Below are 57,671 nucleotides of genomic sequence, written 5' to 3' on the forward strand. Positions count from 1 at the left end.
CCAGGGCCCAGCCGCCCGGCACCGGCGAATCCCCAAACCAATGATCCGAACCTGGAACAGGCCCTAGTACGACAGGCCGTGCCCGATCGGGTACAGCGCCTGAGCCGGGTCGTCCGCCCGCTGCACCGGTACCGGCAGCCGTCCGCTCGGGTTCACCCGGCCGGCGACGACCCGTGCGGCGGCCCGCAGTTCGACGTCCGTCCACGTGTAGGTGGCCAGGCAGGCGGTGACACCGGGCAGTTGCGCCACGTCGTAGGGGTTGCGCACGGCGACCACGACGACCGGCCGCCCGGTGGCCAGCAGCCGCTGCACCAGCGTCCGCTGGCTGCCGGTCGCCGACACGTCGTACGTGGTGACCACCACCGCGTCCGCGTCGCCGGCCGCCGCGACCGCGCCGTCGACGTCCGCCGCCGAGGGGGCGGTGCCGGTGGGCCGCGCGGTCGCCGCGAACCCCAGCCCGGTCAGCGCGGCGGCGAGGACGGCGGTGGGCGGGCCGGTGGTGCCCGAGGGGGAGGCGGGGTCGGCCCCGACGACCAGGATCCGGTGGTGCTCGCGCGGCGAGAGCGGCAGCAGCGGGCCCTCGTTGACCAGCAGGGTCGTCGTCCGTTCGGCGATCCTGTCGGCGGTGTCCAGGTGCACCGGCGTGCCGACGGTGCGCGCGACGCCGGGCCGGGTGACGTACGGCCGCTCGAAGAGCCCGAGTTTCGCCTTCAGCCGCAGGATGCGCAGGACCGACGTGCCGATCCGCTCCTCGGTGAGCTCCCCGGACCGCACGGCGTTCAGTACGGCGTGCCAGGCGACTTCCAGCGACGGCGGGTTGAGGAGCTGGTCGGCGCCGGCCCTCAGGGCGAGCACGGGCACCCGGTCGTCGCCGTACCTGCCGCGCACCCCCTCCATGCCGAGGGAGTCGGTGACGACGACGCCGTCGTAGCCGAGTTCCCCGCGCAGGATGCCGGTGAGGACGGGGTGGGAGAGCGTGGCGGGGTCGCCGGAGTCGTCCAGCGCCGGGAACCGGATGTGCGCGGTCATGATCGAGTCGATGCCGGCGGCGATGGCCGCCCGGAAGGGCGGCGCGTCCAGGCTCTCCCACTGCTGCCGGGTGTGGGTGATGACCGGGAACCCGGAGTGGCTGTCCACGGCGGTGTCGCCGTGCCCGGGGAAGTGCTTGACCGTCGCGGCGACCCGGCTGCCCTGGTAACCCCGCACCTCCGCGGCCACCAGGTCGGCCACGGCCTCGGGGTCCGCGCCGAAGGACCGCACGCCGATGACCGGGTTGGCCGGGTCGACGTTCACGTCGGCGACGGGGGAGTAGTCCTGGCGGACGCCCATGGCGCGCAGCTCGGCACCGGAGATCCGGCCGAGGGCGTGCGCGTCGGCCGGCGACCCCCCGGCGCCCATCGCCATCGCGCCGGGGAAGAGGGTGGCGGGCCTGCCGACCCGGCAGACGACCCCGTGCTCCTGGTCGGTGGAGATGAGCACCGGCAGTCCGCCGGGCCGGTCGAGGGAGGCCCGCTGGATGCCGTTGGACAGGTCGGCGATCTGCAACGGTTCGCGGGTGTTGTGTGCCCACGCGAAATAGACGATGCCGCCGACCCGGTAGCGGGCGATCAGCTCGGCTGCGGTGCGCACGCCGAACTCCCGGAGGTTGGCGTCGGCGTCGGCCCGGTCGGGCGCGGTGGCCGAGTGGCCGTGGACCCGCGTCACGAACAGCTGGCCGACCTTCTCCTCCAGCGTCATGCGGGAGAGCAGCGAGCGGAGCCGGTGCTCGTCGAGGCCGGCGGCCCGTGCGGTGCCGCCGGCCGCCAGGGCCGTGGCGAGACCCGCCGTCGCCGCGAGGACCCTGCGCCTGGAGGGGGGTTCGGTGTTTCCGTTACGTCCCGAGCCGTCGTCGTGCACGTGCGCTCCTTCCGGAGAGGACCCCGCGTTGATGAAGGAAACTTCCAGGAGGTCACCAATATCGGGGAAGTTTCTGCCGATCGGGGGACGGCGCGGACGTCAGGCGTGGCGTGATGCGCCGGGCGGGCCCCGGCGCTCCGGGACGGGCGCGGAGCCGTCATCGGCGCTTGGGAGGGGCGCGCCGATGACGGCGTACTGCCGGCCCCGGCACGGCCGAGGGCCGTCCGGCGGTCGCAGCCGGCGGCGAGGGCGACACCGTGCCGCGGTGATGCTCCGGTGGTTCGCGGGCCGGACGGGTGGGGCGGCGCCGGGGTTCCCCGGAACGGACCCGATGGCGCGGGCCGGGGAGGCTGTGGTCAGCGGGGCGGGTGGGGGTCCGTTCCGGCCCCGTGCGCCTGGAGCGCGTGAACGGTCTCCGTGATCGACGGCCGCCCCGTCGCGTCGGCCCGCCACAGTGCGTACAGCCGCCGCATCGGCGCCGGTTCGAGCGCCACCTCGGCGACCCCCGCGGGCAGCGGCCCGCGCCCGAGCCGTGGGACGAGGCAGATGCCGAGCCCCGCGGCGGTCAGGGCGACGAGGGTGGGGTTCTCGTCGGCGTGGTGGACGATGTGGGGCTCGTGCCCGGCGGCGCGCAGGGTGCGCGTCAGCCACTCGTGGCACACCCGTCCCGGTGGCTGGCACACCCACCGCTGCCCGCCGAGCTCCTCCCGCCGCACGGTCCCGCGTCCCGCGAAGGGGTGTCCTTCCGGTACGAGCAGCGTGCACCGGTCGTCGCCCAGGACGGCCTGCTCGACACCGGCCGGCACCGGCAGCGGCGAGATGTCCCAGTCGTGGACGACCGCCAGGTCCACCGCGCCCTTGGTGACCAGGCCGACGGACAGATGGGGATCGACCTCGGTGAGGCGGGCGTCCAGGGCCGGGTGCCGGGCCGCGAGGTCGGCCAGCACGCGCGGCATCAGCCCGCGCGCCGCCGACGCGAACGCCGCGATCGTCAGCCGCCCGGACGGCACCCCGCGCCGCTGCTCCAGCGCCGTCTCCGCCCGCTCGACGATGGCCAGCAACTCCTCGGTCGTGTCGACCAGTTGCAGTGCCTCGGCGGTGAGCCGCACACCACGTCCCTCTCGTTGCAGCAGCACGGTCCTGGTCTCCCGCTCCAGCTTGGCGATCTGCTGCGAGACCGCCGAGGGGGTGTAGCCGAGTGCGGAGGCGGCGGCACCGACACTGCCGTGGACGGACACGGCGTGCAGGGCGCGCAGGCGTTGCAGGTCGAGCACGGGGACTCCCTGGATGAAGCGATGCTTCATCCCACCATGCAGGAATCATCGCTGGTGCTGCACGGTCCGGGGCGGTGATGCTCGACGCATGCGACCCGCACACGCCTTCCTCGCCGTCCTCGTCGCCGCCGTCTGGGGCGTCAACTTCACCGTCATCGAGATCGGCCTGGGCCACTTCCCGCCCCTGCTCTTCTCGGCGCTGCGCTTCCTGCTGGCGGCGGTTCCGGCCGTCTTCCTCGTGGGGCGCCCGAAGACCGCCCGGAGGTGGATCGTGGCGGTGGGCCTGGTGCTCGGCGTGGCGAAGTTCGGGCTGCTCTTCGTGGGCATGGACGCGGGCATGCCGGCGGGACTGTCCTCCCTGGTGCTCCAGGTCCAGGCGGTGTTCACGGCCCTGGTGGCGGGTCTCGTCCTCGGCGAACGACCCTCCCCGGTGCGGGTGCTGGGCATGGCGGTGGCGCTGGCGGGCATCGTCGTGGCGGCACTGGACGAGGGGACGTCCGGGCCCCTGGGCGCCTTCGTGCTCGTGCTGGGGGCGGCGGCCTGTTGGGGCGTCTCCAACGTCCTGACCCGCAAGGCCGCCCCGCCCGACGCGCTGAACTTCATGGTGTGGGTGAGCACGGTCCCCGTCCTCCCGCTGCTCGGTCTGTCACTGCTGCTGGAGGGCCCCCGGCGGGACGTGGACGCCCTGCGCGGCCTGGACTGGCAGGGTGCCGGGACGGTCGCCTACGTCGCCTGGGTCACCACTGTCCTCGGCTTCGGCGCCTGGGGATGGCTGCTGCGCCGCCACCCGGCGTCCACGGTGGCGCCGTTCTCCCTGCTGGTCCCGGTGTTCGGCATGTCGTCGGCGGCGCTGTTCCTGGGCGAGGGCATCGGCCCGCTGCGGTGGTGCGCGGCGGCGCTGCTGGTGGGCGGGGTGGCGGTGATGTCGTCGGCGCCGGTGCGCCGGACGGCCGCCCCCTGCGCACAGGAGGGGCCGGCCGACGGCCGCGCGGTCCCCGGGGAGCCACCGCCCGGCTCGTCCGGGGAGGCCGGGATGCCGAAGGCGGTGTCGGCAGAGGGGGGCCGCCGATGACGACCGGCCGCGCCGGGGGTGTGCGCCGGAGCCCGGGGCTCAGGCGGAGTCGTTGAGCAGGCGCCCCAGGTGCTCGCGGCCGGCCCGGAGCAGCCCGGCCAGCGGGGCGGCGGCCTCGTACCAGCGCTTCTCGTACTCCCAGCACAGCCAGCCGTCCCACCGTCCCGCTCGGGAGAGCACCTCCACGCACTCCGCCAGCGGCAGCACTCCGGCGCCCAGCGGCAGGGGGGCGGTGTCGTCGGCCGAGGCGATGTCCTTGACCTGCACATAGCCGAGGTGGGGGGAGAGGGCCGCGTAGGTCTCGGAGGGCTGCTCGCCGCCGAGCCAGGTGTGCATCACGTCCCAGAGGGCGCCGACCTGCCGGTGCCCGACCGGGCCGAGCACGCGGATCACGTCCGCGCCGGTGCGGTGCGAGTCGTGGGTCTCCAGCAGGATCCGCACGTCCAGGTCGGCGGCGTGCTCGGCGGCCGTACCCAGGCGGCGGGCGGCGACGGCGTCCGCCTCCTCGGTCCGCTGGTCGGGGGAGGCGCCGGGGAACACCCGCACGAACGGGGCGCCCAGGTCCCGGGCCAGCTCCAGCAGGCCCCGGATCTCGGCGACGACGGGTTCGTCGTGGCCCGGAGCGGCCACGCGCGCATACCCGGCCACGGCCAGTGGCTCGACGCCGGCCGCCCGGAACCGCGCCGCCACGTCCGCCCGGTCGCCGGGCGCCAGCCCGGGGTGGACCGGTTCCTCGGGATGGGCGCGCAGTTCCACGCCGTGGTAGCCGTGCCCGGTCGCGAGCCGCAGCACGTCGGGGATCGGGAGACCGGGCACACCGAGCGTGGAGAACGCGAGTTTCATGCTCCCGGACTCTAACGGCTCGGCAGCCGGAGCGGCGGTCGTGAACCGGGGTGGCGGGGCCGACCGGGGACGGACACCGCGGCACCCCGCACGGCCGCCGGGAGTCGTCCGCGTACGCCCGGTACGAGAACGCGTCCTCCGCCTTGCGCTGCACGGCACCGGACGCCGCGGCCCGTACCGGCGCGCCCTGCGGGACCCGCCCTGGCGCGGTGTGCGTTCAGCCGCGCGGGACCCCGGAGGACCCACGCACCATCAGCTCGCCGCGCACCGTGGCGATTCCCCCGGGCGGCGGCTCCTCCCGGCCCGCCGCGATGCGCCCGGCCCGCGCCCCCGCCTCGGCCAGCGGCAGCCTCACCGTCGTCAGCGGGGGCGCGGCGTCGATGCTGAAGGGGAGGTCGTCGAAACCGGCGACGGACACGTCCTCGGGGATCCGCAGGCCCGACTCCCTGAGCGCCGCGCAGGAGCCGAGGGCGACGGAGTCGTTCGCCGCGACCACCGCCGTCAGGGACGGGTCGCGGCGCAGCAGTTCGAGGGTTGCCTCGTGGCCCGACCGGCGGTCGTAGCGGGCGTGCACGATCCGGCGGGGTTCCTCCTCGATGCCGGCGGCGGCGAGCGCGGCGCGGTGGCCCTCCAGGCGGTCGCGGGTCGTCGTGCGCTCCTCGGGGCCCGCGATGCAGCCCAGACGCCGGTGGCCGAGGCCGATGAGGTGCTCGGTCAGTTCACGGGCGCCGCCGCGGTTGTCGAAGGTGAGGGCGACGGAGGGGGTGTCCTCCACCGGTGGCCTGCCGCACAGCACCACCCGGGTTCCGGCCTCCGCGAGCCTGCGCAGCTTCTGCGCCACGGCCGCCCGGCGTGCAGCGTCCTCCACCGCACCGCCGGTGAGCACCACCGCCGCCGCACGCTGCCGCTGGAGCAGGGTGAGGTAGGTGAGTTCCCGCTCGGGGGAACCGCCGGTGTTGCAGACGACGGCGAGTCGCTCGCCGCCGGCCCGGCCGCCGGGGCCGCCGATCTCGGACTGGATCGCGCCGGCCATGATGCCGAAGAAGGGGTCCGCGATGTCGTTGACGAGGATGCCCACGAGGTCGGAGGTGGCGGCGGCCAGGGCGCTGGCCGGGCCGTTCAGCACGTAGTCCAGCTCGTCCACCGCGCGCAGGACGCGCTCGCGGGTGGATGCGGCCACGGGGTAGTTGCCGTTCAGCACGCGCGACACCGTTGCGGGGGAGACCTGGGCGCGGGCCGCCACGTCCGCCAGGGTCACCGTCATGTCCACGTCCTCCGGTCGCGCAACTCGTCGTACGCCCGGTACACACCCGGGCCCACACCTTCGGTTCCGAGCCGACCATACGGCCACAGGGCGCAGTTGTTCGCCACCTCGAACAACACCGGCCTTGGCGCGCCCTGTTGCCGGTCCCGCTCGGAGGCCGGCCGCCTGCCGCAGGGCGTACGCCGCGTGCAGGCGCGGCCTGCGGTGATCACGGGGTGCCGAGTTCACCGATCACCGCAACGGAAGACCGCGCCTGCCGCGTCAGCATGGCCTGCGCCGTCCGGGGAACCCGATCGAACGACTCGTCGTCGGCTCCTTGATCTCCGGCCCTTCGTCGTTCGTCATGCAGGTTGCCGGGACGGGTGCTGTGGCGTCATCCGCTCCGATCCGCACGGTCGGTTCTGATGCCCGGGTGCCGGGTGCCGGGTGCCGGGTGCCGGGTGGCGGCGGAGGTGAACCGGGCGGCGTTCGCGGTGCACGTGTTCGGCCCGGGCAGGACGAACGGACGTCTCGTGCGGGTGCCGTGCCGCCGCGGACACGAGTGCCGGGGGTGACGACCGGGATGTCGACCTGTGGCGCGGGCGAGTCCGGCGTCGCGCGCCGGGCCGCATGCGCTCACCGGCACAACGCGGCGTTGCCCACGTGCTCCTCGGGCTCGTCGGGATCGCGACGGTCCTGGATGCCGGTCGGGTTCATGGGGCTCTCCTCACTGTGTGAGTCCGCTGCCTACGGTTGTCGGAAAGCCCTGCGCAGGTTCCGGTCCCCGTTGTAGGACCCGGTGCGCACCGTCGGCAACGCCCTTCCCCGCAGGTCGGAGGAACCCCGGAAAACCGGAAAACGCCCGCCCGCGTCCACAACCGGTCAGCCGGCCCGCTTCCCGGCGCTGCGACGGCGGTTGGCCAGCCCCAGTACCAACGCTCCGGCCAGCAGCGCCGTGGAGCTGTAGCAGATCAGGCCGGGCCGGACCGCGCCCTGACCGGTGATCACGTACGGTGCGCACACCAGCCACGACGTGGCCGGCACGAGGACGGCGGTCCATATCGCGACGTGCTGGCCGCTGCGCGACGCCGAGTCCAGGCACCGGCGGAGGCGCTCGCCGCACCACAGCGACCAGGTCGTCACGGTCGCCGTGTATCCGAGCAACGGCGCGCCCAGCGCGGCGGTCAGCCCGTCGAGAGCGCCGGTCTCCTGATAGGCGCTGCCCGAGACCGCGAAGGACCAGGCGCACACCAACTGGACACCGAGCAGCGCGAGCGGGGCCACGGCGACCCGGACCGATCGCAGCAGGGCACCGCCGCCCAGCACCGCTGCCATGGCCAGCACCCCCAGTGCCCGGACCAGGACGGAGACCAGCAGGCGTGTCGTGGAGACGAGGCAACGCCAGAGCAGGTTGCCGAGCACCACCAGAGCACGGAGCAGCAACTCCGCGGAGACGACGAGGATGTTGAGGACGATGAGGCCCAGCGCCGCCGCAGCCGTGACCAGGAGCTGGGTCAACGCGTCCACGATCAGGACGAGCCGGTCGAGAGCCCCTGATCCGGCAACCGGGCGCAACCGCCAGCGGGGCCGGGGTACCTCGAACAGGGGAAGTGGACGGAGGCGCGGGAACAGCGGCGTCACCGCCGGATCGAAGGTCCTGACGCCGTGGAGGCAACCGGCCAGGACGGCGGTGAGCAGAGCACCGAGGACGGAGAGCCACGGAGTTCGGGCCAGCCAGAGGCGCACCGCCTGCGGCGGGTCCCACAGCCAGCCGTCCGGGGCGTGTCGCAGCGCCGCCTCGACCATCAGAGCCGGAAGCGCACCGGTCGCCGCACCGAAGGCCAGCGCGCCCGGCAGCATCCACGCCTCGTGCCGGTCGTACGGACCTGGAGCGCGCGGGGCCGGCGACCTGGGCCCACGGACCGTGGTCCGCGGCGCGATCCCGCTCCGGCCGCCGTGCCAGGCGATCCGGCCCGCGCACCAGGCCCACAGAAGGGCCGACACCCCCAGCGCCGACGTCAACGCGATCATCCGCGCCGTGTCACCGCCCCAACGGGCCACCGCGCCGACCACCCCGGCGAGCAGCAGCAGAACCGCGGCGACGCGACGGGTCGTGGGGTAGAGCCGCAAGGGCGCCAGGGTGAACAGGGCCGCGCAGCCCAGCGCCAGAGCCAGCAACGGCAACGAGCTGTGCCAGCGCGCGCTCAGGTTGACGGACGTCGGCAGCAGCAGAGCCGACACGGTCAGGACGACGCGCCGCATGCCGGACGAGGCGCTGCTCAGGGGCAGGAAGCTGTTCTCGGGGCAGAACAGGTCCGTCGACGCGAAGTCGCCGGGGTGCCCCGTGCAGCTCGGGTGGCAGACGGAGGTGGGCGAACCAGCGGCTTCCGCACCCCAGCGCAGGTACCAGGGGCGGGTGTCCGGCGGCGCGGGGACCGTCCGGGTGCTCCGGGGCTGCGAGGGATCCCAGAAATCCCGTGGGTCCGTGCTCATTTCGGTTCCTCTCTCCGCCGGCATCGGCGGACACGACGAAGGACGGGACGTACACGGACGGATCGGCGCTCGGCCATGGACAGCGCATAGCGGGCGAGCAACCGGAAGCGGTGCCAGGGCGCGTACTGGACCGACCGGACGTGAGACCAGTACTCGCGCGGCCCGAACACCCGGCCCGCACCGGGCAGCAGCACGGTGCGGGCGGCGCCCGCCACCGAACCGAGCAGGGTGTAGAGGGCGGTCAGTTCGCGGTACCGCGTCGCCATCCGGTCGTCGTACGCGCGAAGGTCGGCGTCGGACGCGTCGGCGGACGGTGGCCGGTAGGTGTCACGCAGCCGTCGGTGCCGGTAGCTCACCCAGGCCAGCAGGTTCCCGGCCTGGAAGACGATGTCGGCCGGGCCCTGGGTGGCCTGCGGCCCGCGCGGTTCCCCGCTGTCGATCCGGGCGAGGCTGTCCCTGAGGTCGCTGCGCGTGGCGAACAGCGAGGCCCCGGCGGCCGGGGACAGCCGTTCCAGGTCGGCATGGTGCCGACGGGCCAGACGCTGGCCGAGCAGCCGCAGTTCCGGGGTGTAGGTCATGTGCTCGACCACCCGGCCCGCGGTCTCGCTCAGCATCAGGTATTCGGCGCTGCTCCGCGGGAAGCGCCGCCGACGCAGGAGGAGCCACAGGTAGGCGGGCAGCAGACGGCCCTGCACCCACAGGGAAGCCCCGATCCGCTCGGCGCGCGCGGCGGCCAGCGGACCTCGGGCGTCGCCCGGAGCCGTACGGCGCCACATGCGGCGCAGGTCGCGCCAGCGGCCCTGCTCCCACAGCCACTCGGAACGCGCCCAGAGGCGTTCGTCGTCGGACACGGCGGCCGGCTGGAGGCCGTCGGCGAGCATGGCACCCAGCCGCCGGTGCAGTCCCAGTTCACGGCAGAGCACGAACGTACACGCGCCGCGCAGCGGGTCGTCCGGGGCCAGCCGGCGGATCACGGACACCGGGTGCCGGACCGGGGCGGGCTCCGGGGGTTGCGGACCGAGGTCCCAGCGGTCTCGCAGCCCCGGATACAGTCGCGCGGTATGTCCGCACAGCACCGTGACGGTCGCACCGGCCACCGCCAGCAGCCTTACCAGCCGCGGCACCGAGGCGTCGTCATGGGGCACCTGGTGCCAGGGATGGGCGGGCTCGGTGTGGTGAGCGATCCACACCACGCGCAGACCGGACAGCGTTCCCGGCCGCCACGCAGCGACGGTGGCGTCGACGTCGAAGAAGTCGCTCCCCGAATAACCGAGGACGACCAGGAGACTCCGCTCGCGCAGCGTGCGCAGCAACTGGTCCGCGTGGGCCGGCTCCAGCCCGCCCTGGACGCGGGCGAGCGTCGCACCGAGCCCCTCGCCGTCCGGGTTGCCGGCGAAGGAGTGGTGGAAGTGCTGCACGATTCCGGTCGCCGGAGGGCCGCCCGTCAGCTCGCGGTACCGCTGCTCGATGCAGGTGTCGAAGTTGGCCGTGATGTGCCGTCCGTCGGCGACGAGATGCCGGGCGAAGAAGTCGTGCCCGGCGTTGGGCCGGGCGTCCCGTACGTCGGCCAGTACCTCAAGCGGCTCGACCGGGGTGCCGGCACATGCCCGCACCACGGCGCCCAGCACGGTCTCCAGCCGCGGATCGGCCGGCGCGGCCGTGGCCTGCCCGGGCCGGCCGAGCGGGCAGCCCGGTGGCCGCCACCAGCCGAACGCCGAGTGCAGTGCCTGGACGTCCGTCAGCAGGCCCGGCTCCAGGAAGGTGTCGAAGACCCGCCGGGTCAGGGCGGGACCGGACGGCAGGCACGACGGCGCGTCCATGGAGACTCCCGCACCGGTCAGGAAGACAGTGGCCCCCGGCCCGGAACGGCCGACGAGGTCCACGGCCGCCGTGAGCCCGTCGGCGACGGGGCCGGTCACGACTCCTCGTCCCGCAGTTCCGGGCGGGCGGCCTTCCACAGGGCGTCGTACCGCTCGATCCAGTAGTCGAGCCACCGTGGCGACTCGCGACGGGAGATGCGTAGGTGCATCCGGTCGGCGATGTTCTCGTCCTGGAAGCCGTGCAACTCGACGATCGCGTAGCCGTCCGAGCGGTGCGCATTGACGATCAGCAGGCTGAATCCCGGATTGACCGCCAGTCTGCGGAACTCGAAGTTCGGCTCCTCCCGGCCGAGTCGGCGCACGATCTCCGCCGAGTGTGCGAGCGTGGAGGCGAGGTCGACGCTGTCGTCGAGCTGCAGGGCCGCGCCGGCGACCGCCGCCGCGTCCTGCGCGAGGATCACGCAGCGCACCGAACCGCCCCTGGCCAGAACGAGCTTGCGGATGTCCGCGTTGTTCAGCAGGACGTGCGCGGCCGTGGGCCCGTAGATGCGCAGGTCCTCCACCCCGGGCAGCAGGGACCCGAACGGCTGGAACGCCTCCCGTCCGCGCAGCACCCGGTCCAGCGCCGGACCGTCACCCGTCCCGGCCCGCCGCGATGCGAAGATGAGGAAGTTCACGCCCAGCAGCAGTGCGGCCAGTTGGTAGTGGAGAGCGACGGCGTCGGCGAGGCTCAGGGCCGCGACCGCGAGCCCGACCAGGAAGGCCGTGTACGCCTCGATGTTGCGTTGTTGTCTCACGTCCGCGACGAGCGGCGCCACCGCGCGCCGCAGCCGCCGGGGTATCTCTGCCATGCCACCTTCCCTGTCCGGTGCGTGTACGCGTCCATCTGACGGGTCCGCGTTGGAGGTAGGAGAGCGCACGTATCGGCCACCGCGCGCGGTCGAGCGAGAACGCGTGCGATACCGGCGAGTTGCCGCGTGGGAGGCCGTACGGCGCACCGGCCGGGTCACCATGGGAAGTCCGGCCGCGTGGCACGCCGTACCGCACGAACGCGCGCGGCCGATCGCCGTACGCCACGGGGGCGTGCGGTCCTGCCCGCCGATGGAGGAACCGCGTGGCACAACGTCCTTTCGACGACCCCGAGGCTGCCCGGCAGTTCATCGCGCAGTGCCTGGCGGTCCTGCGCGGCCAGCGGCGTGAGGTCGGCGCGGCAGCCATCGGGCAGGCGCTGGGAGGGTCGGCGAGCACCGTGCGCGGATACCTGACGGGGAGCACCGACTCGGTTCCGGTCGGCTTCTGCGTGGAACTCGGCCGACTCGCGCAGATACCCGCCCATGATGTCCTGCGCGCGCTCGGGCTGCTGCCACCCGGCCTTCCCGAGACCCCGGCGAGTTCCGTCCCCGGTGCCCCGCTGCGTGCGGTGGAGGCGCTGCTCCACGATCCCGAGGGCGCGGAGCGTTTCGCCACCCGGGTCTTCCGGATCTCCTCCGGGTTGCGGTACCGCTGCCCGAGCCACGAGGTCGCCCACTTCACCCTGCGGTCCGGGCACACGCCCCTGCCGTACGACGAGGCCGAGCGACTGGCCCGGCTGGCCGCCGTGGAGGGGCGCCCCTTGGCGGAGGAACTGCACCGCGACCGGGAGTACTGGTCGCTGCGCCTGGAACTGAGGGCCCGCGTGGAGACGGCGCTGCGCTCCGCCGGCGAGCACAGCTGGCAGGGGGACCCCGGTACCGACCTCTGGGACCGGCTGCGCACGGAGGACGGCCGTGCGCCGCAGGTTCTCGTCCAGGATCCGGTGGCCGCCACGTCCACCGCTCCGGTCGCCGACCCGGACGGCAGCCTGCCGACCCTCCTCTTCGTGGGCGGGCGGCAACTGATCGGCACCGCCGCCGCGCTCCTCGCCCAGGCGCTCGGCCGCCAGTACGTGCTGGTGCGGTCGCTGACCGAGGTGGCGCAGGGCGGGTCGCTCGTTCCGGTACGGCGCGACCTCGTCGGAGGGCGTACCACCGCCTGGACATCGGCGGCGGCCCATATCCGGGAACAGGCCCTGGCCGGAACGCCGTGGGCGGCCGTGGTCCTGGTCAGGCCCTACGTCTTCTCCGCCGAGGACGGCCTCGACGACGCGGCTCTGGACCACTTGCGGCACACGCCGGCCCGGATCGTCTTCTGCCGTCCATCGGCTGCGATGCTCGCCTGGTGGGCGAAGCGACAGGAGAGGACCGCAGGACGCTTCCGGTACCACCGCCCGGCCCGTCGCGCCGAGACCGCACGGGTGCTGGACGCGGTGGCCGCGGTGCTCGGGGAGCGCGCGCGGGACGACGACCTGACGGTGCGCCTTCCCGAGCCGCACAAGGAACGCGACGAAGGGACAGAGCAGGAGTTCGGAGCCGAGTTCCCGGCCGCCGTGGCCGACCTCCAGCCCAGAATCGCGTGGTGGGTGCTGCGCCGGCTCAGCGAGACGGATCCAGGTCGGCTGCCCCGGCAACTCGTGCCCACCAGCCGGCTGGCCCAGTGGTCCGAACTGCTCGCCGCCGATCCGCGCGCCCTGCGCCCGGCGCCCCTGTGACCGGGGCGCGGCAACCGGTGGACACCGTCCACCGCCACCCGGACAATAACGGGCATGCCGCCTCGTTCCGGGGGGAAAACATGGCGCGGCCCGAACAACGACTCGTCCGTGACGGCACTCCGCTGCGCGAACTGGCCTTCTGGCTGCGCGACCTGCGGACCGGCACGGGCCTGACCTACGCCCAGCTGGCGGTCCGTTCCGGATACTCCGTCAGCACGCTTCAGGAGGCCGCCGCGGGTCGCAGACTGCCGACCCTGGCGGTGACCCTTGCCTTCGCACGCGCCTGCGGCGCGGATCAGGGCGCGTGGCAGTGCTTCTGGACGGAGGTGCGCAGGGCCGTGGACACCGGCGCCTCGGTGGCCCCGGTCCCGCCCTGGAGCGCCGGGACGGTGGGCCGTCCCGAACAGGGGCGGACGGGTGAGCCGGACCGGCCGGAGGGGCAGGGCCGCCCGGACGAGTCGGGGGCGCTGCGGCCGGCGGGCAAGCGCCGCCCCAAGGTCACCCGCACCGCCCGTATCGCCGCCGCTTCGGGACTGCTCCTGTTGGTGGCGGTCGGCGTTCCCGGCGGGCTCTGGCTCGCCTCGACCCCGGACCGACCGCACCACCGGGACTTCGCCTCCGTCGTCGTCCAGAACAAGGTGGCCATCGGCCCCACCGCTCTTTTGGAGGACAAGACTCCGGCCTACCTGTCCAGCGAGACCATCTCCCACTGTGCCGCACGCGACTGCAAGCTCACGGGCACCGAGATGTGGAGCGGTGCCAAGCTGGTCGTCTTCTGCTGGACCCGTGGCGAGAAGCTCACCAACGAGGACATCACTTCCACCGGCATCACGAGGAACGAGGGCGGCGTCAGTTCCGACCTCTGGTACGGCGCCAAGTGGAAGGACGGCCGGACCGGCTACTTTCCCGAGGTCTACCTGACCCCCGCCGGCAGGGGCGGGTCGGGCCTCGCACGCTGTTCCGGCTGAGTCTGGAGATCAACTACCCGTCCGCTCGCGCGCTGCTCACGCAACCCAGGTGGAGCAGCGACGGGCTGTGGGCCCGGGACGGGCGGGAGGTACCGGCGGTGGCGGCGGACCGCTGTCCGCGGCCTTTGAAGTCCCGAGCGTTGCCGGGGGACGCCGCACGGCCGCCGTCCCGCCCGAGCGCGGAAAAAATCTCGGGCGTCGGCTGCAACCCTTTCCGCCGACCGTGTGTCGTAGAAGGCATCAGAACCTCTGGAGGGGGGATCCGGGGGGATCTGCGGGGGTTCTGCGCTGGAGGGGGGCGAGCCGAGGGGGCTCCGGTCGACGGACCGGGGTCCCCTCGCGTCAGGACGGGCGCCACCGGCCCTCCGCCCTCGTCATCGGGGCGTTCCTTCGTGGTCCGGCAGGCGGGCCGCCGCGAGCCACCCGGCGGAGCCGGCCGATCACACCACCCGGGCGCCGTCGGGGGCCCGGACGATACCCCACGCCGACGGCCCCGGATCGGCCGCGGAGCGCCCCGGCCGGACGGCGGCCCGCCCACCTCAGAGCGCGTCCACCTCGCCCGCCGTCGGATACGACTCCTGCGCGCCGCGCTTCGTCACCGCCGCCGCCCCGACCCGGGCCGCGTACGCCGCCGCCTCCGGCAGGTCCGCCCCCGTCGCGAGCCTGAACGCCAGCGCCGCGGTGAACGCGTCCCCCGCGCCCGTCGTGTCCACCGCCTCGACCTTGACGGACGCCACCCTGAAGACGCCCGACGCCGACGCCACCAGCGCACCCCGCGCACCCAGCGTGACCACCACCGACCGCGGGCCCTTCGCCAGCAGCAGCCGCGCCCAGTCCTCGGGCAGCTCGCTGACGCAGGCGTCACCGAGGACGACCCTCGCCTCGTGCTCGTTGACGATCAGCGGGTCGCAGGCGTCCAGCACCTCCCGCGGCAGCGGGCGCGGCGGGGACGGGTTCAGGACGAGACGGCTGCCCGGCGCCAGGCTGCGCACCACCTCCACGACCGTCTCCAGCGGGATCTCCAACTGCGCCGACACCACGCGCGAGGCGTGGAAGAGGCTGCCCGCCGCCCGGATGTCCTCCGGGGCGAGACGGGCGTTCGCGCCCGGCGACACCACGATGCTGTTGTCGCCCGACGGGTCCACGGTGATCAGCGCCACCCCCGTCGGCGCGCCGCCGACCAGCACCCCGACGGTGTCGACACCGGCCGCCCGCAGTGAACTCAGCAGCAACCGGCCGTGGGCGTCGTCGCCGACCCGGGCCAGCAGCGCCGTGTCCGCACCGAGCCGGGCCGCCGCCACGGCCTGGTTGGCGCCCTTGCCGCCGGGGTGGACGGCCAGTTCGGAGCCGAGGACGGTCTCCCCGGCACCCGGGCGCCGCTCGACACCGATCACCAGGTCGGCGTTGGCCGACCCCACGACCAGCAGGTCGTAGTCGTACATGACGTGACTCCCACTCCACTCGCACGGGCCGCGGCGCCCGGACCACCTGCCCGCGCCGCCCGGCCGCTCTCCGTGAGACCTCGGCCGCCGGAACCGGCCGCGCCCCGCCGCGCGGCCACCTCCACCGGCACCCTGACCAACCGCTGGACCTGCTCGACCTGCCATCTGCTCGACTTGTCCGACCTGCTCGACCTGCTCGACCGCCCGATCCGTCCGTCGTGCCCGTCCGTCCGGCCTTCCCCGGTGGAGCGGCACGGGCGTGTCGTCCACCGCCATCCTGCCGAGCCGGCACGACCGATGCGCCACCGACGCGTTCGGCGTGCCCGCATCGACGGTGCTCGGCCGCGTGCGACCCCACGCCGGCGGCCTCGGCCCGGGCGTACGCCCGGGCGGTTGGTGGGGGAAGGGGACCAGTATCCCGGTGCGCGGGGGTTCCCGTGCCCCTTCTCCGGAACGACCCGCCCCCGTCCGGTTCGCGTCGGTCCGCGTCCGCCGGGCGGCGCGGCGCGCGCCGGGGTCGGCGTGGCGCGCGGTGGGGTGGCGTGGCGCGCGGTGGCCGCACCGCCGGACACCGCGGGAGGGCGCCGGTGCGACCGGTGTTCCGTCAGCGCGGGCCCGGCGCTCCCGTCCCGGGCCCGCCCCCGGCTGTCGGCGGCCACCGGTACCGTCGGATCATGGGTCAGCAGGAGGGGACGTCCACCGGTGAACGGCGGACGGCGGTGCTCGAAGGCGTACTGGAGCGGATCACGTACGCCAACGAGGAGAACGGTTACACGGTCGCGCGGGTCGACACGGGCAGAGGCGGCGGCGACCTCCTCACGGTCGTCGGCGCGCTGCTGGGCGCCCAGGTCGGCGAGTCCCTCCGGATGGAGGGGCGGTGGGGCTCCCACCCTCAGTACGGCAAGCAGTTCCACGTCGAGAACTACACCACCGTCCTGCCCGCCACCGTCCAGGGCATCCGCCGCTATCTGGGCTCCGGGCTGGTCAAGGGGATCGGCCCGGTCTTCGCCGACCGGATCACACAGCACTTCGGGCTGGACACCCTCAGGATCATCGAGGAGGAGCCGAAGCGGCTCATCGAGGTCCCCGGCCTCGGCCCCAAGCGCACCCGGAGGATCGCCGACGCCTGGGAGGAGCAGAAGGCGATCAAGGAGGTGATGCTCTTCCTCCAGACGGTGGAGGTGTCGACCTCCATCGCCGTGCGGATCTACAAGAAGTACGGGGACGCCTCCATCTCGGTGGTGAAGAACCAGCCGTACCGGCTCGCCGCGGACGTCTGGGGCATCGGGTTCCTCACCGCCGACAAGATCGCCCAGTCCGTCGGCATCCCGCACGACAGCCCCGAGCGGGTGAAGGCCGGCCTGCAGTACGCGCTGTCGCAGTCGGCCGACCAGGGACACTGCTTCCTTCCCGAGGAACGGCTGATCGCGGACGCGGTCAAGCTGCTCGGGGTGGACACCGGGCTGGTCATCGACTGCCTGGCGGAGCTGTCCTCGCCGCCGGAGGAGGGCGAGGACCCCGGTGTCGTGCGGGAGAAGGTGCCCGGTCCGGACGGCGGTGCCGAGCCCGTCACGGCCGTCTACCTCGTCCCCTTCCACCGCGCCGAACTCTCCCTCTCCGCGCAGCTGCTGCGCCTGCTGCGGACCGGCGAGGACCGGATGCCGTCCTTCCGGGACGTCGACTGGGGCAGGGCGCTCGGCTGGCTGAAGCAGCGCACCGGGGCCGAGCTGGCGCCCGAGCAGGAGGCCGCCGTGAGGCTCGCGCTGACCGAGAAGGTCGCCGTTCTCACCGGCGGTCCCGGCTGCGGCAAGTCGTTCACGGTCCGCTCGGTCGTGGAGCTGGCCCGCGCCAAGCAGGCCAAGGTGCTGCTCGCGGCGCCGACCGGCCGCGCCGCCAAGCGCCTGGCCGAACTCACCGGAGCGGAGGCCTCCACCGTCCACCGGCTGCTCGAACTCAGGCCCGGCGGCGACGCCGCCTACGACCGGGACCGGCCGCTGGACGCCGACCTGGTGGTGGTCGACGAGGCGTCCATGCTGGACCTTCTGCTGGCGAACAAGCTGGTGAAGGCCGTCCCACCGGGTGCCCATCTGCTCTTCGTCGGGGACGTGGACCAGTTGCCCAGCGTCGGCGCGGGGGAGGTGCTGCGGGACCTGCTGGCCGACGGGAGCCCCGTCCCCGCCGTCCGGCTGACCCGGGTCTTCCGGCAGGCGCAGCAGTCGGGCGTCGTCACCAACGCGCACCGCATCAACGACGGGCGGCATCCCCTCACCGACGGGATGAAGGACTTCTTCCTCTTCGTCGAGGACGACACCGAGGAGGCGGGGCGGCTCACCGTGGACGTGGCGGCACGGCGCGTTCCGGCCAGGTTCGGGCTGGATCCGCGCCGCGACGTCCAGGTGCTCGCGCCCATGCACCGGGGTCCGGCGGGGGCGGGCGCGCTCAACGGCCTGCTGCAGCAGGCCATCACGCCGGGTCGCCCCGACCTGCCCGAGAAGCGGGTCGGTGGCCGGGTCTTCCGAGTCGGCGACAAGGTCACCCAGATCCGCAACAATTACGAGAAGGGGGAGAACGGTGTCTTCAACGGCACCGTGGGCGTGGTCACCTCGCTCGACCCGGTCGACCAGCGTCTGACGGTGCTGACCGACGAGGACGAGGAGGTGCCCTACGAGTTCGATGAACTGGACGAGCTGGCACACGCCTACGCGGTGACCATCCACCGGTCACAGGGGAGTGAATATCCCGCGGTGGTGATCCCCGTCACCACGGGGGCATGGATGATGCTGCAGCGCAACCTGTTGTACACGGCCGTGACCCGCGCCAAACAGCTGGTCGTCCTGGTCGGTTCCCGCAGGGCGATCGGCCAGGCGGTGCGTACGGTTTCGGCCGGGCGGCGCTGCACGGCTCTCGACTTCCGGTTGGCCGGGCTGTGACCTCGCGGTTCCTGGCACGCGGTGCCTCGATCGGCGGTGGATGCGCGGCAAGCGTTCACATGCGGATCGTGAGGCATCGCAAAAAATGATCGATCAAATGAGTCGTGAAGGTCACAGAGGTCTTCCGGATGGCGAACACAGGGGGCAGGATGAGAAAGTTGACGGCACTCAGTGCCGTTGATAGGCCCGATGGTCGACCCCGGGTGCACTCTCCTGAGCCGAGTGGGGGAAGGTAGAGACAGTCAGGGCACCTCGAAGATGAGGCACAACGTCGGTGAGGGAAGACGTGAGCGACAACTCTGTAGTACTGCGGTACGACGGCAACGAGTACACCTACCCGGTGGTCGACAGTACCGTCGGCGACAAGGGCTTCGACATCGGGAAGCTGCGCGCCCAGACCGGTCTGGTGACCCTGGACAGCGGGTACGGCAACACCGCCGCCTACAAATCCGCCGTGACGTATCTCGACGGCGAGGCGGGCATCCTCCGGTACCGCGGCTACCCGATCGAGCAGCTGGCCGAGCGCTCCACCTTCCTGGAGGTCGCCTACCTGCTGATCAACGGCGAGCTGCCGACCGTTGACGAGCTCACCTCGTTCAAGGACGACATCACCCGGCACACCCTGCTGCACGAGGACGTCAAGAACTTCTACCGCGGCTTCCCGCGGGACGCCCACCCGATGGCGATGCTGTCGTCGGTCGTCTCGGCGCTGTCCACCTTCTACCAGGACAGCCACAACCCGTTCGACGAGCAGCAGCGCAACCTCTCCACGATCCGCCTGCTCGCCAAGCTCCCGACGATCGCGGCCTACGCCTACAAGAAGTCGGTCGGCCACCCGTTCGTCTACCCGCGCAACGACCTGGGCTACGTCGAGAACTTCCTCCGCATGACCTTCTCGGTCCCGGCGCAGGAGTACGAGCTCGACCCGATCGTCGTCTCGGCCCTGGACAAGCTGCTCATCCTGCACGCGGACCACGAGCAGAACTGCTCGACCTCCACCGTGCGCCTGGTCGGCTCCTCGCAGGCGAACATGTTCGCCTCGATCTCCGCCGGCATCAACGCGCTCTGGGGCCCGCTGCACGGCGGCGCCAACCAGTCGGTGCTGGAGATGCTGGAGGGCATCCGCGACGCGGGCGGCGACGTCGACTCCTTCATCCGCAAGGTGAAGAACAAGGAGGACGGCGTCCGCCTGATGGGCTTCGGCCACCGGGTCTACAAGAACTTCGACCCGCGCGCCAAGATCATCAAGGCCGCCGCGCACGACGTGCTGTCCGCCCTCGGCAAGTCCGACGAGCTGCTGGACATCGCGCTGAAGCTGGAGGAGCACGCGCTCTCCGACGACTACTTCGTCTCGCGCAGCCTCTACCCGAACGTGGACTTCTACACCGGCCTGATCTACCGGGCCATGGGCTTCCCGACCGAGATGTTCACCGTCCTGTTCGCCCTCGGCCGGCTGCCGGGCTGGATCGCCCAGTGGCACGAGATGATCAAGGAGCCGGGTTCCCGCATCGGCCGCCCGCGCCAGATCTACACGGGCGTCGTCCAGCGCGACTTCGTCCCGGTCGAGGAGCGCTGACCGCCGCCTGAGGGGTGCCGGTGTACGGTGCCCCGTCACCGGCCGGGCCCGTGCCCGCCAGGGGCCGTCCGCAAGGGCGGCCCTTTCGCGTGCCGCACACCCCGGCGGCGGGGCGGCGGTCCCGGCCCTTCGCCCGGCCCCGCCGCCGGGGTGTGCGGCCGGGCAAGGCGAAAGGCGCCCCGGTGCGCCGGTCCCCCCACGGGCCGACGACCAGGGCGCCTTCCCATGTCCCGGTGCGGATTCCCCCCACGGGATCCGGCCGGGCGCCTGTGAGGACACAGCGCCTGAATCGCTGTTGAGCAGAATGAGCAGAACCGCTCGTACTACTCCTCGCACGGTTCGTACCGTTCGTGCCGCGCGGACTGCTCGCTACTCGGTTGCGGTCTGCCGGGACAGCGCACGCTGGGAGGGCCGCTCAAAGCTCCCCGGTGTACGTGCCCCGGCAACGCATCTCTGGAGAAGTCCCCCAAGACATCCCCAGATGCCAGTCGGCGCCCCCCAAGACGCCTTCCTGACATCGCCAACTTAGACCGTCGAACCCCTTCGATGGTTACGTTCACATCACTGTGATCTGTGTCTCTTGCATATGTCCGTTAGATGCGCAAGAGCCCCGATATGGCGATCGGAGCCCGAGCGCGAGGACGATGCGCAAGACTTGTGAAGAGCTTATGTGAGTTGCGTGCCTCAGCGAAAGGCCCGCAGCCGCAGGCTGTTGGTGACCACGAACACGGAGGAGAAGGCCATCGCCGCCCCCGCGATCATGGGGTTGAGCAGCCCGGCGGCGGCCAGGGGAAGCGCGGCCACGTTGTAGCCGAAGGCCCAGACGAGGTTGCCCTTGATGGTGGCCAGCGTCCGGCGGGAGAGCCGGATCGCGTCCGCCGCGACCCGCAGGTCCCCGCGCACCAGTGTCAGGTCGCTCGCCTCGATCGCCGCGTCCGTGCCGGTGCCCATGGCCAGGCCCAGGTCGGCGCCAGCCAGCGCGGCGGCGTCGTTGACACCGTCGCCGACCATGGCGACCACGCGGCCCTCGCCCTGGAGCCGCCGTATGACGTCGACCTTGTCCTCGGGCAGCACCTCGGCGATCACCTCGTCGATGCCGACCTGCGCGCCGACCGCCTCCGCCACCGTGTGGTTGTCACCGGTCAGCAGTACCGGCGTGAGCCCCAGCGCGCGCAACCGCCGCACAGCCTCCTCGCTGGTCCCCTTCACCGCGTCGGCGACGGCGAGGACGCCGCGGGCCGCGCCGTCCCAGCCGACCACGACCGCCGTGCGGCCCTCCCGCTCCGCCTCCTTCCGCGCCTGCGCCAGCTCCCCGGGGAGGCTCTCGCCGTTCTCCGCGAGCCGCCCCACGGCCACCTCGTGGCCGTTCACGCGCCCGCGCACGCCCCGCCCGGGGACGTTCTCGAAGCGCTCGACCCCTGGGAGCGTGCCCACGCGCTCCTCGGCGCCGGCGGCGATCGCGCGGGCGACGGGGTGCTCGGAGGCGTGCTCCAGGGCGCCCGCGAGCAGCAGCACGTCCTGCTCGTCGGTGCCGTCGGCGACGTACACGTCCTGGAGGGTCATGCGGCCGGTGGTGACCGTGCCGGTCTTGTCGAGGACGACGGTGTCGACGCGCCGGGTGGACTCCAGCACCTCCGGTCCCCTGATGAGGATCCCGAGCTGTGCGCCGCGGCCGGTGCCGACCATGAGCGCGGTCGGGGTGGCCAGGCCCAGGGCGCACGGGCAGGCGATGATCAGAACCGCGACGGCCGCGGTGAAGGCGGCGACGGTGTCACCGGTGACACCCAGCCACACGCCGAACGTGCCCGCGGCCACGAGCAGGACGACCGGGACGAAGACGGCGGAGACCCGGTCGGCGAGCCGCTGCACCTGGGCCTTGCCGTTCTGCGCGTCCTCCACCAGCTGGGCCATGCGGGCCAGCTGGGTGTCCGCGCCGACCCGGGTGGCCTCGACGACGAGCCGGCCGCCGGCGTTGACCGTGGCGCCGGTGACCGTGTCGCCGGCCGTCACGTCCACCGGCACGGACTCGCCGGTGAGCATGGAGGCGTCGATCGCCGAGGATCCCTCGACGACGGTGCCGTCGGTGGCGATCTTCTCGCCGGGCCGGACGACGAAGCGGTCGCCCACGGCCAGCTGAGCCACCGGCACGCGCACCTCCCTGCCGCCCCGGAGCACGGCCACGTCCTTGGCGCCCAGCTCCATCAGGGCCCGCAGGGCGGCGCCCGCGCGCCGCTTGGAGCGGGCCTCCAGGTAGCGCCCGAGGAGCAGGAAGGCGGTGACGCCGGCGGCGACCTCCAGGTAGAGCGTGGAGGAGGCGTCGGCGCGGGAGAGGGTGAGGTCGAAGCCGTGCCGCAGGCCGGGCCTGCCCGCGTCCCCGAGGAAGAGCGCCCACAGCGACCAGCCGAACGCGGCCGTCGTGCCCAGCGAGACGAGGGTGTCCATGGTGGACGCACCGTGCCGGAGGTTGGTCCAGGCGGCCCGGTGGAAGGGCAGACCGCCCCAGACGACGACCGGTGCGGCGAGCGTCAGGGAGAGCCACTGCCAGTTGTCGAACTGCAGGCTCGGTACCATCGCGAGCAGCACGACGGGCGCGGCGAGCACGGCGGAGACCAGCAGGCGGGTGCGCAGGGCGGTGAGCTCGGGGTCCGCGTCGGCTGCCGCCGGTTCCGCCTCCTCGGGCTGCGGCGGGGCGGGTACCTCGGCCGTGTAGCCGGTCCGGACGACGGTGTCGACGAGATCGGCCACCTCGATGCCGGCCGGGTAGGAGATCCTCGCCTTCTCGGTGGCGTAGTTGACGGTGGCCGAGACACCGTCCATGCGGTTGAGCTTCTTCTCGACGCGGGCCGCGCAGGAGGCGCAGGTCATCCCGCCGATGAGCAGCTCGACCTCGGCTGTGCCGGCGGGCTCCTCGGTGCGTTCCGCTATCCCGCTGTGCGGGGTGGTGCTGGTCATGTCCGGACTCCAGACGACGGACCGGGCCGTGCGGAACCGGTATCAGCCGGTCGGCGGGCCCGGTCGGGAAACCGAAGGGGTGCGCGTCTCCGGAAGCGGGCACCGGCGGGAGCCGTTCCGGTGATGCGTGCCGCGGATCCGTACGGCCGGGATCCGCCTGCGGGGGGTGTGCGCTCAGACCTGGCCGACGAGCTCGAAACCGGCCTCGTCGACGGCGGCGCGGACGGCCTCCTCGGCCAGCGGGGCGGCGGAGACGACGGTGACCTCACCCGTGGCGGCCACGGCCTTCACCGAGGTGACACCGGCGATCTCGGAGATCTCGCCGCTGACGGAACCCTCGCAGTGCCCGCAGCTCATGCCGCTCACCTTGTAGACGGCGGTGACGGAAGCCTGGGTGTCGGTCTGGGTGGTCATGTCGTTACTCCTCGTCGAGGCGTGTGGGGCTGACGGGTCCCGTGGGGGCCCCTCCAGAATCCAGACTATACCCCTAGGGGGTATTTCTCCAAGAGGGTGCCCGGGGCCGGCGCCCGAACGGCGCCGGGATGTCGTTCCCGGGGTGAGGGCGAGGGGTGTGGGGTGCGGCGGGTTTCCGCGGGGTGTCCGCGCGCGGGGCGGGTGCGCCCCGGGTGGTTGTCCGTGCTGGTGTGGTTCGGGAACTCAGGGCCCCCGGCGGGGGCCTTCGCGGGAGGCGGTCGGCGGGTCCGCCGCGCGGTGCTGCGGGCGCGCCCCCGGGGTCAGTCGCGCGCGCCGGGTTCGGGTGGGTCGCCGGCCAGGGGGGCCAGGTAGCGGATGAGGGCGTTCTTCAGCTCCCGGACGTACGCCTCGCGCTCGGCGCCCTCGTGGGCCAGGACCAGTTCCAGGCCCGCCTTGTACAGACCGAGGCACATGTGGGCGGTGCGGGTGAGCTCCGCGGGGGGTGCCGACGGCAGGAACGATGACAGCAGGGCCTCGATGCGGGTGAGCAGGGTGGCGTGCAGGGCGTCGTGCTCCTCGCCGATCCGGCCGGGGATGTCGGGACCGTGCATGAGGGCGAAGAAGACGGGGTTGGCGCAGTTGAAGTCGATGAACCGGTCGACGGCGGCGCCCACCGCCTCCTCCAGCGGGGTCGCCGGGTCGACCGGGGCGAGCGCTTCGCCGTAGGCGGCGCGCATCGTCCGCATGAGCCGGTCGCCCAGCTCGATCGCGATGGCCTCCTTGTTCGGGAAGAACTGGTACAGCGTGCCGGGGGAGACCCCGGCCTCGCGGGCGATGGCGTTGGTGGAGGCGGCCGTGTAACCGGTGGTGCAGAAGACCTGGGCCGCCGCTTCCAGCAACTGGGCGATGCGGCGCTCGCCGCGGGCCTGGCGGCGGCGCGGCTGTTCGGTGGTCTGGTGTTCGGGCACGCGTTATCCCCAGCTCTCCGCATGAGATTGACAAACACGAGCGGCCGCTCGCATTCTGGGGGAACGCGAGCGATCTCTCGTGTTTTGAGCCTACGGCAATGACATACCCATGCTGCCTGCCCGTGCAGCCCGTGCAGCCCGTGTGCACGGCGGCAGGCTGGGGCCGAGTGAGGGTGAAGGGGACACCGCACGATGACCGACGCCACGAGGGACACCACATCCGACGACGGGCCGGCCGGCCCCGGGGACGTGTCGGTGGGCCGCTGGACCGCCCTCGTCACCGCACGCCCCCGGCTGTCCCTCCTGGCGGCCCTGGTGCTCACCCTGCTCGCCGTGCTCGCCGGCGGTGGGGTCGCCGACAAGCTGGGCAGCGGCGGCTGGCAGGACCCGGCCGCGGAGTCGACGTACGCGACGCGGGCGCTGGAGCGGGAGTTCCCCGGCTCGCAGCCCAACCTGCTGCTCCTGGTGGACGCGGGCGGCGCCTCGGTGGACGACCCCGCGGTCGCCGCCGAGGCCGACCGGCTGACCCGGCGGCTGGCCACCGAACGCGGGGTGACCGGCATCGGCTCCTACTGGCGGGCCGCCCCCTCGGCGGCTGCCGCCCTGCGGGCGGAGGACGGCCGCGAGGCGCTGATCGCCGCCCGCATCACGGGCGACGAGAGCGAGGCCGCCGACACCCTCGACCGCATCGCCCCGCACTACCGGGGTGCGCACGGACCGGTCCAGGTGAGGATCGGCGGCATCGTCGCCGTACGGCACGAGATGCAGGCGACCATCCAGGAGGACCTCACCCGGGCGGAGATGATCGCTCTGCCGATCACTCTGGTCCTGCTGGTGACGGTCTTCGGCAGCGCGGTCGCCGCCCTGCTGCCGCTCGGCATCGGCATCGTGGCCATCCTGGGCACCAACGCGGTGCTGTCCGGGCTGGCGGAGCTGACCGACGTCTCCGTCTTCGCGATGAACCTCACCACCGCCCTCGGTCTCGGCCTCGCCATCGACTACGCCCTGTTCATCGTCCGCCGCCACCGCGAGGAGCTGTCCGCCGGAGCCGACCCGCTGCACGCCGTCGGCCGCACCCTGCGCACCGCCGGCCGCACCGTGCTCTTCTCCGCGCTCACCGTCGCGGTGTCCCTGGCGGCGATGCTCGTCTTCCCCCAGTACTTCCTGCGGTCCTTCGCCTATGCCGGCATCGCGGTGGTGCTGCTCGCCGCGGCCGCCGCCCTGATCCTCCTGCCGGCAGCGCTCGTCCTGCTCGGCCGCCGGGTCGACTCCCTCGATCTCGGGCGGCTGCTGCGACGCGGCCGGCGGCCCGCCCGCGCCGGTGCGGAGCCCGGCACAGCCTGGGCGCGCCTGGCGACCCTGGTGATGCGGCGCGCCCCCTTCTTCGCCGTCGCCACGACCGCCGTCCTCATCGTCCTCGGCCTGCCCTTCCTGGGCGTGACGTTCGGTACCGCCGACGACCGCCAGCTGCCAGCCGGAGCCGAGTCCCACGTCGTCCAGCAGCATCTGCGGGACGGCTTCCCGGGCAGCCCCGGCGGCGGTCTGGAGGTGCTCGCGGAGGGCCGCGCCACCCCGGAGGGGTACGCCGCCTACAAGGAACGCGTCGCCGCCCTCCCGAACGTGCTCCGGGTCGACGGCCCGCTGGTCGAGGGCGACCTGGCGTACTTCACGGTGCAGCCGAAGGGCGAGTCCGTCGACGGCGCGGCGCAGCGCCTGGTCGGTGAACTGCGCGCCACCGAGGCTCCGTTCGACACGAAGGTGACCGGCACCGCCGCCGTCCTGGTCGACTCCAAGGACGCCATCGCCGAACGTCTGCCGTGGGCCGCCGTGTTCATCGCCGTGGTCACGCTGCTGCTGGTCTTCCTGCTCACCGGCAGTGTGCTGATACCCCTCCAGGCCGTGCTGCTCAACGCGCTGAGCCTGACCGCGATGTTCGGAGCCGTTGTCTGGGTCTTCCAGGACGGCCACCTGTCCGGACTGCTCGGCTTCACCAGCCCCGGCTCGATCGAGACGACCCTGCCCGTCCTGATGTTCTGCGTGGCGTTCGGCCTGTCGATGGACTACGGCGTGTTCCTGCTCTCCCGCATCAAGGAGGAGTACGACGCGACCGGTGACCACCGCGCCGCGGTGCGGCACGGGTTGCAGCGCACCGGCGGTCTGATCACCGCGGCGGCGGTGATCCTGGCGGTCGTGATGGTGGCGATCGGCACCTCACGCGTCACCAACACGAAGATGCTCGGCCTGGGCATCGCCCTCGCGGTGCTCATGGACGCGATGGTCGTGCGCAGTCTGCTCGTCCCGGCCGTCATGCGCCTCACCGGACACGCCACTTGGTGGGCCCCGGCCCCGCTGCGCCGCTTCCACCGGCGGTTCGGACTCAGCGAGGGCGGGCCCGCGGCGCCGGCCTCCGGCGAACGCGACCGGGACGCGGTGGGGGTGCCCGGCTGAGCGGGCCGGATCGGGCGCGCGGGGCTGCGGCGGCCGGAGACCGGGTGGGGCGCAGGTCCCGCTGAACGGGCCCCGGCACGGTCCTCCCGCCGGTCAGGACGGGTGTCACGGAGAAGGCCGTGCATCGCGCTGTGCCCCACGCGGCCGTGGGGCACACAGCGGTTCTCGCGACGGTCGGGGCTCGGGCGGCGGGAGCCGCCTCAGTCCTGCCTGCGGCCCCGGTTGCCGGGCCGTGCGGCCACCCACGCCCGGACGGTGTCGGCGTACCAGTACGGTTTGCCGCCCTCCACGTGGTCGGGAGCGGGAAGCAGTCCGTGCTTGCGATAGGACCGTACGGTGTCCGGCTGCACGCGGATGTGCGCCGCGATCTCCTTGTACGACCAGAGCCTGCGGTCGGTCATGAGGTGCACCTCCCCGCGCACGCCGCGGCGGCGGCCGGGGGGCGGCCTTCGGGGGAGCCGGGCGCTGCGCTGGCGATCATCAAGCCTGTGCCCGGTGAACGACACGGAGTCGGCGCGGGGCAGCAGTTGTCGACCGGGTGTGACGCAAGACCCGCGTACACGCGACATGTGTGACAGAGGCGTGGTCTTTGTGACAGGGGTGACGCAATGGCATATGCCGGTGCAGATGGTTCCGCTCCGCCGGCCGCGGCCGCCCCGCGGTCCACCCGGGTCGCGCACGCCTTCCGGCTCGGGGGTCTGGCATGGTGCCCGCGCCCGGACGGTGGCGACGACGGCCGACCCGGACGTTCTGGTCCGAATGTCCGGACAAAACATTGACAGCGCGTCATGCCGGGGACTAGAAAGCCGGGGAGGGCCGATGCGCGGGAAGACGACCGAAGACGACGGGAAGACGAGACGAGGGAAGCCGATGGGGTACGACCTGATCACCATGGGCCGGATCGGCGTGGACCTGTACCCGCTCCAGACCGGCGTCCCGCTGCCCGAGGTCACATCGTTCGGCAAGTTCCTCGGCGGTTCGGCCGCCAACGTGGCCGTCGCCGCGGCCCGCCTCGGCCGCCGCACGGCGGTGATCACCCGCACCGGCGACGACCCCTTCGGCACCTACCTCCACCAGGCGCTGCGCGGGTTCGGCGTGGACGACCGCTGGGTCGTCCCGGTCCCCGGTCTGCCCACACCGGTCACCTTCTGCGAGGTCTTCCCGCCGGACGACTTCCCGCTCTACTTCTACCGGCAGCCCAAGGCCCCCGACCTGGAGATCGAGGCCCGCGACCTCGACCTCGACGCGATCCGCGCCGCCCGTGTCTTCTGGGTCACCGGAACGGGCCTGTGCGAGGAGCCCAGCCGCGCGGCGACGCTGGCGGCCCTCGCCCACCGCGCCAAGGCCGGCCCGACCGTCCTCGACCTGGACTGGCGCCCCATGTTCTGGCGCGATCCCCGGTCCGCGCGCCCCTTCTACGCCGAGGCCCTGCGGCACGCCACCGTCGCGGTGGGCAACCTCGACGAGGTCGAGGTCGCGACCGGCCTCCGCGAGCCGCACGCCGCCGCCCGCGCCCTGCTGGACACGGGCGTGGACCTGGCCGTGGTGAAACAGGGCCCCGAGGGCGTCCTCGCCGTCGGCCGCGACGGCGAGCAGGCCGAGGTGGCGCCGCTGCCGGTCGAGGTCCTCAACGGCCTCGGTGCCGGCGACGCCTTCGGGGGGTCGCTGTGCCACGGGCTGCTCGCCGGCTGGGACCTGGTGCGGACCGTGCGCCACGCGAACGCCGCGGGCGCCCTCGTCGCCTCCCGGTTGGAGTGCTCCTCGGCGATGCCGACACCGCGCGAGGTGCAGGCCGCCGTCGACGCGGGAGCGGTCCGGTGAAGGGTCGCCGGGCGCCGCGGGACGGCAGGGGCGATGCGCACCGTCCGCCCGTCGCGGGCGTGGAGGCAGGCGGGCCGCCGCGCCCATCGGGGGCATCGGCCCGGGGACGCGGCGCCCGTTGTGACGGCCCGCAACTACCTCGCTGCCCACGGTGCTTGTACCGTGCGGGGAGAGCGCGGCACCACGGGAACACCCACCACCCTGATCGCCTCCGGCGCGGGAGACCGCTTCGCCCTGGCAGGAGCGAAGTGCGAGCGACGACTCCCCGCCCGCTACGGCCCCGCGCCGGAGGTCCCGAACGGCTGCGGCCACCCGTGCGTATTCCCCTGGCGTGAGAGCGGATCCGGGGCCCGGCGGGTCATCGTGGAATCCACGGCTCTCACCGGGGCCGCCCGGGGGCCGCCCGGACGGCCCGTCTCCCGAACCACCGGACCACCCGGATCACCCGGACCACACGGAGGGTTGCCGATGACCTCAACGACGAGGCTCACGGTCGCACAGGCGCTCGTCCGCTTCCTCACCGCCCAGTACGCGGAGCGGGACGGCGTACGCCACCGGCTGATCGGCGCGACCTGGGGCATCTTCGGCCACGGGAACGTCGCCGGGATCGGCCAGGCGCTCGTCGAGTACGCCCGCGACATGCCCTACCACCAGGGCCGCAACGAGCAGGCGATGGTGCACGCGGCCGTCGGCTACGCGCGCCAGTCGGGCCGCCTGTCCACCCACGCGGTGACCACCTCGATCGGCCCCGGTGCGACCAACCTGGTCACCGGCGCCGCCCTGGCCACCGTCAACCACCTGCCCGTGCTGCTCCTGCCCGGCGACGTCTTCGCCACGCGCCCCGCCGACCCGGTGCTCCAGCAGCTTCGGGTGCCGTACGCGGGTGACGCGTCGGTCAACGACTGCCTGCGGCCGGTGTCGAAGTACTTCGACCGCATCACCCGCCCCGAGGCCCTGATCCCCGCCGCCCTGGAGGCCGTGCGCGTGCTCACCGATCCGGTGGAGACCGGCGCGGTCACCCTCGCCCTGCCCCAGGACGTGCAGGCCGAGGCGTACGACTGGCCGGACCGCTTCTTCGCCGAACGTGTGTGGGTCGTGCGGCGTCCCGGCGCCGACCCGACCGAGCTGGCCGAGGCCGTGACCGCGATCCGGACGGCCCGCAGGCCACTGGTGATCGCGGGCGGCGGCGTCCACCACAGCCGCGCCGAGCAGGCCCTCGCCGAGTTCGCCGGGAGCACCGGCATTCCCGTCGCCTCCACCCAGGCGGGCAAGGGATCCCTGCCCCACGACCACCGCCAGGACGTCGGCGGCATCGGCCACACCGGCACCGCCACCGCCGACGAGCTGGCCCGCACCGCCGACCTGGTGATCGGGATCGGAACCAGGTACACCGACTTCACGACCGCGTCCGGCACCCTGTTCGAGCGGCCGGACGTCCGGTTCCTCAACCTCAACATCGCGCCCCACGACGGACACAAGCTCGCCGGGATGCCGCTGATCGCGGACGCCCGCAGCGGACTGGAGGAGCTGACCGAGGCGCTGCTGATGCACGCCCATCGCGTCGCCGACTCCTACGTCGCCGAGTACACCGAGGACAAGGAGCGCTGGGAGCAGCGCGTCGAGGCCTGTTTCGAGGCCGACGAACCCGACGTGCGGCCGACGCAGCCGCAGGTCCTGGGCGCCCTGGACGCGGTGGTCGACGAGTCGGACATCGTCGTCAACGCGGCCGGGTCCCTCCCCGGCGACCTGCACAAGCTGTGGCGGGCCCGGTCGGTGGACCAGTACCACCTGGAGTACGGCTACTCCTGCATGGGCTACGAGATCCCCGCCGCGATCGGCGTGCAGCTCGCCGCCCCTCACCGGCCGGTGTGGGCGCTGGTCGGCGACGGCACCTACCTGATGAATCCGACGGAGCTCGTCACCGCCGTGCAGGAGGGGATCGCCATCAAGGTGGTGATCGTGCAGAACCACGGGTACGCGTCCATCGGCGGGTTGTCGGAGGCGGTGGGCGGCGAGCGGTTCGGCACCGCGTACCGGTTCCGGGCGGACGACGGCACCTTCACGGGGGCGCCGCTGCCCGTCGATCTCGCCGCCAACGCCGCCAGCCTGGGCATGCGGGTCCTGCGCGCGAAGACCGTGCGGGATCTGCGCGCTGCCCTGACGGAGGCCCGGGCCGCCGACACTCCCACATGTGTCTACGTCGAGACCGAAACGGCAGACACAGTGTCGGGCGCGCCGCCCGCGCAGGCCTGGTGGGATGTACCCGTGGCCGAGACCGCGGCCCGACCGTCGGCGGTCAAGGCACGTGAGCTGTACGAACGGCACGTCTCGACCCGACGCCGCCATCTGTGAAGGAGTAACCGGGCATGACGAAGATCGTCAACCACTGGATCGGCGGCAAGGCCGTCGAGGGCACGTCGGGCAGCTTCGGGCCGGTCACCGACCCGGCGACCGGCGAGGTCACCACGCAGGTCGCCTTCGCCTCGGTGGAGGAGGTGGACGCGGCGGTCGCGGCGGCCCGGGACGCCTTCGCCGCCTGGGGGCAGTCCTCGCTGGCCCAGCGCACGTCCATCCTCTTCCGCTTCCGGGCGCTGCTGGACGCGCACCGCGACGAGATCGCCGAGCTGATCACCGCCGAACACGGCAAGGTGCACTCCGACGCGCTCGGCGAGGTGGCCCGCGGCCTGGAGATCGTCGACCTGGCGTGCGGCATCAACGTGCAGCTGAAGGGCGAGCTGTCGACGCAGGTCGCCAGCCGGGTGGACGTGGCCGCGATCCGGCAGCCCCTGGGTGTCGTCGCGGGCATCACGCCGTTCAACTTCCCGGCGATGGTCCCGATGTGGATGTTCCCCATCGCCATCGCCTGCGGCAACACGTTCGTGCTGAAGCCGAGCGAGAAGGACCCCTCGGCGGCCGTCCGGCTCGCCGAACTGCTCGCCGAGGCCGGGCTGCCGGACGGCGTCTTCAACGTGGTGCACGGCGACAGGGTGGCTGTGGACCGGCTCCTGGAGCACCCGGACGTCAAGGCGGTGTCCTTCGTCGGCTCGACCCCGATCGCCCGCCACATCCACACCACCGCCTCCGCGAACGGCAAGCGTGTGCAGGCCCTGGGCGGAGCGAAGAACCACATGCTGGTCCTCCCGGACGCCGACCTGGACGCCGCCGCGGACGCCGCCGTGTCCGCCGCCTACGGCTCGGCGGGCGAGCGCTGCATGGCCATCTCGGCGGTCGTGGCCGTGGGCGCGATCGGCGACACGCTGGTGGAGAAGATCCGCGAGCGGGCCGAGAAGATCAAGATCGGTCCCGGCAACGACCCGGCGTCCGAGATGGGCCCGCTGATCACCGCCGCCCACCGCGACAAGGTCGCCTCCTACGTCGCGGGTGCGGCCGCCGAGGGCGCCGAAGTGGTCCTGGACGGCACCGGCCACACCGTCGAGGGCTTCGAGGGCGGCCACTGGATCGGCATCTCACTGCTCGACAGGGTGCCGACCGGCGCGAAGGCCTACCGGGACGAGATCTTCGGTCCGGTGCTGTGCGTGCTGCGCGTCGACACCTACGAGGACGGCGTGGCGCTGATCAACGCCTCCCCCTTCGGCAACGGCACCGCGATCTTCACCCGGGACGGCGGCGCCGCCCGCCGCTTCCAGCTGGAGATCGAGGCCGGCATGGTCGGCGTCAACGTCCCGATCCCGGTGCCCGTCGGCTACCACTCCTTCGGCGGCTGGAAGGACTCGCTCTTCGGCGACCACCACATCTACGGCAACGACGGCACGCACTTCTACACCCGCGGCAAGGTCGTCACGACCCGCTGGCCCGACCCGGCCGACGCCCCGATGGGCGTGGACCTGGGCTTCCCGCGCAACCACTGAGGCTCGAGACGAACGGTGCCCCGTCTCCCTGGGGACGGGGCACCGTCGTGATCACTGGCCGAGCGCGGCGTCCCGCCGGCTCCTGACCTGCTCGGTGAGATCACCGGTGTCGGAGGCGGGCGGCGCCGTGATCGCCTTGGTGGCACCGAACTTCAGGAAGTCCATGGTGACGGACAAGCCGGCGCCATGCTGCTCCATGCGTACGGGCAGGTCTGAGTGGTCGACCCAGATGTCGTAGGTGATCTGCCCGCCGCTCGCGTTCAGCGAGTCGATGGCGGCCTTCTTCTCCGCGGCGGTGAACTTGGAGTCCTTGATCTGTTCCGCACCGACGGTCCCCCGGTAGTGGGTGGCCGACTTGCCGAGGACCGTCTCCTCGCCGAGGTCCTTCACCTTCTTCGAGGCGCCGACGTAGCGCAGGCCGGCCGTGGGGTCGGCGTTGTTCGCGATGTTGTTGGCGCCCGCCTCGCCCGCCACCGCGGAGACGTCGATGCGCATCCAGTGCTTGCCCTTCAGCACGCCGCTCGGCTGCGGGTCGATGCCGTAGTAGTAGGCGCCGTCGACCATCTTGAGCTGCGTGGTCGGGTCGTCCTGCAGGGCGCTCATCTGCGCCGCGGCGGTGTCCATCCGGACGTCCATGGCGGCACCGTCGCCCCACGAGTAGGTGCCCTCCATGGAGATCGGCTTGCCGCCGGTCGCCTCGATCACGGTCGTCGTCCGGATCTCGGCGGAGCCGAGTCCCTTCGTCTTGTCCGACGCGCGGGTGAGCGTCGCCATGATCTGGTCGGTGCTCTTGTCCGCAACCTCCGCGGCCTTCTTCGCGGTGTCCCTGGCGGTCTCGCCGCTGCACCCGGCGGTCGCGACCAGCGCCGCCGCCGTGATCCCCCACCAGGCAGCCCTGTGCTTGAGCTTCATGACTCTCCCCCGTCCTGATCCGCCCGAATCCGCAGGCGTTCTGTGTTCCGCACTCTACTGGGCCGCGGTCCCGCCGAGGCTTCCGCAGGACGATCGCCGCCTGGCGCTTGCCGTTGTGCCCCGCCGTGCCCGTGCCCGCTGATCGCCGTCCTCGCCCACGTCCTCACCCGTCAGGGGGCCGCCGCCTCGATCGCCAGGCGTCCGACCCGCCCACGTCCCAGGTCCTCGCCCGTCAGGGGCCGCCCGTCCGCCGGGAACCGGCGACATCACCGCCGCGGCACGGACGAGGTACCGGCCCGGTACCTCGTCCGTGCCGCGACACCCGCCGGCCGGCGTCGACCCCCGGGGGCGCCCGGGCCCGACCGCGTACGGCGAGCGCGGTACGCGCGTTCGCCCCCGTACGCCCACAGGAGGGGCGGCCGCTCCACCCCCGGGACCGCGCCGGCCGCCGGGGGCGGCCCGTACGGTTGGGGCATGGATCTTCGCCCGCCCCTGCGGCGGATACTGCGCGCGCCCCGGCGTCTCCTGGCCGCCGGGGCCGCCGTCGTGGTCCTCGCCGGGGCCGGCACCTGGACGGTGACCTCGGCCGCCGCCTCCGACGACCGCCCCGCGGTGCGCCGCACCGACCAGGTCATGGCCGTGGGCGACGGCGTGCGCCTGGACACCTCCTACTTCACCCCCGGGACCGCCGGCCGCCACCCGGCCGTCCTGCTGGGCCACGGTTTCGGCGGAAGCAAGGAGGACGTCCGCCGGCAGGCCGAGGACCTGGCCGGATCCGGATACGCCGTGCTGACCTGGTCGGCCCGCGGCTTCGGAGGGTCCACCGGCAAGATCGGGCTGAACGACCCCCGCGGCGAGGTCGCCGACGTCTCCCGGCTCATCGACTGGCTGGCCCGACGGCCCGAGGTCCGGCTCGACCGTGCCGGCGACCCCCGCGTCGGCATGGCCGGCGCCTCCTACGGTGGCGCGATCGCCCTGCTGACCGCCGGACACGACCCCCGCGTCGACGCCATCGCCCCGTCGCTCACCTACTGGAACCTGGCGGACGCCCTCCTGCCCAACGGCGTGTTCAAGAAGCTGTGGGCCGGACTCTTCGTCAGCAGCGGCGGCGGCTGCGCCCGCTTCGAGCCCGCGCTGTGCCGGATGTACGAGCGGATCGCCGAGTCGGGCACCCCCGACGCGCAGGCCCGCGCCCTCCTGGAGCAGCGCTCGCCGTCCGCGGTCGGCGACCGGATCAAGGTGCCCACCCTGCTGGTGCAGGGCCAGACCGACTCCCTGTTCCCCCTGGGTCAGGCCGACGCCGCGGCACGGCAGATCCGGTCGAACGGCGCCCCCGTGGACGTCGACTGGATCGCCGGCGGCCACGACGGCGGCGACCTGGAACGCGCCCGTGCCCAGGGGCGGGTCAGGGCCTGGTTCGACCGTTACCTCAAGGACGAGAAGGGCACCGCCACCGGCCCCGGCTTCCGCGTCACCCGCACCGGAGGCGTCGACTCCACCGATGGCGCCGCCCGGCTGCGGGGCGCGAGCGCCGGCACCTACCCCGGCCTGCGCAACGCACCGCAGACCGTCCCGCTCACCGGGCGGGCGCAGCAGGTCACCCATCCCGCCGGCGCGACCCCGCCCGCCGTCTCCGCCCTGCCCGGTCTCGGCGCGGGCGGCGGCCTCGCCCGGTTGTCCTCCCTCGGCGTCGGCGTCTCGCTCGACTTCCCCGGCCAGTACGCGTCGTTCGAGTCCGCTCCCCTGACCGGCGACCTCCGCATCACCGGCACCCCGACCGCGACCCTCCACGTCACGTCCACCAGCGACGACGCCGTCCTCTTCGGCAAGGTCTACGACGTGGGCCCCGACGGCGGCCGGCCCGTCCTGCCAGCTGGGCTGGTGACTCCCCTGCGCGTCCAGGGCGCCCGGTCCGGCAAGGACGTCACCCTCACCCTCCCGGCCGTCGACCACCAGGTGCAGAAGGGGCACCGCCTGCGTCTCGTCGTCGCCTCCACCGACCTCGGCTACGCCTCCCCGGCCGCCCCGGCCACCTACACCGTCGCCCTGAAGGGCGATCTGTCGGTCCCCACCGCCCCCGGCGTCCGTACCGCCGCGGCCCCCCTGCCGTCCTGGGTGTGGTGGCTGCCCCCGACCGGCGCCGCCGCGGCGCTGGTCCTGCTGCTGGCGGGCCGCCGCCGCACCACCGCCCCCGCGCCCGACCCCGCCTTGGCCGGCGTGCCGCTGGAGATCACCGATCTGACCAAGCGGTACGCCGGGGCCCGTGACCGGTACGCCGTACGCGACCTGACCTTCCGGGTGGAGCAGGGCCAGGTGCTCGGCCTGCTCGGCCCCAACGGCGCAGGCAAGACGACGACCCTGCGGATGCTGATGGGCCTGATCCGGCCCGACGGCGGCGAGATCCGCGTCTTCGGCCACGCCGTCCGCCCCGGCGCACCCGTGCTGTCCCGGGTCGGCGCCTTCGTCGAGGGCGCCGGCTTCCTGCCGCACCTGTCCGGCCGGGAGAACCTGGACCTGTACTGGCGGGCCACCGGCCGCCCGGCCGAGGACGCCCACCTCGACGAGGCGCTGCGGATCGCGGGCCTCGGCGACGCTCTCGAACGGGCGGTGCGCACCTACTCACAGGGCATGCGGCAGCGCCTGGCCATCGCCCAGGCCATGCTGGGCCTGCCCGACCTGCTCATCCTCGACGAGCCGGCCAACGGCCTCGACCCGCCCCAGATCCGCGAGATGCGCGAGGTGATGATCCGGTACGCGGCCGGCGGACGCACGGTGATCGTCTCCAGCCACCTGCTCGCGGAGGTCGAGCAGTCCTGCACCCACCTGGTCGTCATGGACCGGGGCCGGCTCGTCCAGGCCGGCCCGGTCGGCGAGATCGTCGGCGCCGGGGACACGCTGCTCGTCGGCACCGACGCACCCGTGCCGGACCGGGTGCTGGAGAAGGCCGCCGCGCTGCCCGGCGTCGCCTCCGCCCTGCGCGCCGACGAAGGGCTCCTGATCCGGCTGGACGCCGACGGCACGGCGGCCCGCCTGGTCGCCGACCTGGTGCGGCTCGACGTGCCCGTGACGTCGCTAGGCCCGCACGGCCGTCTGGAAGACGCCTTCCTCACCCTGATCGGAGGCTCGGCATGAGCACGCTCACCGAGGCCGCCCCCGGCTACCGGGCCCGCCGCACCCTGCCGCTGCGCGTCGAACTGGTCCGCCAGCTCACACGGCGCCGCACGCTGGTCATGGCCGGCATCCTCGCCGCCCTGCCCTTCGTGCTGCTGACGGCCTTCGCGATCGGAGGGGAGCCGGGCGGCCGCAACAGCGCGCTCACCCTCATGGACACGGCCACCGCGTCCGGCGCCAACTTCGCCGCTGTCAACCTGTTCGTCTCCGCGGGCTTCCTCCTGGTCATCCCGGTCGCCCTGTTCTGCGGGGACACGGTGGCGTCGGAGGCGTCCTGGTCCTCCCTGCGCTACCTGCTGGCGGCGCCGGTGCCCCGGGCCCGGCTGCTCGCCTCCAAGCTCGCCGTCGGCCTCGGGCTCAGCCTGGCCGCGATGGTGCTGCTGCCGCTGGTCGCCCTGGCCGTCGGCACGGCCGCCTACGGCTGGGGCCCGCTGGAACTGCCCACGGGCGGCGCGCTGGACGCGGGCACGGCGGCGCAGCGGCTCGTGGTCGTCGTGGCGTACCTGTTCGTGTCCCAACTGGTCACCGCGGGGCTGGCGTTCTGGCTGTCGACGAGGACGGACGCCCCACTCGGCGCGGTCGGCGGTGCGGTCGGCCTGACCATCGTCGGCAACGTCCTCGACGCCGTCACCGCGCTCGGCCACTGGCGCGACTTCCTGCCCGCGCATTGGCAGTTCGCCTGGGCGGACGTCGTACAGCCCCACCCGGAGTGGTCCGGGGTGATCCAGGGCGCCGCCCTCTCCGTCACGTACGCGCTGGTGCTGTTCGCCCTGGCCTTCCGGGGCTTCGCCCACAAGGACGTGGTCAGCTAGGGCGCCGGGGGAAAGACCCGCCCGCCCCGCGGCGTCCGACGCGCGCACGCCGTGTCGTCGGGCCCGCACGCCCCGTCCGCGGGCGCCCTCCGCCGTGTGATCGCACGTACCGGACGCCGCAGGGCCCGCCCTCCGGGCGGCCGCCGCTCCTCTCGGGACACGCCCCGTGCCGCGAGCCGGGAGGGGGCCACCGCGAGCCGGTGGGCCCTCCGGTCGCGGCCCGGATCAACGGAGGATCACCTACCGGTCTCGACCGCCGCCCGCCGTGCCCTGTTCGAGATCGATCCGCAACGCCCCGTACCGCACGTTCCCGTCCCCCGAGCCGTCACAGTCACTGCAGGCGACGTCAACCGAATCAGGGGGAAAGGAAACATGGAGCGGTACCGGACACGACGGCTGCGCGGCGCCCTGCTCGCTCTCACCGCGCTCGGCGGCCTGCTGCTCGCCGGATGCAGCTCGGGAGGCACCGGCGGCACCTCGGCCGCCGGCACGAGGGGCGGGATGCCGGCGCCCGCCCCCGACAGCACCGGGGCCGGCGTCCGGGCGGACGGGAACGGGCGGGAGTCCGGTGCGCCGCAGGACTTCCTCTCCACCTTCGCCCTCGACGTCGACACCGCCTCCTACGACTACGCCCGCCGCCTGCTGGCCGAGGGCCGGCGGCCCGATCCGTCCCAGGTGCGCCCCGAGGAGTTCGTCAACAGCTTCCGCCAGGACTACCCGCGGCCCGACGGCAACGGCTTCACCGTGACCGTCGACGGCGCCCGTACCGGCGAGGGGGACTGGTCCCTGGTCCGCGTCGGCCTCGCCACCCGCTCCGCGGGTTCCGACGCCGAACGCCCGCCCGCCGCGCTGACCTTCGTCATCGACGTCTCCGGCTCCATGGACGAACCCGGCCGCCTCGACCTCGCCCGGAAGGCCCTCGGCGTGATGACCGACCGGCTGCGTGACGACGACTCCGTGGCCCTGGTCACCTTCACCGACGAGGCGCGGACGGTCCTGCCCATGACCCGCCTCGACGGCCACCGCGGGACGGTCCATCGCGCGATCGACGGCCTTCGGGCCCGCGAGTCCACCAACCTCGGCGCCGGTGTGCGCACCGGTTACGACACTGCCGTCGAGGGCCTGCGCAAGGGCGCCACCAATCGGGTCGTCCTGATCTCCGACGCACTCGCCAACACCGGCGACACCGACCCCGACTCCATCCTGGAACGCATCTCCTCGGCCCGCCGCGAGCACGGCATCACCCTCTTCGGCGTCGGCGTCGGCAGCGACTACGGCGATGCCCTCATGGAACGCCTCGCCGACAAGGGCGACGGGCACACCGTGTACGTGTCCGACGAGGAGCAGGCCCGCAAGGTGTTCGGCGAGGAACTCCCGCGGAACGTCGGCCTCACCGCCCGCGACGCCAGGGCACAGGTCGCCTTCGCCCCCGCCACGGTCGCCGAGTTCCGCCTGATCGGCTACGACGACCGCCGGGTCGCCGACGACGACTTCCGCAACGACCGGGTCGACGGCGGCGAGGTCGGCCCCGGCCACGCCGTCACCGCCCTGTACGCCGTCCGCACCGAGCCCGGCGCCCGCGGCCATCTGGCGACGGCGACGGTGCGCTGGCTCGATCCCGGCTCCCGTACCCCGCACGAGCAGACCGGGCAGTTGGAGACCGGTTCCCTGACGGACGACGTGTGGCGCGCGAGCCCTCGCTTCCAGGTCGCGGCGACGGCGGCGTACTTCGCCGACGCCCTGCGCTCGCCCGATCCCCGCCACGGCACCCTCCCGGGTGCCCCGGCCCTCGACCGGCTCGCCGAGCACGCCGACCGCCTCGCGCGGACCACCGAGGACGAGGACGTACGGCGGCTCGGCGACGCCATCCGTCAAGCGTCCCGCTACCGGGAATAGTGCCGCGACGGGACCGCCGTCCCCCGCCGCCGTTGCCGGGGTGCTTCCCGGGGGCTCCGGCCGCGATGCCGTGACGGGCCGTCGCCGGGCGCCGTGAGCCGGTGGGTCCCTCCGGTCGCGGCACCGGCGCCGGTCCTGTGGCGCCGTCGCCGTCCGGGGGCGTCCGGACACGCGAACGGCGGGCCACCGGGAGGAACCGGTGGCCCGCCGTTCGGTGCGGGGGCCGGTCAGCCGTTGCCCGCGCCGTTGCCCGACAGGGCCGAGATGTCGTCCAGGATGTGCGACAGCGGCTCGTCGCCCTTGGCCTGGGTGGAGTTCTCGACGCACTGCTGGTTCTGCGGCGCGGACAGGATCGGGATGTCCTGGACGCCGACGTTGACCAGGGCGACGAGCGACTGCGCGTTGAGCTTCGCCGGCAGGCCGACACAGGGCTTGTTGAGGGAGCCCTGGACCAGCGACAGCTGCGGGCTCATGTCGCCCTTGGTCACCGAGTTGCCGAACTCCTGCGAAGCGCCGTTGCCGCTGGCGGAGGTGGTGCCGGTGTCGTCGCCGATGGCGAGCGCCTGGGGGGCGGTCGCCGCCGACATACCGGCGATGGAGGCGGCAAGAGCCGCGGTCGCCCACAGCTTCTTCATGTTCGTTCCCTTCGAAAAGGCGGACTCCGGGGGAGGAGCTGCGTGATCGTCAACGCGCACGGGCCTCCCGGGTTTCGGCCTGTGACCCGAACGGAGCAGCGCATTCCGGGGCGGGCGCGAGCCTCGCCCGCACGCCGGTGAACTCCCCGGGGGTGCGCCGCCGTTCGACGGGTCCCACGGACCGGCCCCTGCGGGCGGCGGCAGGGGCCCGGGTCCGCCGTCACGTGCCCCCGGACAGGCCAGCGGGCCGCCGACGAATCGGCGGCCCGCTGGGCGGGGTCCGAGAACTCGGACCCCGAGGCTGTTCAGAACAGTCGCTTCAGAACAGTCGCTCAGTGGTTGGCGGCACCGTTGCCGGCCAGCACCGAGATGTCGTCCAGGATGTGCGACAGCGGCTCGTCGCCCTTGGCCTGGGTGGAGTTCTCGACGCACTGCTGGTTCTGCGGCGCGGACAGGATCGGGATGTCCTGGACGCCGACGTTGACCAGGCCGACGAGCGACTGCGCGTTGACCTTGGCCGGCAGGCCGATGCAGGGCTTGTTGAACGAGCCCTGGATGAGCGCCATCTGCGGGCTCATGTTGCCGTACGTGGCGGAGTTGCCGAACGACTGCATGGCCCCGTTGCCGCTGGCGGACGTGGTGCCGTTGTCGTTGCCGATGGCCAGAGCCTGCGGCGCGGCGGCGGCAGAGGCGCCCACGACGGAAGCGGCGACCGCGGCGGAAGCCAGTACCTTCTTGATCACTTGCATGTCCCTTCTGGAGAAACCCCGTCCACCGGAGCGCTCTGGACAACTGCGCCGGGCCTGCTTGGTTGCTGCCATTCACTCTGATGGCCTAAAGCGTCGAACGGGTCGGCGCGTTCTCACCCGCTGGTGTATTCCGTGAATTCCGTGACCGCACACGCACCGATCGGGTGAAGGCCCGCAACCAATCCCCTCCCGCCGGGTTGATGCGGGGGCAGGAACACACGTCTTGGCCCCGGGGCCAGGAAAGGAAAAGCGAAATGCTGAAGAAGGCAATGGCCGCGGCGGCGGTCGCCGCGTCCCTCGTCGGCGCGTCGGCGGCGGCGGCCCCCCAGGCGCTTGCCATCGGCGACGACAGCGGCACCACCTCCGCCAGCGGCAACGGTGCGCACAGCGCGTTCGGCAACTCGGTGACCAAGGGTGACATGAGCCCGCAGGCCACCCTGGTCCAGGGCTCGCTCAACAAGCTCTGTGTCGGTCTGCCGGCCAAGGGCAACGTCCAGTCCGTCCTTGCCGCGGTCAACGTCGGTGTCCAGGACGTCCCTGTCCTGTCCGCGCCGCAGAACCAGCAGTGCGCCGAGAACTCCACCCAGGCCAAGGGCGACGAGCCGCTGTCGCACATCCTGGACGACATCTCGGCCCTGTCGGGCAACGGCATCCAGAACGGCTGATCCACGCCGCGCGCCGCGCGCCCGGACGATCCCGCGCTTCCCCCGCACGGGCCCGTCCGGGCGCCTGCGCGCGCCGTGCACCGATCCTTTCCTCTGCTTTTCTGATCTTCGCCCGGCTCCTGCTCCGCCACTCAGGCGAACCGTTTCCCCTCTTATGGGTCCCCTATGTCAATTCTCTGAAGGCGTTCGAGTGAATTCCCCTGCGGCCCCCGTTCCGTAGTTTCTCCGGCCGTCTATGTCTCGTTTGCAGCCTGCAGGTCATGGTGCGAGCCGTTCCGACTGTGCTCGCTCGGTTCTGCCCGTCAACGGCCGGGCCGACATAGGGGCATGACCGCAGAGAAGGGAAACTCCATGAAGAAGAGCGCCGCTGTTGTCGCGGGCCTCGTCCTGGCTCTCGGCGGGGCCGCCCCGGCCTTCGCCGACGCCGGTGCCGAGGGTGCCGCCATCGGTTCGCCGGGCGTCCTGTCGGGCAACGTCGTCCAGGTTCCGATCCACATCCCGGTCAACGCCTGCGGCAACTCCGTCGACGTCATCGCCCTGCTGAACCCGGCTTTCGGCAACGTCTGCGTCAACAGCTGACGGTTTGACCCACCAGCCGTACGGCTGTGTCGAGGCCGGCCTTGGACAAGTGCTCTCTCCGTGCCCAAGGCCGGCCTTTTCCCACTTCTTCAAGCAGGAAGACCACGAGATTGCGACAGACCCTGAGCAGGGGAATGGTCGTGGCCGCAGCCGCGACAAGCATTCTGTCCCTGTACGGAAGTCCAGCCCTAGCCGACACGCATGCAACCGGCGCGGCGAACAACTCTCCTGGCGTGCTGTCCGGGAACGCCGCCGAAGTCCCGGTCGAGGTTCCGGTCAACGCCTGCGGCAACTCGGCCGACCTGATCGCCGCCCTGAGCCCGGCTCTCGGCGACCTCTGCGCCAACGCCTCCGGCGCAGGTTACGCCCACCGTCCCGCCCCCAGCCCGCCGGCGCCTCAGGGCACACCGTACGGGGAGGACGACTCCGACGACTCCGGCTACGGCTCCGGCGGCGGTGACGAGGAAGACTGCGACCAGCCCGGTGGCCACGGTGGTGGTGGCCACGGTGGTGGTCACGGCGGTGGTGGTGGCCACGGTGGCGGTGGTGGTGACCACGGCGGTGGCGGTGGTGACCACGGCGGTGGCGGTGGTGACCACGGCGGCGGTGGTGGTGGCCACGGTGGTGGTGGCCACGGTGGTGGTGGCCACGGTGGTGGCGGTGGTGACCACGGCGGTGGCGGTGGTGACCACGGTGGCGGTGGTGGTGGCCACGGTGGTGGTGGCCACGGTGGTGGCCACGGCGGTGGCGGTGGTGGCCACGGTGGCGGTGGTGGTGGCCACGGTGGCGGTGGTGGTGACCACGGCGGTGGCGGTGGTGGCCACGGCGGTGGCGGTGGTGGCCACGGCGGTGGCGGTGGTGGCCACGGCGGTGGCGGTGGTGACCACGGTGGCGGTGGTGGTGACCACGGTGGCGGTGGTGGTGACCACGGCGGTGGCACGCCTCCCTCGATGGCCGACACCGGTGGCAACGAGGCCATGCTGGCCGCTTCCGGCGTCAGTGCCGCGCTGATCGCGGGTGGCGCCTTCCTGTACCGACGAGGCCGAGCCGCGTCCCGCCGGTAGAGCACGGGGTGCCGGACGCACCGCGTCCGGCACCCGCCCCGCCCCCCGGTACGTCGGCTCCGCCCCGGCTCCGTATCGTCCCCGCCCGCCGGCCGGGCACCGGGACACCCGGGCGACCGTGACCGCGTGCCGGGGGCGCCGTACGCCGCGGAACGGGGGGTGCGCCGTGGGCGCCGCGACGCGGACGAGGAGCGGCACCCGGCCGCAGCCGGAGTCCGTCACCGGGCCCGCGAGGATCGGCTCGGGCCATCCGGACGTGACGTCCCCGCTCCTCCCGGGCGCGCCGTCGGCCGCCGCCGTCGGGCCGGTGCGCAGCTCGTCCGCGGGCGGCACGATCAGCAACTGCTCGCCCTCTCGTCGTCGGACAGGTCGGTGTGACGGGTCCCGGACGCCTCGGGCGGCGACGCCTGGCGGACCACCCGCGGCTGTGCGCCCCCGGCGGGGGCGGCAGCCGCCGGGGACGCCCCCGAGGGTGGCGTGCCCCGTACCCGCTCCACGACGCGGCGGCCGACGTGCCGGAACCACAGCCCCCGCAGGGCCCGCCCCGGCGCCCGGTCGTCCGCCGCGTGCCAGGCGTGCTCGCGCCCGCCGGGAGCCGGGCACAGGGCGGCCAGGGGTGCGTAGTTCTCGACGACGAACCGCCGTCCGGGAAGCGGCGACCCCTCCGGCAGCGGGCGGTGCGTCAGATCCAGGTGCAGGGCCCGTACGACGTCCAGCGCGGCGGTGTCGCAGAAGAGCCGGAACTGGGCGCCGGGACGCGGGTTGAAGTCGAGCAGGTGGTAGCGGCCGCTCGCGCCGCAGCGCCGGAAGTCCAGGTCGAGGATGCCGCGGTAGCCCAGCCGCTGGACGAGCCGTTCGGTGAGCGCCTGTAGTTGCTGATGGGGCGTCCACTCGCCGACCGCGGTCAGCCCGGCGCCGCGCGGCCACGCGGCGAGCTTGCGGCCGGTGCCGCCGCCGCGCAGGGCCCCGGAGCGGCCGGCGTAGGCGTGGCAGAACCAGTCGCGGTCGCGACCGGGCGGCAGGAACTCCTGCAACAGCAGCGGACTGCCCGCCTCGTCGCGCCGCCGGTACAGCTCCTTCGCCTGCTGCGCGGTGCCGACGAGGACCGTGCTGCGCAGTCCGGAGCCCGGGGGCAGCAGCCAGGGGCGGCTCCACTTCGCCACCAGCGGCAGGCCCAGCCGCCGGACGGCGCGGGACGCCTGGTCGGCGCTGTCGGGGACGACGGTGACCGGGTGCGGGACGTCCGCCGCCGCGCACACGGCGGCCAGCGCGGCCTTGTCGGCGACGCGCTCGGCCGGTGTGCCGGGCGCGTCGGGCAGCAGGTAGGCGGGTGCGAGGTCGTCCCGGAGCCGGCCCACGGCCACGGCGCTCGCGTCGTCCATCGGGATCAGCACGGCGGGCCGGGCGATCCGGGAGGCGACCCGGCGCAGCACCGCGGCGATGTCGCCGGCCCGGGCGCCGGGCGGCGGCGGGAGATGGAACTGGCGGGCAAAGCGCGACCGGGACACCGGACTTGCCGTGCCGTCAGCGATCACGTGGACCTCGACGCCCGCTCTGCCGAGCGAGCGCACGGCACCCAGCGTTCCGTGGTGAAAGGGATTCGGGTCGATCCGCAGCAGTACGGCGGGGACGCGGGTGTCGAACTGCGACACGGGCATGTTCCTTCGGTTCGGGTCACTGGTGTGGGCGATCAGAACACTCGAACGCCGTAGCGGCGGTGGCGTAAGGCCATTTCATATGACTGAGTGTCAGTACTGCTGTCCGTACTGGAGTGGAGAAAGGAGCAGGCATGGCCCCACACCAGCGACGCGCCCGGCCCCGGCGGCTGGCGGTCGTCGCCGCCACGGTTGCCGCATCCGCGGCCCTGGCCTCCGGACCTGGATTCGCCGCGGGCACGGGGGCGGTGCGGTTCGCCGATCCCTCCGCTCCGGCGCCGACCCCGCCCGCCACCGCCCCGGCGGCGGAACCGGCAGAGACCCCCGCACCGCCACAGCCCGAGCAGGCCGCGCAGTCGCCGAAGAACGTCCCCGCCTTCGGCGCCTACCTCGACTTCGGGGCGCGGGGCGTGGCCCGCATGGCCGAGCTCAGCCAGTGGCTGGACGGGGCAGAACTCCGCGTCGGCCACACCTACCTGCCCGGCGACCGCTGGAGCAACATCGAGGGGCGGCCCGGATTCCTCGACGTGTGGGCGGACTGGCGGCGGGAGAAGGACGACCGGATGCTCGTCCTGAACGTCCCCATGCTGGAACGCAACGAGGAGGGCGTCCCCGACGCCGAGGTGCGCCGGCTGCTGCGGCAGGGCGCGTCCGGAGCGTTCGACCACCACTTCCGGGCGCTCGCCGAGCGGCTGGTGCGGCTGGACGTGCCGGACACGGTGATCGTGCTCGGCTGGGAGATGAACGGCATCACCTACACCCACCGCTGCGGACCGGACCCGCAGGCATGGAAGGCGTACTGGAACCGGATCGTCACCACCATGCGCGCGGTGCCGGGCCAGCGGTTCAGGTTCGACTTCACGCCGAGCCGCGGCCGGGACGCCGTCCCCTGGACGCAGTGCTACCCGGGTGACGACACCGTCGACATCATCGGCATGGACTCCTACGACCAGCCGTCCGGGATGTCCTTCGACCAGCAGGTCAAGGAGCCGCTCGGGCTCCAGGCGCACGTCGACTTCGCCAAGGCCCACGGCAAGGCCGTCTCCTACCCGGAGTGGGGCCTGTTCCGCAACGGCGACAACGACGACTACATGCGGCGCATGCTCGCCTGGATGGACGAGCACCATCCGCTGTACAACACGCTGACCGACTACTGCCCGCACGGCGTCTGGCAGTGCCGGGACAATCCGCGCTCCTCCGCGGTGTACCGCGCGCTCCTGTCCGGCCGCACGGACGACACGGGCCCGGCCGAGCCGACCGACCCCGCGACCCCGACCACGCCCGACATCCCGACCACGCCCGACACCCCGGCCACACCGGCCGAGCCCACCCCGCCGGCGATCCCCGGCCAGCCGGCGCACTGCTCGCCGCTGGAGCTCGGCGACTGGGTCGAGTACTGGCTGGGCGGGAAGCTGTGCATCAGGTTCGACTGGTGGTCGCGATCTGGCTAGGGGGTGTTTCGAAAGCCCCGCACCGCACCGGACCTTCGAAACACCCCCTAGTGCCGCGGCAGGCACCGCGGGGCGGGGGGCCTGCCGCGGGCGGCGGGGCCGCTCAGGTCCCGCCACCGCGACCGTCCCTCCACTCGTTCCGGCGGCGCAGCAGCTCCTTGCCGCGCCGCCGGGCGGACGCCCGCCCGAGCGCCGCCGCGAGCAGCGGGGCGGTCCGGCGGCGGGCCAGCAGCAGACGCGCGTTGGGCACCGTCTCGGGCCGCCAGTGGTGCTTGTACGCCTCCTCACCGCGCAGCAGGCTCAGCGTCGTGTGCCCGCCGCCCGCGAGCCGCTCCGTGCACGCGTCCAGCAGCATCACCGCCACGTCCACCCGACGCTCGCGCAGGCAGGGGTGGGCGCCGTAGAGATAGCCGCCGGCCAGCCGGCGCGACAGCAGCGTCAGGTCGACGGCGACCACGTCGTCCTCCAGCCGGAACTCGGTGACGGTCGCGTCCCCGGAGCGCACCATCTCGCCCGCCGCGCACACCAGATGGTCCTGGAACCGCTCCTGCAGGTGCTCCCCGGTCACGCCCCGCCCCTGCCACTGCAACCGGTGCAGCTCCAGCAGCCGGCGCAGCGCCTTGTCCGCCTCGTCGGGGTGGACGGTGCGGCGTTCGACGCCGAGGGCGTCCAGCTTGCGCAGCTTGGCCCGGGCCCGCTGCCGGGCCTTGGCCGAGGGCAGCCGGGACACGAGCCCGTCCATGGACACGGCGGGCAGCTCCAGGCAGACCGAGTCGGCGAGCCTGTGACGCGGGCCGGCCCAGCGGTCGTAGATCCGCTCGGCCGCCGCGCCGGGCCGTACCTCGCGCAGGTCGATCAGCGCGGTGCGGGCGGCTGCGGCGAGCGCGTCGGTGAGCGCGGCCACCGCCGGTTCGCCGTGTTCGTCGTCGACCAGGACGTCCCCGTAGTCGGAGATCGCCCCGCCGAGCGGGACGAGCGCGGGCAGCGGGCGGCGTTCGGCGGTCAGCGGGGCGGCGGCCACCAGCTCGCCGCGCGCCGCGGTGCCCGCCGCCGCACCGGCCGTCCCGCCCGCCCGCACCAGCAGCAGCCGCAGCCGGCCGGGCCTCCCGTACGCATGCCACCACGACGACAGCCAGGCGTGGCTCTGGAACGGTGTGGCCGTGCCGCACCGCCGGTACAGCCCGCCCCACTCGGCGGCGAGCCCCGCGAACGCCCGCTCGTCCGTGACCAGCTGTGTGGTGTACGCCGTCACAGCCGGCCGTGGGCGTCGGCGGCGACGGCCGGGCCGGGCACCGCGGCGGGACGCCCCTGCTCGGCCTGCGGGCGCCGCGGCCGGACCAGCAGGACCAGCCCGCCGAGCAGACCGCCCGCGCTCGCGCCCACCAGCCCGGTCACAGCGGGCGACGCCGAGGACGGCTCGGCCGGCTTCACCGCGCGCGCGAACTGCTGGAGTTCCACATGGGTGGTGCCGCGCGCGTCCTGGGCGTGCCGGGTCAGCGCGCGGGCCACGGCGTTGGCCATGTCGGCGGCGAGGCCGGCCCGCGCGGAGGTGGCGGTGATCGACACCATCGGCGCGTCCGGCGAGGTCGCCGTCTGCACGTTCTCCCGAAGCGTCCGCACCGGGACGCCCGCCCACACCTGCGCGTCCCCGAGCACCGCCACCTGGGTGGCGACCCGGCCGTAGGCCTGCGCGAAGCCCAGCGCGGACGCCGGGTCGGACTTCTCGGTCGGTACGGCGACGACGTACGCGGTCGCCGAGTACGCCGGCGGCTTCGCCAGGCCGTAGCCGCCGCCGAGCAGCCCGCCGGCGAGGGCACCGGCCGCCAGCAGTGACCAGGGCGGCAGGGCCCGGACCCGGGTGCGGTTCCACCGCGGGCGGCGCGGCGCCTCGGAGGTGTCGGGGGTGTCGGTCATGAGGTGTGTGCCTCCTGGGGTGACGGGGACGGGTGGCGTCCTGGTGAGGCGGCGAGCGCGGCCCGGTAGACGTCCAGGAGCCGGCCGGCGCTGCGGTCGATGCTGTAGTGCAGGGCGGCGTCGGGGGCGCTGCGCGGCTGCGGTCCGAGTGCCCGGACCTCGGCGACGGCGCGGGCGAGGGCGCCGGGGCCCCCGGTGACGCGGAGGGCGGGCCCGGTGGCCTGCCGCGGCAGGTCCTCGACGGCCGGGCAGGAGGCGTACACCACGGGCAGGCCGGCGGCGAGCGCCTCCACGACGGCCAGCCCGAAGGCCTCCTCCGGGGACGGCGAGGCGAGCAGGTCCATGGCGGAGACCAGTGAGGGCAGGTCGGGGCCGGGCGATCCGTCGGGGACGTAGGGTCGTTCCCCGGTGAACAGGACCCGGTCCGCGACGCCCGCCTCGTGCGCGGTCCGGCGCAGCACACTCTCGTCGGGGCCGCCGCCGACCAGCAGCAGCCAGCAGTCGGCGGGCAGTTCGGCGAGCGCGCGGACGGCGATGTCGAAGCGTTTGCCGGCGGTGAGCCGTCCGACGCCGCCGACCACGTAGGCGTCCTCGGGCAGGCCGAGCCGCCGGCGGGTGCGGTGGCGGGCGACCGGGTCGAACCGGAACCGCGCCAGGTCGATGCCGTTGGGCACCACCGCGATGCGCGGCGCAGGAACGCCCCACCGGCGCAGCCGCTCGGCGACGGTGGGGGAGACGGCGACCGTGGCGCGTCCCAGCCGCTCGCTGGCGAGGTACAGCGCCCGCACGCCCCGGGTCAGCCGGCGGCCCTCCATCTGGGAGTCGCCGAGGGAGTGCTCGGTGGCGACCACGGCCCTCACCCCGGCGAGACGGGCGGCGGGGCGGCCGTACACGCAGGCACGGTAGAGGTGCGTGTGGACGATGTCGTAGCCGCCGGAGCGGATGAGCCGGACCAGGCGCGGCAGCGCGGACACGTCGCGGTTGCCGGACATGCCGAGGTGGTGGACACGCACCCCGTCGGCGGCCAGGCCGTCGGCGACCGCTCCCGGGTTGGTGAGCGTCACCACCTCGCAGTCGACGGGCAGATGGCGCAGCAGGAGCCGCAGCTGCTGTTCGGCGCCCCCGACCCCGAGACCCGTGATGATGTGCAGGGCCCGCATCTCACGCGTCCTTCACCGGTCGGCGCCGCAGCCGGTGCAGGCTGCGCTTGAGCAGCAGGCGTACGGCGGTGTCCCGTTCGCCGACGTGGACGCGGGGCAGCGCGAGCGGGCCGGTCAGCGGACCGGGGTCGATGGCGCAGGCGTACCGGTAGCCGGCCTCGCGGACGGCGTCGACCGCGCGGGCGTCGACCGTGCCGTACGGGTAGCAGAACCCGTCGACGTCCCGGCCGAGCAGGTGGGACAGGACCGTCCGGCTCTCCGCCGTCTCCGACTTGAGAGTGACGTCGTCGGCGGCGGTGAGGTCGACATGGGTCAGGCCGTGCGAGCCGATCTCCATACCCGCGTCGGCCGCCCGCCGGATGCCGTCGGCGTCGAGCAGCGGCTTGCGCGGGCCGAGGGGGTCCCAGGCGTTGTCGCCGCCGAGCCGGCCGGGCAGCACGTACAGGGTCGCCGTGCAGCCGTGGCGCTGGAGCAGGGGCAGGGCGGCGTCGAGGAAGTCGGCGTATCCGTCGTCGAAGGTGAGGCCGACCAGGTGCCGGTCGGCTCCGGCCGCGCGGGCGGCGAGCAGTTCGGTGACGGACACGCCTCTCAGACCGCGTCCGCGCAGCCAGGCCAGCTGCTGGTTCAGCCGCTCGGGCGTGACGGTGATGCGGTAGGGGTCGTCGCTTCGGTCGCCCACCGAGTGGTACATCGCCACCCAGGGGACCGGGCCGGGTCGGTCAGCGGTGTCGGGCATGGGTGAGCCTTCGGGTCGCGGTTCGGGCAAGGTGGAGTGCGGAGGAGAGGCCCTGGACGCCCAGGGCCAGTCCGAGCAGGACGAAGACCGCGGTCACGGTCAGCGCGCCGGCCGCGAGGCCGCCCGCGGCGGAGTGCGGCACGGCCGCCGCGTACCCGCCGGCCGTTGCGGCGGCCACTGCGGCGGCGGCCGGCCGGCTCAGCCCGTGCAGGACCCGCCGGGTGCGGATCGGCACGCTGTGCCGGCCCATGCCGGCCAGCAGCAGCCCGGCGGTGAGGGTGATTCCGGCGGCGTTGGCGGCGGCGATGCCGGTCACGCCCCACGGGCCCACCGCCCAGGCACCGGTGCCGCAGGTGACGGCGATCCCGGCGGCCATCGCGGCGAACGGGTACCAGGTGGCGCGGCCTGCCGAGAAGTAGGAGCGGACCAGGACACCCACCAGCGTCTGGGCGAGCAGCCCCAGCGCGTACACGCGCATCACGCCGGCCGTCGCCGCGGTGTCGGCGGCGGTGAACGCGCCGCGCTGGAAGAGCACTTCGATGATCTGCGGGGCGCAGGCGGTCACCGCGGCCGTGCCGAGCAGCACCAGCGACGCGGCCAGCGCCAGGTCCCGCTCCACCCGGGTGCGGGCCTGCTCGGTGTCGCCGTCGGCCAGGGCCCGCGCGACGAGGGGGAAGGTGACGGTGCACACCATCACCGACAGCGACATCGGCATCTGCGCCACCTTCTGGGCGTAGTTGAGGTGCGAGATGGCGCCGGCGGGCAGGTGGGAGGCGAGGAACCGCTCGACGAGGACCTGCGACTGGCGGCACAGCGCGAACAGCAGCACGGTCGCGAGGAGCATGCCGTCCAGGCGGCGTGCCTGCTCACCGCCGACGGCCTGCACGTGGAGCGTGCGGCGCCTCAACCGGTGCACCAGGGACGGCAGCTGCACGGCGATCATCAGGCAGCCGCCCACCGCGACCCCGGCCGCCGCCGAGCGCACCCCCCAGCGCCCGCCGAGCGTCAGCATCGTCACGATGATGCCGGTGTTGTAGGCGACGTAGATCGCCGCCGGCGCCAGGAAGCGGCGGTGGGCGCGCAGGACGGCGCTGCAGTACCCGGCGAGCCCGAAGCTGAGCACGCAGGTCCCGGTCAGCCGGGTGCAGTCGGTGGCGAGCGCCGGGTCGGGCAGGCCGGGGGCGAGGGCCCGGACGAGGTACGGGGCGGTGGCGGCGAGCAGCGCACCGGCCGCGGCGAAGGCGAGCGTGAGGCGTGGCAGCGTCGAGCGGACCAGGGCGCGCACGGGGTCGCCGGGGACGCCCCGGGCACGCCGGGCCAGCGCCAGGCTGAACGCCGGGATCAGCGCGAAAGCCAACCCGTCCTCGATGAGCAGCGTCGCCGCGAACTCGGGCACCGTCCAGGCGACGAGGAAGGCGTCCGTGCCGCTGCCCGCGCCGAACAGGCGGGCCAGCGCCTGGTCGCGGACGAGTCCGAGCAGGGCCCCGGCCACCGACAGGGCAGCGGTGAGCAGGGTCGCCCTGGCCAGGAACCGGCCGGTGAACCGGGGGAGGTCGGCGGCCTCACCGGCCGGCGCGGCGGCCCGCGACGGCGGTACGGTCACGGCACCGTCGGTCCGGGGCGCGGAGGGTTTCACCGCCATCGCGGCCCACCGCCCTCATGAACCCGCCCCGTCCGCCCTCCGGTCTCCCGGGGCGTGCGCGGGGCGCGGCCGGCGGTCCCGGGGGCGGAGGGGACGCAGGGGCGACCGCCCCCGCGGCGGTCGGGGGCAGAGCGGTCCGCGGCGCGGGGGCGGGTGGGGGTGGGGCGGCTCGTAGTGCCGGGGCGGCTGGGGGTGGGGCGGCTCGCGGCGCAGAGCCGGCGCCGGCCGTGCGGGCCCGCGGTGGTCCCGGGTGGTGAGGTCATCGCGTGCCCGCCCCCTTGCCGGCGTCCGCCGGCCGGATACCGGTCCCCGAGGCGGCGGGAGCGCCCGCCCCCGCGCGGCCGGGCGTCCCGGCGCCGTCGCGGGCCAGGGCCCACCAGGCGGTGAGGCCGAAGGCGACGGCGGTCAGCACCGTCGAGGGGCCGCCGATGTCGGCGTACGCGAAGTCCGTCAGCTGCCACACCAGCAGCCCGCACGCGACCAGCGCGCAGTCCAGGCCGGGCCCCGCCCGCCGGATCGGGGCGAGCCCGTGCACCGCGCACACCAGCAGGGCCAGCCAGTTCCCCGCCAGCGCGAGCAGCCCGGCCAGGCCCTGCTCGGCGAGGACGAGCAGGTACATGTTGTGCGGTGAGAGCAGCGGCTGCCGGCGGAAGCCCGAGCCGGCGCCGTCGGTGTCGCTGCCCGAGGACAGCGCCAGTGAGGCGTGCGCGTCCCGGTGCTCGGGGAAGCCCTTGAGCCCGACGCCGGTCAGCGGGTGCTCCCGCCACATGCCGGCCGCCGCGGCCCACATCGTGTACCGGTCGGTGACCGACTGGTCGGGGGCGTCGGTCACCTGCGTGATGCTGTTGATCCGCTCCTGCAGCATCGCCGTGCCCACGCCGAGCCCGCCGACCAGGACCACCCCCGCCGCCGCCAGGGCCGCGGCCACCTTCAGCGCGCGCCGTGGCCCCGCGAGGGCGAGCTGCACGGTGCAGGTCACCGCGGTGGCGATCCAGGCACCGCGGCTGAAGGAGACGGCGAGCGGCACGAGCAGCGCGAGCGCCGTGCACGCGGCGACGGCGCGCGGCCGTGCCCGGCCCCTGCCCAGCGCGAGCCCGAGCGCGCACACGAGCCCGAACGACACGACGGTCGCCATGCCCATCACGTCCTGCGGCCCGAACGTGCCCACGGCCCGGATCGTCTCGCCCTGGTAGGAGGCGCCGGTACCGGTGGCGTACTGGTGCACACCGACCGCGCCCTGCCAGACCGCCAGAGCCACGAACGACCAGGCCAGCAGCCGGAAGTCGGCCCGGTCGCGGATCAGCAGCAGCACGGCGGCGGGGACGAGGACGAAGATCTGCAGGTAGCGGCCGAGGCCGGTGAGCCCGGCGCCCGGCGAGGACGCGCCCGTCGCCGCCAGCGCCAGTCCCACCACCGGCAGCCCGAGGACGACGGCAGCGGCGGGCGTCAGGGGACGCCGCCGCTGCCGTACCAGCTGGACCGCACAGACGAGGACGGCGAGCGCGGACACCGCGTCGGCCGGGCCCGCGCCACCCTCGCCGCCGGGGCTCACCGGCAGCGCGAGCAGGGCGATCACGGCGGCGACCGGGAGGACCCGGAGGGCCGGCCGCAGCGTGCGGGCTCCGGCGCGGGCACGGTCGAGGGGGAGGGCGGGACTCATCGCGGGTGTCAGCTCCCCGTCGGGCGGACGAGCGCGGCGGCGGTGCGCAACAGGATGCAGACGTCCTGCCACAGCGACCAGTTGTCGATGTAGGCGTTGTCGAAGCGGGCCCGGTCCTCGATGGAGGTGTCGCCGCGCAGCCCGTGGATCTGGGCGAGGCCGGTGATGCCGGTCTGCATCCGGTGACGGGCCGCGTAGCCGGGGTAGGTCTGACCGAACTGGGCCACGAAGTACGGGCGCTCCGGGCGTGGGCCGACCAGGCTCATGTCTCCCCACAACACGTTCCACAGCTGGAGCAGTTCGTCCAGGGAGGTGCGGCGCAGGAAGCGGCAGAACCAGGGCATCCGGCGCTCGTCGGCCACGCTCCACCGGGTCGCGGACTCGTGCTCGTCGACCGGGCGGTGGGTGCGGAACTTCAGCAGTGTGAACGGCCGGCCGTCCTTGCCGATGCGCTCCTGCCGGAACACCACCCCGCGCCCTCCGGTGATCCGCAGTGCCACCGCGCAGACCAGCAGCACGGGGCTGACCGCGAGCAGCAGCGTCGCGGACACCGTGACGTCCAGCGCCCGCTTGCCGATGCTGCCCGGCCGCCGGGAGCCCATCTCCAGGCGCCGGCAGGAGAACCCGGCGAGCTGCTCGCGGGAGGCGCAGGCCGGGGAGTCCGCGTCGACCTCCCGCACCGTGCAGCCGGACTCGGCCATCGCCCGCAGCAGCGGCCCCCGTTCGAGCCGCACCGACGGGTGCACGGTGAGCACGTCGCGCACGCCGTTCTGGATCAGCGCCCGCTGCACCTCCTCACCGGTGGTCAGCACGGGCAGCCCCCCGCTGCCGTCGGGGTGCTCGGCGACGATCCCGACCGGCCGCACCCCGCAGCGCGGGTGCCGCAGCAGCGCGGCGGCCACCCGCTGCGCGCTCCCGGCCGGGCCGACGAGCAGGGCCGGGCGGGGGCGGCGCAGCAGCGCGGCGCGCCGCCGGTGGTGCACCAGGGCGCGGCCCGCGAGCGCGGCGGCGCACTGCAGCAGCGCACCGAGCAGCAGGGTGCGGGCGCCGAGGACGTGGCCGGGACGGTACGCCGCGACCAGCGCCGCGAGCCCCAGCCAGCCGACGGCGATCCGGCCGCACACGACGGGCAGTTCGTCCAGGACGCCGGCGACGGGCCGGGGCCGCTGCGGGCGCAGCAGTACGGTCGCGGCGACCAGCAGCACGAGGAGGCGCGGGCGGTGCCCGGTGCCGCTGAACGCCAGCGCGCCGACGAGGGCCGCGATGCCGTCCGCGGCGAGCAGCGGAAGCGGCGAGGCGGGCCGCGCGGGCGGTCGGCGCAGCGGGAACCGGAATCCACCGGTGCCGCGGTGCCGTGGCAGGACCGAGACGGGCGAGGATCCGATGTCCCGTGGCTGCGCGCCGGGCGAGGGGACGGTGCTTTCCGCGGTCACGAGTGGATGGACTCCCTGTACTCGGTGGGCACGGCGGACGCCGGCAACCGGCTGCCGAGCAGCTCGCGGTAGACGTCCGCGACCGCCTCGGCGGTGTGCCGCACGTCGTGCGTGGACAGGACGTGCCGGCGGACCCGGTGGCCGAGGGACGCGCGCAGCGGCGGGTCGCCGAGCAGCCCGGCCACGGCTGCGCCGAGCGTGGCGGGGTCGTCGGGCGGCACCAGGCAGGACGGGGGGAGGCCGGTGGGCAGGCTCTCCCGGGCGCCGTCGACATCGGTCACCACCACGGGCCGCCCGCAGGCCATCGCCTCCAGCGGGGCCAGGGCCATGCCCTCCCAACGCGAGGGCAGCACCACCAGGTCGGCGGCCCGGTACCACGGCGCCGTGTCGGTGACGGGGCCGGCGAACAGCACCGAGTCGGGTGCCTCCGCCTCCAGCCGGGCGCGGTCCGGGCCGTCGCCCACCAGGACCAGACGGGCGTTCGGCACCTGCCGCACGACCGACTCCCAGGCCCGCACCAGCACGTCCTGCCCCTTCTGCCGGCACAGCCGCCCCACGCACACCGCCAGCGGGGCCGCGGGATCGACGTCCGGCAGGACCGCGGCGCGCACGGAGGCGGGGGTCGCGGGGTGGAAGCGGGCGGGGTCGATGCCGTTGGGGATCACCGACCAGCGCCCGGCGATGCCGGCGCGCACGCCGCGCATGCGCTCGGCCTCGCTCACACACACCGTTCGCGCCGCCCAGCGCGCCCCCCGCCGTTCCCAGCCGACGGCGAGCGCCGCGGCGGGCCCGGCGACCGCCTCGAACGACCAGGCGTGCGGCTGGAACACCGTCGGGATCCGGCCGCGTACCGCGAGCCGCCCGGCGAGGCCGGCCTTCGCGCTGTGCGCGTGCACCAGATCCGGGCGGGCGGCCGCGACGATCCGGGCCAGCCGCAGGACCTCGCCGGCCAGCCCGGGCCCCGGCGAGCGGGTGGCCCGCCAGGGCCGCAGGTCCGCTCCGAGCCGGTGCAGCTCGGCGGCCAGCGGGCTGTCGGGGCAGGCCACGGTGACGTGCAGGCCGGCGGCCAGCTGGGACCGCACCAGGTCCGTCACGACGCGGGCGACTCCCCCGTCCACGGGCTGGGTCAGGTGCAGGACCCGCGGCCCGGGGTCGGTTGCTGACAGGTGCATTGCGCGGTTTCCTCGCTCACGGGTGCGCTCCGGACGGGGCTGGAACGCGCTGCTGCTGGGCGTCGCCGGCGGCCGGCAGAGCGCCGGCCCACGCCGCGTCCGGCTGGGGAACGAGCCGGACGGCCAGCTGGTCACCGCCACGCCGCAACACCGTGGCCGGTTCGAACACAGCACAGTCGTGAACACGTGTGTTCGCATGCGACCGGGTGTGTTCCGCTGGTGTCGGATCCGGTTCGCCGACGGTGGAGTTCAGAGGGGAGCGGGGCGCCGGGCGAGTGATGGCCGTCCGGCCCCGGCCGCGGCGGGCCGGCGGCCGAGGCGGTACCGGGTGCGCGGCCGGGGTGGGGGCGGGGCGCCCGCCGTCGCTGGGTGCGGCAGTGGGCCGGGGCAGTGGCGCATGACCGGCGGTTCCCTTTCGGCGGCAGGCCCCGGCCGGCTGCCCGCAGTGCTGTCCGGGGTGGACTCCACGGCGTCGGGAGCGGCCTGAGGGTGTGTCACGGATGTGGTGGGACGGCAGAAGGGGCATCGGGAGACCGGCAACTCTAACGGCTATACGGACTAATCAGGAGAAATGACTCATACATGTCGGAATGGTGGAGTCCGGCCTGTCGGCAGTTCACTCCTTTGGCGGCACAACCCCGCAGGGTGCCGCGCGTTGACACAGCGCCGGGCATCCCGCCCGGGTGTTTGTGTCAATCCCAAGGAGCACCTCTCCATGTCGCGTATTGCGAAGGGTCTGGTCCTGACCACCGCGGCCGTCGCGGCCGTCGCCGGCGGCGCCGGTGTCGCCGCCGCCGACTCCGGCGCGCACGGCGCCGCCGCCCACTCCCCGGGTGTGCTGTCGGGCAATGTTCTCCAGGCTCCGATCCACGTCCCGGTCAACGTGTGCGGCAACACCGTCAACGTGATCGGCCTGCTGAACCCGGCCTTCGGCAACACCTGCGTCAACGACTGACGTCGTCCCGCGGGCTGCGACCGGCCGTTCTCCCACGGGGAGGGCGGCCGGTTCGTTCTATGGCGTCCGGGTGAGTGCTGCCCCGAACGGGTGCGCAGGGCGTCGGCCGGTGGTGTGGCCCGGCATGGGCCGTCCCACCTGGGAGGACGACGGCGGCGAGGCAATCGCGTGATCACTCGTCGCGTTTGCTCGGTTGCAGAGTGCGAACGCCACTCGCACGGTGGGCGACGAGATCCGACGCACCACCGAAAGGAACCTCCATGCGTGGTCTGCCCGCCCGGCGTATCGCGAGCACCGCACTGTGCGCCTCCCTCGTCCTCGGGTTCGCCGCCCCCGCCGCCGTCGCGGCCGAAGCGGCGTACGAGCGCACCTCGGCGGCGTCCCGTGCGCCCGTCCCCGGCGCGGACGCGCTCCTCGCGCGGTCCGGGAGCCGCGGCGACGTCGGCGGTGTGCTCACCCCGGTCGCCGGTCTGCTCGATGCCGCCCTCCGTGCCGACGGTCAGCTCCCGGCCGACCGGGCCACCCAACTGGCCGACGTCGCCAGGGAGGCCGTCACCAAGGCCGTTCAGGGGGCTCCGGCGGCATCGCCCGCCACCGTCCCCGACGCTGCGGCGGCGCCCGGGGCCCCGTCGGCCTCGACGCTGCCCGGCCTGCCCTCGCTCACCGGGGCCGCCGCCAGACCCGGCCGGGCCGCCGCACCGGCCGACGCCAGGGACGACGCGCTGACCGCACTGCAGAGTGCCATCGACGCCCTGGTGACGGCGGCGACCTCCGGTGACGTCGGCCAGGTGGTGCCCGCGGCCACGTCCGTGGTG

General features: G+C 73.9%; 42 protein-coding genes and 1 pseudogene (1 of these 43 running past the window's edge). 19 read left to right on the top strand and 24 right to left on the bottom strand.

Annotated elements, in window-relative coordinates:
- Window positions 1–63 precede the first annotated feature (63 nt).
- Together I3F54_RS17110 and I3F54_RS17115 are read right to left on the bottom strand one after the other, a co-directional pair.
- A complete protein-coding gene (locus I3F54_RS17110; RefSeq protein ID WP_240119659.1) occupies window positions 64–1,896 on the bottom strand; it encodes a glycoside hydrolase family 3 protein in 1,833 nt (610 codons plus the stop codon).
- Between the two features lie 356 nt (window positions 1,897–2,252).
- Window positions 2,253–3,170 carry a LysR family transcriptional regulator gene (locus tag I3F54_RS17115; protein ID WP_240119749.1) on the bottom strand — a complete coding sequence of 306 codons (918 nt, stop codon included), beginning with the start codon at window positions 3,168–3,170 and terminating at the stop codon, window positions 2,253–2,255.
- Between the two features lie 88 nt (window positions 3,171–3,258).
- Between I3F54_RS17115 and I3F54_RS17120 the strand changes: the two genes are divergently transcribed.
- Window positions 3,259–4,242, top strand: coding sequence for an EamA family transporter (locus I3F54_RS17120; RefSeq protein WP_240119660.1), 984 nt, complete (start codon window positions 3,259–3,261; stop codon window positions 4,240–4,242).
- 39 nt (window positions 4,243–4,281) lie between these two features.
- Here I3F54_RS17120 and I3F54_RS17125 read toward each other — a convergent pair whose 3' ends face one another.
- The 5 genes from I3F54_RS17125 to I3F54_RS17145 form a co-directional block, all read right to left on the bottom strand.
- On the bottom strand, window positions 4,282–5,085 hold the full coding sequence (locus I3F54_RS17125; protein WP_240119661.1) for a sugar phosphate isomerase/epimerase: 804 nt from the start codon (window positions 5,083–5,085) through the stop codon (window positions 4,282–4,284).
- 217 nt (window positions 5,086–5,302) lie between these two features.
- A complete protein-coding gene (locus I3F54_RS17130; protein WP_240119662.1) occupies window positions 5,303–6,349 on the bottom strand; it encodes a LacI family DNA-binding transcriptional regulator in 1,047 nt (348 codons plus the stop codon).
- An 861-nt stretch (window positions 6,350–7,210) separates the two neighbouring features.
- Window positions 7,211–8,821, bottom strand: coding sequence for a hypothetical protein (locus I3F54_RS17135; RefSeq protein WP_240119663.1), 1,611 nt, complete (start codon window positions 8,819–8,821; stop codon window positions 7,211–7,213).
- Window positions 8,818–10,740 (bottom strand): hypothetical protein, encoded by a 1,923-nt coding sequence (locus I3F54_RS17140; protein WP_240119664.1) that lies wholly within the window; start codon window positions 10,738–10,740, stop codon window positions 8,818–8,820. The genes I3F54_RS17135 and I3F54_RS17140 overlap by 4 nt, the downstream gene beginning before the upstream one ends.
- Entirely contained in the window at window positions 10,737–11,492 is a 756-nt protein-coding gene (locus tag I3F54_RS17145; protein ID WP_240119665.1) for a hypothetical protein, read from the bottom strand. Before I3F54_RS17145 ends, I3F54_RS17140 begins: the two co-directional genes overlap by 4 nt.
- Window positions 11,493–11,755: 263 nt before the next feature.
- Here I3F54_RS17145 and I3F54_RS17150 point away from each other — a divergent pair, with 263 nt between their 5' ends.
- Together I3F54_RS17150 and I3F54_RS17155 are read left to right on the top strand one after the other, a co-directional pair.
- Window positions 11,756–13,207, top strand: a complete 1,452-nt coding sequence (locus tag I3F54_RS17150; protein ID WP_240119666.1) for a hypothetical protein — start codon at window positions 11,756–11,758, stop codon at window positions 13,205–13,207.
- Between the two features lie 80 nt (window positions 13,208–13,287).
- On the top strand, window positions 13,288–14,175 hold the full coding sequence (locus tag I3F54_RS17155; RefSeq protein ID WP_240119667.1) for a helix-turn-helix transcriptional regulator: 888 nt from the start codon (window positions 13,288–13,290) through the stop codon (window positions 14,173–14,175).
- 539 nt (window positions 14,176–14,714) lie between these two features.
- Here I3F54_RS17155 and I3F54_RS17160 read toward each other — a convergent pair.
- A complete protein-coding gene (locus tag I3F54_RS17160; RefSeq protein WP_240119668.1) occupies window positions 14,715–15,617 on the bottom strand; it encodes a ribokinase in 903 nt (300 codons plus the stop codon).
- 674 nt (window positions 15,618–16,291) lie between these two features.
- Here I3F54_RS17160 and I3F54_RS17165 point away from each other — a divergent pair.
- Both I3F54_RS17165 and I3F54_RS17170 read left to right on the top strand, forming a co-directional pair.
- The gene (locus I3F54_RS17165; RefSeq protein ID WP_240119669.1) at window positions 16,292–18,547 is read left to right on the top strand and encodes an ATP-dependent RecD-like DNA helicase; all 2,256 of its coding nucleotides are present in this window, start codon (window positions 16,292–16,294) and stop codon (window positions 18,545–18,547) included.
- A gap of 286 nt (window positions 18,548–18,833) precedes the next feature.
- On the top strand, window positions 18,834–20,123 hold the full coding sequence (locus I3F54_RS17170; RefSeq protein WP_240119671.1) for a citrate synthase: 1,290 nt from the start codon (window positions 18,834–18,836) through the stop codon (window positions 20,121–20,123).
- A gap of 684 nt (window positions 20,124–20,807) precedes the next feature.
- Here I3F54_RS17170 and I3F54_RS17175 read toward each other — a convergent pair.
- The 3 genes from I3F54_RS17175 to I3F54_RS17185 form a co-directional block, all read right to left on the bottom strand.
- On the bottom strand, window positions 20,808–23,075 hold the full coding sequence (locus tag I3F54_RS17175) for a cation-translocating P-type ATPase (protein WP_240119673.1): 2,268 nt from the start codon (window positions 23,073–23,075) through the stop codon (window positions 20,808–20,810).
- 174 nt (window positions 23,076–23,249) lie between these two features.
- Window positions 23,250–23,489 carry a heavy-metal-associated domain-containing protein gene (locus I3F54_RS17180; protein WP_240119674.1) on the bottom strand — a complete coding sequence of 80 codons (240 nt, stop codon included), beginning with the start codon at window positions 23,487–23,489 and terminating at the stop codon, window positions 23,250–23,252.
- Between the two features lie 320 nt (window positions 23,490–23,809).
- Window positions 23,810–24,457, bottom strand: a complete 648-nt coding sequence (locus tag I3F54_RS17185; RefSeq protein ID WP_240119675.1) for a TetR family transcriptional regulator — start codon at window positions 24,455–24,457, stop codon at window positions 23,810–23,812.
- Between the two features lie 294 nt (window positions 24,458–24,751).
- Between I3F54_RS17185 and I3F54_RS17190 the strand changes: the two genes are divergently transcribed.
- Window positions 24,752–26,905, top strand: a complete 2,154-nt coding sequence (locus I3F54_RS17190) for an MMPL family transporter (RefSeq protein ID WP_374205935.1) — start codon at window positions 24,752–24,754, stop codon at window positions 26,903–26,905.
- Between the two features lie 200 nt (window positions 26,906–27,105).
- Here I3F54_RS17190 and I3F54_RS17195 read toward each other — a convergent pair whose 3' ends face one another.
- Window positions 27,106–27,306 (bottom strand): AlpA family transcriptional regulator, encoded by a 201-nt coding sequence (locus I3F54_RS17195; protein ID WP_240119677.1) that lies wholly within the window; start codon window positions 27,304–27,306, stop codon window positions 27,106–27,108.
- A 469-nt stretch (window positions 27,307–27,775) separates the two neighbouring features.
- Between I3F54_RS17195 and iolC the strand changes: the two genes are divergently transcribed.
- The 3 genes from iolC to mmsA all read left to right on the top strand — a co-directional run bounded on the left by iolC (window position 27,776) and on the right by mmsA (window position 32,595).
- The gene (iolC, locus tag I3F54_RS17200; protein ID WP_240119750.1) at window positions 27,776–28,726 is read left to right on the top strand and encodes a 5-dehydro-2-deoxygluconokinase; all 951 of its coding nucleotides are present in this window, start codon (window positions 27,776–27,778) and stop codon (window positions 28,724–28,726) included.
- A gap of 468 nt (window positions 28,727–29,194) precedes the next feature.
- Window positions 29,195–31,078, top strand: a complete 1,884-nt coding sequence (gene iolD / locus I3F54_RS17205) for a 3D-(3,5/4)-trihydroxycyclohexane-1,2-dione acylhydrolase (decyclizing) (RefSeq protein WP_240119678.1) — start codon at window positions 29,195–29,197, stop codon at window positions 31,076–31,078.
- Window positions 31,079–31,092: 14 nt separating this feature from the next.
- Complete coding sequence (gene mmsA, locus I3F54_RS17210; RefSeq protein WP_240119679.1) at window positions 31,093–32,595, top strand: CoA-acylating methylmalonate-semialdehyde dehydrogenase; 1,503 nt, start codon at window positions 31,093–31,095, stop codon at window positions 32,593–32,595.
- A gap of 51 nt (window positions 32,596–32,646) precedes the next feature.
- Here mmsA and I3F54_RS17215 read toward each other — a convergent pair whose 3' ends face one another.
- Window positions 32,647–33,507, bottom strand: a complete 861-nt coding sequence (locus I3F54_RS17215) for a hypothetical protein (protein ID WP_240119680.1) — start codon at window positions 33,505–33,507, stop codon at window positions 32,647–32,649.
- A 474-nt stretch (window positions 33,508–33,981) separates the two neighbouring features.
- Between I3F54_RS17215 and I3F54_RS17220 the strand changes: the two genes are divergently transcribed.
- From I3F54_RS17220 to I3F54_RS17230, 3 genes are all read left to right on the top strand, one after another.
- Window positions 33,982–36,639: an alpha/beta fold hydrolase gene (locus I3F54_RS17220; protein ID WP_240119681.1), complete on the top strand. Its 2,658-nt coding sequence runs from the start codon at window positions 33,982–33,984 to the stop codon at window positions 36,637–36,639.
- Window positions 36,636–37,490, top strand: a complete 855-nt coding sequence (locus I3F54_RS17225; protein ID WP_240119682.1) for an ABC transporter permease — start codon at window positions 36,636–36,638, stop codon at window positions 37,488–37,490. The genes I3F54_RS17220 and I3F54_RS17225 overlap by 4 nt, the downstream gene beginning before the upstream one ends.
- 372 nt (window positions 37,491–37,862) lie before the next feature.
- Window positions 37,863–39,386, top strand: coding sequence for a VWA domain-containing protein (locus tag I3F54_RS17230; protein WP_240119683.1), 1,524 nt, complete (start codon window positions 37,863–37,865; stop codon window positions 39,384–39,386).
- Window positions 39,387–39,613: 227 nt separating this feature from the next.
- On the opposite strand, the gene I3F54_RS17235 is transcribed toward I3F54_RS17230, so the two are convergent.
- Window positions 39,614–40,021, bottom strand: coding sequence for a rodlin (locus tag I3F54_RS17235; RefSeq protein WP_240119684.1), 408 nt, complete (start codon window positions 40,019–40,021; stop codon window positions 39,614–39,616).
- Window positions 40,022–40,353: 332 nt separating this feature from the next.
- The gene (locus I3F54_RS17240; RefSeq protein ID WP_240119685.1) at window positions 40,354–40,764 is read right to left on the bottom strand and encodes a rodlin; all 411 of its coding nucleotides are present in this window, start codon (window positions 40,762–40,764) and stop codon (window positions 40,354–40,356) included.
- Between the two features lie 260 nt (window positions 40,765–41,024).
- Between I3F54_RS17240 and I3F54_RS17245 the strand changes: the two genes are divergently transcribed.
- The 4 genes and pseudogenes from I3F54_RS17245 to I3F54_RS17260 all read left to right on the top strand — a co-directional run bounded on the left by I3F54_RS17245 (window position 41,025) and on the right by I3F54_RS17260 (window position 43,078).
- A complete protein-coding gene (locus I3F54_RS17245) occupies window positions 41,025–41,435 on the top strand; it encodes a rodlin (RefSeq protein ID WP_240119686.1) in 411 nt (136 codons plus the stop codon).
- Between the two features lie 327 nt (window positions 41,436–41,762).
- Entirely contained in the window at window positions 41,763–42,014 is a 252-nt protein-coding gene (locus tag I3F54_RS17250; RefSeq protein WP_240119687.1) for a chaplin, read from the top strand.
- 134 nt (window positions 42,015–42,148) lie between these two features.
- Window positions 42,149–42,301, top strand: a pseudogene (locus I3F54_RS17255) (chaplin); the annotation flags it as partial.
- Window positions 42,302–42,964: 663 nt separating this feature from the next.
- A complete protein-coding gene (locus I3F54_RS17260; RefSeq protein ID WP_240119755.1) occupies window positions 42,965–43,078 on the top strand; it encodes an LPXTG cell wall anchor domain-containing protein in 114 nt (37 codons plus the stop codon).
- A 335-nt stretch (window positions 43,079–43,413) separates the two neighbouring features.
- On the opposite strand, the gene I3F54_RS17265 is transcribed toward I3F54_RS17260, so the two are convergent.
- Window positions 43,414–44,730 carry an ATP-grasp domain-containing protein gene (locus I3F54_RS17265; RefSeq protein ID WP_240119688.1) on the bottom strand — a complete coding sequence of 439 codons (1,317 nt, stop codon included), beginning with the start codon at window positions 44,728–44,730 and terminating at the stop codon, window positions 43,414–43,416.
- Window positions 44,731–44,867: 137 nt separating this feature from the next.
- Here I3F54_RS17265 and I3F54_RS17270 point away from each other — a divergent pair, with 137 nt between their 5' ends.
- Window positions 44,868–46,184: a glycoside hydrolase family 26 protein gene (locus I3F54_RS17270; protein WP_240119689.1), complete on the top strand. Its 1,317-nt coding sequence runs from the start codon at window positions 44,868–44,870 to the stop codon at window positions 46,182–46,184.
- Window positions 46,185–46,287: 103 nt separating this feature from the next.
- Here I3F54_RS17270 and I3F54_RS17275 read toward each other — a convergent pair whose 3' ends face one another.
- The 8 genes from I3F54_RS17275 to I3F54_RS17310 all read right to left on the bottom strand — a co-directional run bounded on the left by I3F54_RS17275 (window position 46,288) and on the right by I3F54_RS17310 (window position 55,901).
- On the bottom strand, window positions 46,288–47,436 hold the full coding sequence (locus I3F54_RS17275; RefSeq protein ID WP_240119690.1) for a GNAT family N-acetyltransferase: 1,149 nt from the start codon (window positions 47,434–47,436) through the stop codon (window positions 46,288–46,290).
- A complete protein-coding gene (locus I3F54_RS17280; protein WP_240119691.1) occupies window positions 47,433–48,098 on the bottom strand; it encodes a lipopolysaccharide biosynthesis protein in 666 nt (221 codons plus the stop codon). Before I3F54_RS17280 ends, I3F54_RS17275 begins: the two co-directional genes overlap by 4 nt.
- Window positions 48,095–49,258 (bottom strand): glycosyltransferase, encoded by a 1,164-nt coding sequence (locus I3F54_RS17285; RefSeq protein ID WP_240119692.1) that lies wholly within the window; start codon window positions 49,256–49,258, stop codon window positions 48,095–48,097. The genes I3F54_RS17280 and I3F54_RS17285 overlap by 4 nt, the downstream gene beginning before the upstream one ends.
- Before the next feature lies 1 nt (window position 49,259).
- Window positions 49,260–49,994 carry a polysaccharide deacetylase family protein gene (locus tag I3F54_RS17290; protein WP_240119693.1) on the bottom strand — a complete coding sequence of 245 codons (735 nt, stop codon included), beginning with the start codon at window positions 49,992–49,994 and terminating at the stop codon, window positions 49,260–49,262.
- Entirely contained in the window at window positions 49,978–51,636 is a 1,659-nt protein-coding gene (gene murJ, locus I3F54_RS17295) for a murein biosynthesis integral membrane protein MurJ (protein WP_240119694.1), read from the bottom strand. The genes I3F54_RS17290 and murJ overlap by 17 nt, the downstream gene beginning before the upstream one ends.
- A gap of 259 nt (window positions 51,637–51,895) precedes the next feature.
- Entirely contained in the window at window positions 51,896–53,296 is a 1,401-nt protein-coding gene (locus I3F54_RS17300; protein ID WP_240119695.1) for an O-antigen ligase, read from the bottom strand.
- Between the two features lie 8 nt (window positions 53,297–53,304).
- Window positions 53,305–54,729: a sugar transferase gene (locus I3F54_RS17305; RefSeq protein WP_240119696.1), complete on the bottom strand. Its 1,425-nt coding sequence runs from the start codon at window positions 54,727–54,729 to the stop codon at window positions 53,305–53,307.
- Window positions 54,726–55,901: a glycosyltransferase family 4 protein gene (locus tag I3F54_RS17310; protein ID WP_240119697.1), complete on the bottom strand. Its 1,176-nt coding sequence runs from the start codon at window positions 55,899–55,901 to the stop codon at window positions 54,726–54,728. Before I3F54_RS17310 ends, I3F54_RS17305 begins: the two co-directional genes overlap by 4 nt.
- A gap of 715 nt (window positions 55,902–56,616) precedes the next feature.
- On the opposite strand from I3F54_RS17310, the gene I3F54_RS17315 reads away from it, so the two are divergent.
- Together I3F54_RS17315 and I3F54_RS17320 are read left to right on the top strand one after the other, a co-directional pair.
- Window positions 56,617–56,856, top strand: coding sequence for a chaplin (locus I3F54_RS17315; RefSeq protein WP_240119698.1), 240 nt, complete (start codon window positions 56,617–56,619; stop codon window positions 56,854–56,856).
- Between the two features lie 260 nt (window positions 56,857–57,116).
- Window positions 57,117–57,671: the 5' portion of a hypothetical protein gene (locus tag I3F54_RS17320; RefSeq protein WP_240119699.1), read on the top strand. It continues 231 nt past the right edge of the window; only the first 555 of its 786 coding nucleotides appear in the window; the start codon lies at window positions 57,117–57,119; its stop codon lies off the right edge, out of view.

The sequence above is a fragment of the Streptomyces sp. MUM 2J genome, assembly GCF_022414535.1.
Taxonomy (GTDB): domain Bacteria; phylum Actinomycetota; class Actinomycetes; order Streptomycetales; family Streptomycetaceae; genus Streptomyces.

What these genes read in the sequence shown, in the direction of transcription:
- I3F54_RS17215 (WP_240119680.1), bottom strand. Translation starts at nt 33,507, where the DNA reads ATGAAGCTCAAGCACAGGGCTGCCTGGTGGGGGATCACGGCGGCGGCG.
- mmsA (WP_240119679.1), top strand. Translation starts at nt 31,093, where the DNA reads ATGACGAAGATCGTCAACCACTGGATCGGCGGCAAGGCCGTCGAGGGC.
- I3F54_RS17225 (WP_240119682.1), top strand. Translation starts at nt 36,636, where the DNA reads ATGAGCACGCTCACCGAGGCCGCCCCCGGCTACCGGGCCCGCCGCACC.
- I3F54_RS17130 (WP_240119662.1), bottom strand. Translation starts at nt 6,349, where the DNA reads ATGACGGTGACCCTGGCGGACGTGGCGGCCCGCGCCCAGGTCTCCCCC.
- I3F54_RS17280 (WP_240119691.1), bottom strand. Translation starts at nt 48,098, where the DNA reads ATGACCGACACCCCCGACACCTCCGAGGCGCCGCGCCGCCCGCGGTGG.
- I3F54_RS17155 (WP_240119667.1), top strand. Translation starts at nt 13,288, where the DNA reads ATGGCGCGGCCCGAACAACGACTCGTCCGTGACGGCACTCCGCTGCGC.
- I3F54_RS17135 (WP_240119663.1), bottom strand. Translation starts at nt 8,821, where the DNA reads ATGAGCACGGACCCACGGGATTTCTGGGATCCCTCGCAGCCCCGGAGC.
- I3F54_RS17300 (WP_240119695.1), bottom strand. Translation starts at nt 53,296, where the DNA reads ATGAGTCCCGCCCTCCCCCTCGACCGTGCCCGCGCCGGAGCCCGCACG.
- I3F54_RS17180 (WP_240119674.1), bottom strand. Translation starts at nt 23,489, where the DNA reads ATGACCACCCAGACCGACACCCAGGCTTCCGTCACCGCCGTCTACAAG.
- I3F54_RS17285 (WP_240119692.1), bottom strand. Translation starts at nt 49,258, where the DNA reads ATGCGGGCCCTGCACATCATCACGGGTCTCGGGGTCGGGGGCGCCGAA.
- I3F54_RS17145 (WP_240119665.1), bottom strand. Translation starts at nt 11,492, where the DNA reads ATGGCAGAGATACCCCGGCGGCTGCGGCGCGCGGTGGCGCCGCTCGTC.
- I3F54_RS17290 (WP_240119693.1), bottom strand. Translation starts at nt 49,994, where the DNA reads ATGCCCGACACCGCTGACCGACCCGGCCCGGTCCCCTGGGTGGCGATG.
- I3F54_RS17310 (WP_240119697.1), bottom strand. Translation starts at nt 55,901, where the DNA reads ATGCACCTGTCAGCAACCGACCCCGGGCCGCGGGTCCTGCACCTGACC.
- I3F54_RS17250 (WP_240119687.1), top strand. Translation starts at nt 41,763, where the DNA reads ATGACCGCAGAGAAGGGAAACTCCATGAAGAAGAGCGCCGCTGTTGTC.
- I3F54_RS17245 (WP_240119686.1), top strand. Translation starts at nt 41,025, where the DNA reads ATGCTGAAGAAGGCAATGGCCGCGGCGGCGGTCGCCGCGTCCCTCGTC.
- I3F54_RS17315 (WP_240119698.1), top strand. Translation starts at nt 56,617, where the DNA reads ATGTCGCGTATTGCGAAGGGTCTGGTCCTGACCACCGCGGCCGTCGCG.
- I3F54_RS17235 (WP_240119684.1), bottom strand. Translation starts at nt 40,021, where the DNA reads ATGAAGAAGCTGTGGGCGACCGCGGCTCTTGCCGCCTCCATCGCCGGT.
- I3F54_RS17220 (WP_240119681.1), top strand. Translation starts at nt 33,982, where the DNA reads ATGGATCTTCGCCCGCCCCTGCGGCGGATACTGCGCGCGCCCCGGCGT.
- I3F54_RS17270 (WP_240119689.1), top strand. Translation starts at nt 44,868, where the DNA reads ATGGCCCCACACCAGCGACGCGCCCGGCCCCGGCGGCTGGCGGTCGTC.
- iolD (WP_240119678.1), top strand. Translation starts at nt 29,195, where the DNA reads ATGACCTCAACGACGAGGCTCACGGTCGCACAGGCGCTCGTCCGCTTC.
- I3F54_RS17195 (WP_240119677.1), bottom strand. Translation starts at nt 27,306, where the DNA reads ATGACCGACCGCAGGCTCTGGTCGTACAAGGAGATCGCGGCGCACATC.
- I3F54_RS17160 (WP_240119668.1), bottom strand. Translation starts at nt 15,617, where the DNA reads ATGTACGACTACGACCTGCTGGTCGTGGGGTCGGCCAACGCCGACCTG.
- I3F54_RS17120 (WP_240119660.1), top strand. Translation starts at nt 3,259, where the DNA reads ATGCGACCCGCACACGCCTTCCTCGCCGTCCTCGTCGCCGCCGTCTGG.
- I3F54_RS17175 (WP_240119673.1), bottom strand. Translation starts at nt 23,075, where the DNA reads ATGACCAGCACCACCCCGCACAGCGGGATAGCGGAACGCACCGAGGAG.
- I3F54_RS17260 (WP_240119755.1), top strand. Translation starts at nt 42,965, where the DNA reads ATGGCCGACACCGGTGGCAACGAGGCCATGCTGGCCGCTTCCGGCGTC.
- I3F54_RS17230 (WP_240119683.1), top strand. Translation starts at nt 37,863, where the DNA reads ATGGAGCGGTACCGGACACGACGGCTGCGCGGCGCCCTGCTCGCTCTC.
- I3F54_RS17165 (WP_240119669.1), top strand. Translation starts at nt 16,292, where the DNA reads ATGGGTCAGCAGGAGGGGACGTCCACCGGTGAACGGCGGACGGCGGTG.
- murJ (WP_240119694.1), bottom strand. Translation starts at nt 51,636, where the DNA reads ATGGCGGTGAAACCCTCCGCGCCCCGGACCGACGGTGCCGTGACCGTA.
- I3F54_RS17125 (WP_240119661.1), bottom strand. Translation starts at nt 5,085, where the DNA reads ATGAAACTCGCGTTCTCCACGCTCGGTGTGCCCGGTCTCCCGATCCCC.
- iolC (WP_240119750.1), top strand. Translation starts at nt 27,776, where the DNA reads ATGGGGTACGACCTGATCACCATGGGCCGGATCGGCGTGGACCTGTAC.